Raw genomic sequence first — 55805 nt, forward strand, 5'->3', positions numbered from 1 at the left:
ACTGGCCGTGCGGGTGAAGGACCTCTGAAAAAGCGTCATCGTCGACCTCTCAGCTGGGCAAACCGGTTGCCGTTGGCGACGGCGAATGCCGTCTTTGGGCCATCAATCATCCTCTTCTCGCCTTTGTCCAGCCATGGCAGGTCGAACAAGCGATCGGCCTCCAGCACCTCTGGTCCCCCGCGACGGTGAGGAAAACAGCCGGATGATCAAAGGGTTAGTGCAGTCTGGAATGCTTCTGATGACGTTGCCCAGCTGTCATGTTCTCCGACGGAACGGGTCTATTTTCCAAGGCTGACTTAGCAAACCCGGGCAAGCCTCGATCGCGCCCACAAGGTCTGCCGGTCGTGCCCCGACCCCGTCTGACACCTGCGTGAGCGGTGAAACCCCGGCCGGTCCACCGCATTTCCACCGGGGTGTATGCGCCGAGCGCAGCGCCCTCGACAGGTTGCAACGGGTAGCCTGAACCAGGGAGAACACCATGCCGATCGACCGCAGGACCCTCTTGACGCTGACCGGCGCCGCCGCGGCCGCAAGCCTCGTCACACCGCTTCGCCCGGCCGCCGCGGCGACTGCCGCGAACGCTGCCCTGCAGCAGCCGAAACTCCCCTATGCCGAGGATGCCCTCGCGCCGACGATTTCCGCCCGCACCGTCGCCCTTCATTACGGCAAGCACCACAAGTCCTACTTCGACAAGCTGGCGGAACTCGCGCCCGGCACGCCCTATGCCGACATGACGCTCGAGAAGATGATCACCGAGTCGAAGGCCAAGGGCGACCAGGCGATCTTCGACAATGCCGGCCAGGCCTGGAACCACATCTTCTACTGGCGCCAGTTCGAAGGCGGCGCGGCCGCCCCCGAAGGCGCCTTCCTCGAGGCGGTGAACCGCGATTTCGAGAGCGTCGACGGGCTGAAGAAGGCGATGGTCGCGCAGGCCGGCAAGGTGTTCGGCACCGGCTGGGTCTGGCTGGTCGCCGATGGCGGCAAGCTCGAGATCCTCGGCCTGCAGGATGCCGGCAACCCGATCGCCGAGGGCAAGACGCCGCTGGCCGGCATCGACGTTTGGGAACACGCCTACTATCTCGACTACGAGAACCGCCGCCCGGCCCACGTCCAGGCGGTCCTCGACAAGCTCGTCAACTGGAAGTTCGTTGGCGACCAGATGAAGGCCTGAGTCTCTCCGCTCGCACCGGCCAGGTCTCTGGCCGGTGCCGATGCTCACGCGGCGCGCGCTTGGAAAGAATCCGCCGATGCTAGCGCGGCGCGCGCTTGGCAAGAATCCGCTGAAGCGTGCGCCGGTGCATCGACAGGCGCCGCGCCGTCTCGGAAACGTTGCGCTCGCAAAGTTCATACACCCGCTGGATGTGCTCCCAGCGCACGCGATCGGCCGACATCGGGTTTGCCGGCGGTTCGGCTCGGTCGCCTGGCAGGCGCATCAGCGCGGCGATGACCTCGTCGGCATCGGCGGGCTTGGCGAGATAGTCGATCGCGCCGAGCTTTACCGCCGTCACGGCGGTCGCGATGTTGCCGTAGCCGGTCAGGACCACGACGCGGGCGTCGGCGCGCAGGCGCTGCAGGGCCTCGATGACGTCGAGCCCATTCCCGTCTCCCAGCCGCATGTCGACGACGGCAAAGGCTGGTGCGGCGGCGTTGATCTCGGCGATCCCCTGGGCCACGCTGTCGGCGGTGCGCACGCTGAAGCCGTGCTGCTCGAGCGCGCGGCTCATCCGCTGCAGGAACGGCCGGTCGTCGTCGACGACCAGCAGCGAGTGGTCGCCGCCGGGAAAATGAACCTGGGCGAGCCCGCCGATTTCTTCGTCCATGGGCATTCCCGTTCTCCCTCTACCGGACCATCGGCGCCCGGCCTGCAATGAATTTTCAGCGATATCGAACTGTGGCAGGATCAAGGACAAGTGGCGCGGCAAGGCTATGGCGGCAAGCCTTGTGACGTCACCGTGACCCTCAGTCCCGCGGCTTGCGCTGTCTTTCGGTAAAGGTCGCGATCGGCCAGACGATTTCGACCGAGGCGCCGCGGGCATCCCGGCGGTTGCCGAAGGCGATCGTCGCGCCCGAGCGCTCCAGCAGCGTCTTGGCGATGAACAGGCCGAGTCCCAGCCCGCCGCCGGCCTTCCGGTCGCTGCGCTCGCGGTGCGACATGTAGGGATCGCCGATCCGTGCCAGCGTCTCCGACGAGAAGCCCGGCCCGTCGTCGAGCACCAGCAGCCGGACGTTGCGCTCCGACCAGGCGACGTGGATGGTCACCTCGCTCTCGGCGAAGTCGACGGCGTTCTCGACGATGTTGCCGAGCCCGTAGACGACGCCGGCATTGCGGTGCATCACCGGCTCGCTGGCGCTTTGATCGCCCGCCGCGACGTGGATGGCGACGCCGAAGTCGCGGTGCGGTTCCGATACTTCCTCGACCAGCGAGAGCAGCGGCAGGCGGGCCATATGCTCCTCCGACGACAGCGTCGTCAGCTGCCGCAGGATGGCGCGGCAGCGGTCGGATTGCGCGATCAGGAGGTCGACATCCTCGCGCTGCGGATCGCCGGCCCGCGTCAGCCGGCCCATCTCCTTGGCGACGAGGCTGATCGTCGCGAGCGGCGAGCCGAGCTCGTGCGCGGCGGCGGCGGCAAGGCCGTCGAGCGCCGACAGATGCTGCTCGCGCTGCAGCACCAGCTCGGTCGCCGCCAGCGCTTCGGACAGCGAGCGCGCCTCGGCCGCGACCCGGTAGACGTAGAGGCCGGAGAAGATCAGCGTCGAGACGATCGCGAACCACAGCCCGCCGACATAGGAGGGCGGCAGCGTCAGCTCGGCGCCGTGCGGCCAGGGCACCGGCAGGTGCGAGAAGGCGAGCACCGTCGCCGCCAGGATCGACAGGATGGCGAGACCCACCGTCGTCAGCGGCGGCTGCGTCGCCGAGGCCATCACCACCGGCACGATGAGGAAGACCGAGAACGGGTTCTGGATGCCGCCGGTGATGTAGAGGAGCCCGGTCGGCTGCAGCACGTCGAAGGTGAGGATCGCCACCGCCGCCCAGGGCGACAGCCGCCGGCTGAGCGGATAGCGCAGCGTTAACACGATGTTCAGCGCGGCCGACAGCCCGATCAGGATGAAGCACAGCTCGACCGGGAAGGGATACCACAGCCCCCAGGCGACGAAGGCGCAAGCGGCGGTCTGCCCGGCCACCGACAGCCAGCGCAGCTTGGTCAGCGTCGCCAGCCGCAGCCGCTGGCTTTCGTGCATGCCCGTCACGTAGCGCGGCAGGCCGATGGTGAAGCTCGATCGGGCGGTATCTTCCAGCATTCCCCAGCCATACTCCCGCCGCTGCCCGGCGACCAGACCCGGCGCACCGCAAGCGGCCTTGCGCGGACCGGTTGGCGGCTTCAGGTGCCGCGCGGCTTCGCCCTGGCGGTCGGCGGCGCCTCGGCGGGGTTCTCCGGCCAGGAATGGCGGGGATAGCGGCCGCGCAGATCCGCCCGGACGTCCCGCCAGGAACCGGCCCAGAAGCCCGGCAGGTCGCGGGTGATCTGGATCGGCCGGTGCGCCGGCGACAGCAGCTCGAGCGTCAGCGGCAGCCGCCCGTCGGCGATCGCGGGATGGGTGGTCAGGCCGAAGAGTTCCTGCACCCGCACCGCCAGCACCGGGCCTTCCTCCTCGTAGCGGATCGGCAGATGCGAGCCGGTCGGCGCGTCGAAATGCAAGGGCGCCAGCGCCTCGATCCGCCGCTGCAGCTCGGCCGGCACGCGCGCCTTCAGCGCCTCGGCGAGCACGCCCGGCGGGATCGCCGACAGCTTCGTCACCCCCGGCAGGAAGGGCATCAGCCAGTCCTCCAGCGTCGCCAGCAGTCCCGCCTCCGCCATGTCCGGCCAGGGCGGGCCGATGGCTGCGGCGAGAAAGCGCAGGCGCCGCAGCAGCCGTTCGCCCTCGGTCCCGAAAGGCAGGCAGGCGAGCCCGCGCTCGCGAATGCCGCCGGCAAGCGCCGCCGTCGCCGCCGCCCCGGCGGGCACCGGTACCTGCGCCTCCGACAGCGTCGCCCGGCCGAGCCGCCGCAGCCGCTTCGCCCGGACCTGACCGCTCGGGGCATCGAAGACGACGCTGATCTCGTCGGTGATCCGCCCGGCGAACAGCGTCTCCAGTGTTTCACGTGAAACGCCGGCGGCCGAGAAGATCCGCCCGGCCTTCGCTTGCCCCTGCAGTTCGGCCACCACCAGCAGCGGCGCCGCCGCCAGGCCGGACGCGCCGTCGACCATGCCGCCGCGGCCATTGGCGAGGACGAAGCTGCCCCGTGCCCCGCGCGCCACCGCGACCCTGTCGGGAAAGGCCAGCGCCAGGAGGCCGCCCGCGTCGAGAGGATCGGCGCCGTCGTCATCCGCTGCCGGTCCGGCCTGGTCGAGGATGCGGCGCACCAGCTGCATCGCCGTGCGGCCGCGCGGGCCGCGGTCGGCGCGAAACCGCCGCAGCCGCTCGGTGATGTCCACCTCGGTGCCGCCGAGGCCGCGCTCGGTGAGGAGCACGGCGATCTCGGCCGCCAGCCGCCGCGCCGCGCCGGCGCCGACCACCATGCGGGCGAGCCGCGGCGGCAGCGGCAGGAGGCGCATCGCCGCGCCGTCCGACGTCAGCCTTCCGTCCGCGCCGAGCGCCCCGAGGTCCTGCAGCAGCAGCTTCGCCTCGATCAGCGCCGGGATCGGCGGCGGGTCGAGGAAGGCGAGCGTTCGGAGGTCGCTGACCCCCCAGGCGGCGCCGTCGAGGACGAGGCCGGAAAGGTCCGAGGAGAGGATTTCCGGCCGGTCGAACGGCTCCAGCGCCTGCTCCTCGCGCCAGAGGCGGATCGCCGTACCCGGCCCGGTGCGCCCGGCGCGGCCGGCCCGCTGGTCGGCCGAGGCTTTCGACACCCGCACCGTCTCCAGCAGCGACAGCCCGGTCGCCGGCTCGAAGCGTGGCTGGCGGCGCAAGCCTGAATCGATGACGACGCCGATCCCGTCGATGGTGAGCGATGTCTCGGCGATCGAGGTGGCCAGCACGATCTTGCGCGACCCCGAAGGCGCCGGCCGCACCGCGAGGTCCTGCGCCGCGCCCTCCATCGCCCCGAACAGCGGCGCGACGGCGAGAGTCGGCGAGGCCAGCGGCGCCAGGCGCTCGGCGACGCGCTCGATCTCGCGCTGGCCCGGCAGGAAGACGAGGAGGCTGCCGGTCTCCTCCAGAAGCGCCGCCCGCACCGCCTCGGCTACAACGTCCTCGATAGGCTGCGCCGCCGGGCGGTCGCGATGGCGGACGGTGACGGGAAAGGCCCGGCCGAGGCTCTCGATCACCGGCGCCTCGCCGAGGAGGCTCGCGACGCGCGCGCCGTCGAGTGTCGCCGACATCACGAGGAGCCGCAGGTCGTCACGCAGCGCGCCTTGCACGTCGAGCGCCAGCGCCAGCGCGAAGTCGCCGTCGAGCGAGCGCTCGTGGAACTCGTCGAAGACGACGAGGCCGACCCCGTCCAGATCGGGCGAGCCGAGGATCATGCGGGTGAAGACGCCTTCGGTCACCACCTCGATGCGGGTGCGGGCGGACACTTTGGTGTCCATCCGCATCCGCCAGCCGACGGTGCCGCCGACCTCCTCGCCGAGGAGTTCGGCCATGCGCCGCGCCGCCGCCCGCGCCGCCAGCCGCCGCGGTTCGATCAACACGATCTTGGCGCCCGCGAGAAACCCGGCGCCGAGGAGTTCGAGCGGTACCAGCGTCGTCTTGCCGGCGCCGGGCGGGGCGACCAGCACCGCGTTGCGCCCGCCTTGAAGCGCCTCGCCGAGCTGCGGCAGGACGTCGGCGACCGGCAGGTGGGGCATGTTGGGCTTCATCGTCCCGCCCCCGTGACCGGGGTTGCAGAGCGCGAGGCGGAAAATTCGCCGGTGATCTCGCCGGTACCGAGGTCATAGACGGCGCCGCCGGCAGCTTCGGCGTCGGCACGGTCGTGGGTGACGAGGATGGCGGGAATGCCGGTCTCGCGGATCATCGCGAAGACGAGGCCGCGCACGCTCTCTCGGAGCGCCGTGTCGAGCCGCGCGAACGCCTCGTCGAGGAGCAGCGCCTTCGGGGCGGCGAGCAGCGTGCGGCCGAGCGCCACCCGGGCCGCCTCGCCGCCGGAGAGCGTCGCGGGATCGCGGTCGAAGGCGCCGGAGAGGCCGATCCTCGCCAGCATGGCCTCAGCCTCCGCCCGCCGGCGGGCGCGTCCCTTGACCGCGGGGGTGAGGCCGAAGACGAGGTTCTCGCCGACGGAGAAATGCGGAAACAGCAGCGCGTCCTGGAAGAGGAGGCCGATGCCGCGCGCTTCCGGCGGCAGCGCGGTCACGTCGCGCCCGCCGAGCAGCACCCGGCCCGACCCGGTGAAGGCGGGGTCGAGGAAGCCGCCGACGAAGGCGAGGAGGCTCGACTTGCCGGCGCCCGATGGCCCCATGACGCTGAAGATCTCGCCGGGCGCGATGCTGACATCGAGCGTCAGCAGGCGGCGGCCCTCTAGGGCGATCGTGAGGGCGTCGAGGACGAGCATCACGCCCTCATGCCGCGCCTCTGGCGGTGAAGCAAGGCCGGCAGCAGTGTCGCCGCGGCCAGCACCAGGCAAGGCAGCGCCGTCTGCAGCAGCGCGTAGACACCGATCAGCCGCCGGTTGCCGCCGCTCGCCAGCGCCACGGCCTCGGTGGTGATGGTCGGCAGCCGGCCCGCGCCGATCAGGAGCGTCGGCAGGTACTGCCCGACCGAGACGGCAAAGCCGATGGCGAAGGCGGTGGCGAGCGGCGCCAGCAGCAGCGGCAGCCGGATCCGGACGAGGACATGCCAGCGCGGGCGGCCGAGCGAGGCCGCCATCCGCTCGTAGCGCGGGTCGAGCGCCTGGAAAGGCGCCGCCAGCGCCAGCGCCACATAGGGCATGACGAAGACGAGATGGACGCCGACGAGAAGCGGCAGGCCCGGCGAGAGGCCGGCCACGAGCACCAGCCATTGCAGGCCGAAGACGAAGGCGACCTGCGGCACGATCAGCGGCAGGTAGAGCAGCCCGGCGACCGTCGGCGTCAGCAGCGGCGTCGGCTTTGCCGGGAGCGCGCTCGGCATCTCGCTTGGTGTTTGGCGGCGGGCGGGGCTGCGGCGGCGCGCCTCAAGCAGACCGACGACGAGGACGAGCGCGAGTCCTGCCGACGCAGCCGCGACGAGCGCCGTGGTGCCGAGTGGACCGGCCGCGCCGGCGAGAGCCGACGTCCAGGCCCGCGACGAGAGTGCCGCTGGGAGGAGGGCGGGAAAGCCCCAGGGGCCGGCGACGGACCAGAGCGCCAGCGCCGCGAGGCCGAACAGGGTGAGCCCGCCCGCCAGCAGCACGGGCGCGACCGACAGGCGTCTCAGCCCGCCATCGGCCTGTCCCCGCCACCCCCGTGCCGCGGCGCTTCGGCAGAGGCCGGCGCCGGCCCGCTCAAGGCCGAGCCAGAGGCCGAGGACGGTGAGCGTCACCGCGCATTGCAGCAGCGTGCCGGCCGAGGCCATGAAGCGCAGCGACAGGTCGGGATCGCCGATCCAGGCGACCAGCCGCACCGCCAGCGGCGCCGGCGTCGACGGCCCGAGGATCACCGCCACATCCACCACCGAGGAGGCATAGGCGGCCACCGCCAGCACCGGCAGCCTAATCTGGCGGTAGACCGCCGGCCAGACCGCCAGCGTGAAGCCGGCCATACGGCCGTAGCCGAGCGCACGGGCCAGCCGCAGCCGGCGTTCCGGATCGGCTTGCGGCAAGGCGGCGAAGATGACGAGGAGCAGGAAGGGCAGTTCCTTGACGACGAGCCCCGCCATCATGGCGAGACCCAGCGGATCGCCGGGCACCGGCAGGTCCGGCGGTGCATCGAGGCCGAGCGGGATGGCGGCGAGGCGGACGAGCAGGCCGGACGGCGCGATCAGCAGCGCGAGGCCGAGGGCCGCCGCCGCATGCGGCACCGCCATCAGCGGCCCCATCGCCTGCCGCGCAAGGCGGAAGGCCGGCGTGCCGGCAAACCCCGCCACGAAGAGCAGCGCCGCGCCGACCGAGACCAAGGTGGTGAAGAGGCCGCTGGCGAGGCTGAGGCCAGCGGAGGTCCAGAGACCGGGCACGGCAAGGAGGTCGCGAAACGGCTGCAGCGACAGCCTGGTGCCGCCGAGCGCCGGCAGGTAGCCGAAGGCCGGCAGCACGGCCCCGGCAAGGCCCACCAGCACGGGCAGCGCGAGAACGGCTGCCAAGAGAGAGGGGGCCGAAGCAATGAGCCGCAAGCGGTCGGGCCTTGCGGGCTGGCCGACGCTCACCAGGGTGACCTCGGGGGGAAGGGATGCCCAGGATGCGGACGTCAGCGGGTGTAGTGAAAGCGGCATGCGGCGATCTCCAGGCTCTGGCTGTCGCCCGTGTCACTGACCCGGTAGACCAGCCGGTGCTCCCGGGTGATCCGGCGTGACCACCAGCCCTTGAGGTCCCCCATCAGCGGCTCCGGCTTGCCGATGCCTTTGAACGGCATGCACAGGCTCTGCTCGATCAGTTCGTTGACCCGGGCAAGCTCGGCACCGCCTTTGGCCACCCACACCTGATAGTCGGCCCAGGCGTCGATGGAAAAGACGAGCCTCATTCCTGGATCAGGTCGCCGGCTTCGCCCTCGCCGGCATCAAGGACGGCGATGGAGCGGCGCAGGCGCTCGGCATTGGCGGGCGAGCCCAGGAGATGCAAGGTCTCGCGCATGCCCTCCCACTCCGACAGGGCCATGATCACCATGGGCTCCCGGTTCTGCCGGGTGACCACCAGTTCGGTCCGGTCGGCTTCGATCTGGTCGAAATGCGCGGCGAGGTTGGCGCGAAGTTCCGTAAGATTGATCGGCCGCATACTGTTCTCCATAGATGTACGCGATAGCGTACATAGATAGCCGAGTTTGCTCAAGCGACCACGCTGGCACGACGCCTCTCGGGTCGCTGCCCTAAACCCCGTACCGCTTCAGCCATTCCGCGGCGATCCGCACCGTCCAGCTCGGGTGCGGCTCGGGCAGCACCGGGCCGAGCGCTTCGGGGGGGAGCGTCGCAACGCCGCGGTCGATGGCGGCGAAGGCGGCGCGGTCGTCCGGCGGGAGCTTGTCCATCGCCAGCACCGTCGGGTCGCCCCAGATCGCCGGGTCCTCCTTGCGGGCCTGCGCCTCCGGCGAGATCAGGAAGTTCGCCACCACCTTGGCGCCGGCTTTGGCGTCGGAATTGAAGGGGATGGCAACGAAATGCGTGTTGCCGAGCGTGCCCTTGGTAAAGGTGAAGGAGCGGACGGTATCCGGCAGCTCGCCGGTGGCGACGGCCCCCGAGGCCTCTGCCGGGTTGAAGGCGAAGATCACGCCGAGCTCGCCATCGGCCAGCATCTGCTTCATCGCCGGATAGTTCTCCGGAAACGCCTTGCCTTGCCGCCAGAGGAACGGCGTCAGCGTGTCGAGATAGGCCCAGAGCGGGGCCGTCACCGCGTTGAAGCTTGCCTCGTCGACCGGCTTCTGCAGCACGGCGGGATCGGCGACGGTTTCCGAGAGCACCTGCTTCAGGAAGGTCGCGCCGATAAAGTCCGGCGGGGCGGGGTAGGCGAAGCGTCCGGGATTGGCCTTCGCCCAGGCCAGCAGTTCGGCGGCCGACGTCGGCATGGCCTCGACCGGGCCGGTGCGGGCGGTGTCGGCGAAGAAGACGAGCTTGGCCATGCCCCAGGGCGATTCCTGCCCGTTCGTCGGCAAGGTGAAGTCGACGGTGACGGTCGGCTTGTTCACGGTGTCGACATAGCGCCAGTTCGGCAGGCTTGTCGCAAAGCCTTCCGACAGGAGGCCCTGGCCTTGCAGGGCGGCAAAATTCTCGCCGTTGATCCAGATCAGGTCGACCGATCCGCCCGTGGTCTTGCCGGCCGCTTTTTCGGCGACGATCTTGGCGACGCCGTTGGCGGTGTCGTCGAGCTTCACCTGCGTCAGCGTCACGCCGAACTCGGCCTTCAGCCGCTCGCCGGCCCAGGCGAGATAGGTGTTGATCGGCTCCGACCCGCCCCAGGCGTTGAAGTAGACCGTCTCGCCCCGGGCCTCGGCCAGTACCCTGTCCCAGCCCGGCGCCTCCTCGGAGCGGGCGGGCGCTGCGATCGACAACGCCGCGGCGAGCCCCAACGCCAGCCCGGCGCGTGCAGTGCAAAAAGGCCATAGCCGGAATCGGATTTGCATGATCTGTCTTCCTGCGCGGGGTTCGCTGAATTCCGGCCGCGACAATGCGGGCGCGACGTCTTAGATGATCGGCTGGGTTAAGATGATGGGAGCGGCGGGGCGAAAGCAATCGTCGCCGGTCTCACGCCAGACGATGTGAACGACCAGGCCCGACGTGAACGACCGTTGTGAACGACCTCGGTCGTTGTGAACGCCCGAGCCGTTGTAAACGACCGGGTCGTTGTGAACGCCCGACAAGACAGCGGCAGGGGCCGCGGACGAGGATCTGATGAGCGAAGCCACCGATACCCGCAAGACCCTCGTCCTCACCGGCGCCTCGCGGGGCATCGGCCACGCCACCGTCAAGCGCTTCTCGCGCGAGGGCTGGCGGGTGATCACCTGCTCGCGCCAGCCGTTCGCCGAGGATTGCCCCTGGCCGGCCGGCGCCGAGGATCACATCCAGGTCGACCTGTCAGATCCCGAGGACATCGGCTTCGCCATTTCCGAGATCCGTCGCCGGCTCGAGGCCAACGGCTCCAGCCTCTCGGCGCTGGTCAACAATGCCGCGATCTCGCCGAAAGGCGACAGCGGCTCCAGGCTCGATTCCATCCAGACGCCGATGCACATGTGGCGCGACGTGTTCCAGGTGAACTTCTTCGCGCCGATCATGCTGGCGCGCGGCCTGTTCAAGGAGCTGTCGAAGGCGCAAGGCTCGATCGTCTCGGTCACCTCGATCGCCGGCGGCCGCGTCCACCCCTTCGCCGGCACCGCTTATGCGACCTCGAAGGCGGCGCTGGCCTCGCTAACCCGCGAGATGGCCGCCGACTTCGGCCCGGCCGGCATCCGCGTCAACGCCATCGCCCCCGGCGAGATCGACACGGCCATCCTGTCGCCGGGCACCGAGAAGATGATCGAGAACATCCCGCTCCGCCGCCTCGGCCAGACCTCGGAAGTCGCCGACATCATCTACTTCCTCTGCTCCAACCAGGCGAGCTACGTCACTGGCTCGGAAATCCATATCAACGGCGGCCAGCACGTCTGAGGCGGGCGCCGGCTGGCTTCTGACCCGGTATCCGTTCCGGCTTGCTGTCCCCAAGGACTGCCGTCTTGACCCGTAGGGTCGCCGGGACGATGAATAATGTGATTGGAATGCTGCAGCCTCGGATTGCTGCACACGCAAGGGCGGGGACGATGGGAAAGTCTGCGATCCTGATCGACGATGCCGTCAAGGACGCCCTGGAAAAACAGGCGGCCTTCGAGGACGATTCCTCCTCGGCCATCGCGGAGAAGGCGATCGGTGCTTACGTTCGCGCCGGTGACGCCAAGCGTCTGGCGGTTGCCCAGGCGCTCGAGGAGGCAGATGCCGGTGTCTTTGTCTCGGGCGAGGCGGTCGATCGCTGGATCGCTTCCTGGGGGACCGACGCCGAATTGACGATGCCGGCAGCAGACGTTTTCATCGCGCCCAAGTGAAGCTGGTCTTTCTGCCCCGTGCAGCGGCAGACCTCGACTGGTTTCGACGCTATTACGATGATGTTTTTCCAGACGGCAGGCGTCGCTCGTACGAGCGTTTCGCCAAGACCGTGAGCGCGCTTGCCGAGATGCCCCGCCTTGGACGTCCAATCGCAAGTGCAGGAGCCTTCGCCGGGGTTCGAGAGTACGCCATCGCCGGTCTGCCCTCTTCGTTCATCTACCGCATCGTCGATGACCGGATCGAAATTCTGCGGCTGTGGGATCAGCGTGCAGAACGCGCGGACAACTGGATCGACCCTTAAAGGGGTAAGGCCATGCGGTTTTCGGACGTCTACCCCGACCGCAGAACACGCCAGGCTTTGACGCAGGCCCTGCGAAAATGCCAAGAGACGTTGCTGCCGATCCCGACCGAAAGCCCGTCATGACCCAACGCATCGCCGACCGGTTCAAAACCCTTGCCGCCGAAGGCCGTCCGGCGCTGGTGACCTTCCTGATGGCGGGCGATCCGGATGGCGAGACGGCGTTCGAGATCATGCAGGGGCTGCCGGCGGCCGGCGCCGACCTGATCGAGCTCGGCATGCCGTTCTCCGATCCGATGGCCGACGGGCCGGCGATCCAGAAGGCCGGGCTCCGCGCGCTGCAGGGCGGCGAGACGCTCCGGAAGACGCTGGCGACCGTCGCCCGCTTCCGGCAAGGCGACACCGCGACGCCGGTGATCCTGATGGGCTATTTCAACCCGATCTACATCTACGGCGTCGAGGCCTTCGTCGAGGCGGCGCTGGAAGCCGGCGTCGACGGGCTGATCGTCGTCGACCTGCCGCCGGAGATGGACGACGAGCTCTGCCTGCCGGCCTTGGCCAAGGGCCTCGCCTTCATCCGGCTCGCCACGCCGACCACAGACGACAAGCGTCTGCCGGCGGTGCTGAAGAACACCTCGGGCTTCGTCTACTACGTCTCGATCAACGGCATCACCGGCGCGGCCGCGCCCGACGCCGGCAAGGTCGGCGCGGCGGTGGCGCGGATCAAGCGCCACACCGACCTGCCGGTCTGCGTCGGCTTCGGCATCCGCACGCCCGAGCAGGCGCACGCCATCGGCCACAGCGCCGACGGCGCCGTCGTCGGCTCGGCGCTGGTCGCGGCGCTCGAGAATTCGCTGGAGAATGGCGTTGCCACGCCCGCAACGAAGGAGGCGGTGCTGCAGCTGGTGCGGGCGCTCGCCGGGGGCGTTCGAAGCCCAAGCCTTGCCGAGGCCTGAATTTAAGGCCATGTGAGGCCGAGGAAATGCCGGAAAATCGCCGCAGGAGCCCCGAAGGGGGCCGCGCGACCTTGCCCAGCCGAACGGGATAAGACCTTGAACTGGATCACAAACTACGTCCGCCCGAAGATCACCAGCCTTCTGACCCGCTCGGAAGTGCCGGAAAACCTCTGGATCAAGTGCCCAGAGACCGGCGAGATGGTGTTCCACAAGGACCTCGAGGCCAACCAGTGGGTGATCCCCGCCTCCGGCCATCACATGCGCATCTCGGCCAAGGAGCGGCTGAAATCTTTCTTCGACGACGGCGCCTTCGAGGCGATCGAGCTGAAGAAGGTCGCGGTCGATCCGCTGAAGTTTCGTGACGAGCGGCGCTACACCGACCGGCTGAAGGACAGCCGTACCAAGACCGGCCTGGAGGATTCCATCCTCGTCGCCACCGGCGCCATCGAGACGCTGCCGATCGTCGCCGCCGTGCAGGACTTTGCCTTCATGGGCGGCTCGCTCGGCCTTGCCGCCGGCGAGGCGATCGTCACCGCCGCCGAGACCGCGGTCGCCCAGCAACGGCCGCTGGTGCTGTTCGCGGCTTCGGGCGGCGCGCGCATGCAGGAAGGCATCCTGTCGCTGATGCAGCTGCCGCGCACCACGGTCGCGGTCGAGATGGTCAAGGAGGCGGGGCTTCCCTACATCGTCGTCCTCACCAACCCGACCACCGGCGGCGTCACCGCCTCCTATGCCATGCTCGGCGACGTCCACATCGCCGAGCCCGGCGCGCTGATCGGCTTTGCGGGCCAGCGGGTGATCGAGCAGACCATCCGCGAGAAGCTGCCGGAAGGTTTTCAGCGCGCGGAGTATCTGATGGACCATGGCATGGTCGACATGGTCATCCACCGGCACGAGCTGAAGAAGACCATCGCGACGCTCCTGAAGGTGCTGACCAAGGCGCCGGCAGCCCTGGTTGCGGCCGTCGACACGGCGCCGAGCGAAATGAACGTCGAGGCCGCCTGACCGGACCAGGCGGAGAGGCCGCCTGACCGGACCGGGCGGAGACGCAACAGCCGACGGCCCAATTGCCAGACGGCGGCCGTCGCCGCCGCTCACCCTCCGCGCCGGAACAAGCAGGCGACCATGACCTTCGAAAACCTCGCCAATGCCGAGATCGAACGCCTGATGCTGAAGCATCCGAAGGGCTTCGACCTCGCCCTGGAGCGCATTCGCCGCCTCCTGTCGGCGCTGGGCGATCCGCAGCAGCGGATGCCGAAGACGATTCACGTCGCCGGCACCAACGGCAAGGGTTCGGTCGTCGCCTTCTCGCGCGCCATCCTCGAAGCATCAGGGCTCGCCGTCCACGCCCACACCTCGCCGCATCTGGTGAACTGGCACGAGCGCTACCGTCTCGGCGTCGCCGGCGGCCGCGGCCGGCTGGTCGAGGACGCGGTGCTCGCCGACGCCATCGCGAGGGTGGCGACGGCGAACGACGACCAGCCGATCACCGTCTTCGAGATCCTTACCGCCGTCACCTTCCTGCTCTTTGCCGAGCATCCCGCGGATGCCGTGCTGCTCGAGGTCGGCCTCGGCGGACGGTTCGACGCGACGAACGTCATCGACAGCCCCGTCGCCACCGTCATCAGCTCGATCTCGCTCGACCACCAGGCGTTTCTCGGCGACCGCGTCGAGCTGATCGCCGCCGAGAAGGCCGGCATCATCAAGCGCGGCGTTCCGGTGATCATCGGCCAGCAGAGCGAGGCGGTGGCGGTCGACGTGATCAAGTCGGTCGCCGCCCGCGCCGGTGCGCCGGTCTGGCTCTACGGCGAGGATTTCTTCGCCTTCGAGGAGCACGGAAGGCTGGTCTACCAGGACGAGCGCGGGCTGCTCGACCTGCCGATGCCGCGCCTCTCCGGCCGGCACCAGCTGTCGAACGCGGCGACCGCCATCGCCGCCGTGCGCCGTGCCGGCTTCGACCCGAGCGAGCAGGCGATCGAGAAGGGGCTGCTCTCGGCCGAATGGCCCGGCCGGCTGCAGCGCATCACCACCGGGCCGCTGGCCGAGGCGGCGTTTCCGGGCACCGAGATCTGGCTCGACGGCGGGCATAATCCGGGCGCCGGCCTCGTCATCGCCGAGGCCATCGCCGACATGGAGGACAAGACGCAGCGGCCGCTCTTCCTCATCGTCGGCATGATCAACACCAAGGACCCGCTCGGCTTCTTCGCGGCTTTTTCCGGCATGGCGCGGCACGTCTTCACCGTGCCCGTCGCCCATTCCGATGCGGCGATCGACCCCGACACGCTGGCCGACGCCGCCATCGAGGCCGGCCTCGACGCCGAGCCCTGCAACAGCGTCGAAGAGGCCATCCGCCTCGTCTGCACCGGCTGGTCCAACGCTCCCGCGCCGCGGTTCTTGATCTGCGGCTCGCTGTATCTGGTCGGGGAAGTGCTGGCGCTGAGCGGGTTGGCGCCGGCGTAGGCGGGCGGGTTGCGGCATTAGGTGCGGTCGCGCCGCCCGACCCCGCTAGGCGGAGGCGTATCAGGACTGAGCTACTTCATACTCTCGACGCTCGTCATCCCGGACTTGATCTGGGATGACGAAACGGAAAGGAAGCGATCCGCCTCGTCTTCCGCGGGCTCCGAGGCTCGCAGGCTCGTCATCCTCGGGGCGCTAGCCCCGGGGACCCATGCCAAGCCGTTGTCAGATCGCACTCCGTTTGACCTTCCCGGCTAAACCGAACTGCCACGACACCGCAAGAGGCATGGGTCCCCGGCCTGCGGCCGAGGATGACGACTTCTGGCGTCAGCATCTGCACACCATGCTGCCTTGCCCTTGGCGAAAGGCACGCAACTTTCACCCAACAAAAAACCCGGGCGCGAGACCCGGGTTTGATTCACGTGAAACATGCAGGCTGAACCGCGCCTCTATCAGGCCGCGGAGGCGGTCTTGATCCAGTCGAGGAGCTTCGACTTGGCGGCGGCGCCGACCTGGACGGAGGCGGGTTCGCCGTTCTTGAAGAGCATCAGCGTCGGGATCGAGCGGACGCCGAACTGCGCGGCGATGTCCGGGTTCTCGTCGATGTTAAGCTTCACGATGTCGACGCTGTCGAGCTCGTCCGAGATTTCCTCGAGGCTCGGGCCGATCATCTTGCAGGGGCCGCACCACTCGGCCCAGAAGTCGACGACCACCGGGCGCGAGGCCTCCAGGACGTCGGACTTGAAGTTGCTGCTGTCGATCTTCTTGGTGGCCATGAAAGGCTCCTCACGGTGGTGTCAGAACTGATAGCTATGGGGCCGGATCGGGTAAATCAAGCGACGTCCGGCAATGCTTGACGGTCTGTTCCCGTTCCTGCCGCCGTTCCCGCGACGGCGGTGCGGCGCTGCATCGCCGCATCCATTGCTGCGGCGGGAACGTCGATGAGGACCGGGGACTCGGTGAACAGGAGGCCGGCGCGGATCTCGGCGCCGGGATAGAGCGGCGCGAGCAGGCTGCGGTAGAGCGCGAGCTGCAGGATATAAGCCGGCGGCACCGCATCGAGCGAGGCCGGCGGCGGCCGGTTGGTCTTGTAGTCGATGATGTGGACGACGCCGTCCGCCACCGCCAGCCGGTCGATCGTGCCGGTGACGGCATAGCGGCGTTGACGGGGCGAGCCGGGCTGTCCGGGTAAGGCGGACTCGCCGGGCGCGCCGGGCGAGCTAAGCTCACCGGGTGAGCTGAGCTCACCGGGCGAGCTGGGCTCACCGGGCTCGCCGAACACCAGCGTGCCGGAGACCGCGACCTCGGCGCGGCTGCCGGCCGCGAAGAGCGGCGCGAAGGCGGGGTCCGAGAGGACGGCGAGCACCGACAGGACGATCGCATCGCGCTCGCGCGGCGAAAAGTCCGGGGCGGCCTGGACGAGGTAGCGGTGCGCGGCGGCGGCGTGGTCGTCGCTCGCGAGATCCGGCAGGACCTGCAGCAGCCGGTGGATGACGAGGCCGCGCCGGATCGCGAAGGACGGCGCCGCGCCGCCCGTCAGGACCGGCGAGACGTAGCCGGTGGCAGGTGCGAGGGCTGGGGTGTCGTCGGTCTCCAGCCGGTGCGCCTCGCCGGCGGAGGAGGGCGAGAGCGGGCGCGGCGCGAGCGCTTCGGGCGGCAGTGGCGAGAGGTCGATCGGCCGCGGCGCCAAGGCCTCGGCGATCTCCGCTGTGCGCTTGCCGCCCGGCGCGATGCCGCCATGGCGCCAGGCGGTGACCGTGCCGCCGGCATCGCGGATCTCTTCCGACCCCGGCCGCAATGCCGCCTCGACGCGCTGCAGCCAGCTCTCCTCATGCGGGCCTCGGGTGCCGGCGGTGCCGCAGACGACCAGGCGGTCGGCGGCGCGGGTCAGGCCGACATAGAGGAGGCGCCGGTATTCCTCGCCGGCCAGCCGCTTCTCCTCTTCCTTCAGCGCCAGCACATCGCCGTTCTCCAGCGACTTGTCGGCGCGCCAGAGGAAGCCCGGCGCCTGTCCGGGGAAAAGGCCGGGCATGTCCGGCCAGGCGATCAGCCGGGCGCCGTGCGCGTGGCTGAAGGGCGCCGAGCCCGGGTCGACCAGGAACACCACCGGCGCCTCGAGCCCCTTGGAGGCGTGCGTGGTCATGATCCGCACCTCGCTCTTGCCATGCTCCATCTCGCGCTTGATCTCCGGCGGCGAGGCCGCGAGATCGGCGAGGAAGGCGTCGAGGCCGGGCTGGCCGGCCTCTTCCTCGGCGAGTGCGAGGTCGAGGAAGGCGTCGATCACCTCGCCGGCATCGCGCCCGAGCCGGGCGGTCAGCGCCGCGCGGCCGCCCTCGGGGCCGAGCAGGCGGGCGTAGAAGGCGAAGACGCTCTCGAAGCCGGCGCGGTCGCGCAGCGTCTCCAGCCGGGCGAAGGCGGCGCGCGCCTTGGCGAGGAAGGCCTCGGCCCCGGCGTCGGCGATGACGTCGGGCACCCTGGCGAGGCCGTCCGGCCCGGCGAGGCGGCGAAGGCCGAGATACAGCGGCTCGGCCGAGTCGCGCGAAAGGGCCAGCCCCATCAGCTCGTCGTCGGAAAAGCCGAAAAGCGGGCTCTTCAGGACGGCGGCGAGCGACAGTTCGTCCTCGGCATTGGCGACGGTGCGCCCGAGCGCCATCAGGTCCTGGATGGCGATGTGGTCGGTGATCACCAGCCGGTCGGCGCCGGCGACGGGAATGCCGGCATCGCGCAGCGCCTTGCCCATCGCCTCGACGAAGCCCGAACGCTTGCGCAGGAGCACCAGCACGTCGCCGGCGCCGATCGGCCGGGTGACGCCCTTCACCGTCACCGGGTCGCCCAGCCAGTCGGCAATCGTTGCGGCGATGCGGCGGGCGAGGCGGTTCGACGGCGAGGATTGCGGCTGCACGTCGACCGCCCGCAGCCAGTCGTCGGGTTCAAGGCTCGGCTCGGCCTGCACCACCGGCCAGACCTCGACGAGGCCCGGCTCCTCGCCGCGCGCCGAGGCATGCACCGGCGCCTCGTCGCCGGACGAGAGGCCGACGCGGTTGGCGGGGTCGGCGAAGACCCGGTCGACGGCGGCCAGCACCGCGGCGGCCGAGCGGAAGGACTGGTGCAGCTGCACCTCGGCGAAGGCCTGCTGCGCCGCCAGTGCCCGCGCGCCGAGCCGCCGCCGCTCCTCGGCGAACATCGCCGGCGACGCCCCCTGGAACGAGTAGATCGACTGCTTCTCGTCGCCGACCGCAAAGACCGTGCGCAGCACGTTGCGGGCGGAAGGTCCGGTGAAGAACTCCTCGACCAGCAAGCGCATCACCTGCCATTGCCGCGGGCTGGTATCCTGCGCCTCGTCGATCAGCACGTGGTCGATGCCCTGGTCGAGCTTGAAATGCACCCAGTCCGAGGCTTCCGAGCGCGACAGGAGGTCGGCGGTGCGCACGATGAGGTCCTCGAAGTCGAGCCGGCCGCGGCGCCGCTTGAGGCTCGCATAATCCGCCTCCAGCCGGTCGGCGATGACCAGCGCTGCAGCGCTCGCTTCGGCCAGCCGCAGCGTGGTCAGCCGGTCGTCGAGGTCGACGATGTGCTCGACGAGGAGGGCCAGGCGCTCGGCGAAGTCCGGGACCTTGTCCGTCACCGCCTTGGTGGCGACGCTCGCGGGCTTCAGCGGGTCGCCGTCCTTCTTCAGACAGATCGCCTTCAGCGCGGCGAGATGCGCCACCGGTGTCTCGGCGGCCTCGAGATCGGCGAGCTTTTGGACGAGCTTCTGGTCGGTCGCCTTGCTGCTCGCCATCGCCAGCACCGACAGTTCCTCGCGAAAGGACTGCTCGAAGCCCGGCGCATCGCCGGCGGCGGCGAGGAGGCTGTCGGCACTCTCGTCGCGCCGGGTGCCGAGGGCGGCATAGAGCCGGTCGATCGCCGGATCGACGCCGCCGGCCTCGGTGATGTGCCGGCGGATGCCATCGCGCTTCGAGACGATCTCAGAGATCAGCTGGTCCAGCCCGAACTCGCCGCCGACCGAGAGCGCCGTCGCGAAAGCCTCGCCAAGGCGCCGGCGCTCCTCCGCGGTGTGATCCCCTGCGCCGGTGATCAGGAGCCGCCGCGCCTCGGCGAGCAGCAGCGCACTGGTCGGCCCGTCCATCACCTCGAAATGGCCGGGGACGTTCGCCTCCAGCGGGAACTGGTGCAGGATCGCCTCGCAGAAGGCGTGGATGGTCTGGATCTTCAGCCCGCCCGGCGTCTCCAAGGCTTCCGCGAAGAGTTTGCGCGCGTCGGCGATTTCGGCGTCCGAGGGCGGGCGGCCGACGAGGCGCGTCAGCTCGCGGGCAAGCGCATCGCGCGGCGCCGTCGCCCAGCCGGACAGGCGCTGGAAGACGCGGTTCGACATCTCGGCGGCCGCCGCCTTGGTGTAGGTCAGGCAGAGGATCTTCGACGGCGGCGCCTTGGCCAGCAGCAGCCGGACGACCCGCTCGGTCAGCACATGCGTCTTGCCCGAGCCGGCATTGGCGGCGACGAAGACCGAGCTGACGGGATCGGAGGCGTGGCGCTGCGCCTCCTCGGTGCGCGGCGAGACCTGGAAGGCGGTCATTCGGCATCCTCTGCAAGCTCGGTACCGCCGTCGGCGCCGACCGACCATTCGCGGGCGCGGGCGAGATGGTCGTAGGGGCCGGAGAAGTCGCCGGCGAGGAAGGGCCGCGGCCGCGAGACGAAGCCGCGACCGGGATCCTGATAGGCGGCGACCAGCCCGCGGAAGCGCAGCAGCGCCTCGTCCGACAGGCTGTCGCCGGTGGTCTCGGTGCCCGTGGCGCGGTCGGTGTGGCGGAGGCTCTCCTGGTAGAACTCGCGCTCGCGCAAGCGGACATAGAGGAGATCGGAGACCGAGAGCACCGGGCCTTGCGTCGCCTCGAAGGCGCCCAGCCGCGCCATCGCGCCCTCCAGCGGCAATTGCGGCGCGAGGAGGGTGCGGGCCTGCTTCACCGAGGGGCTGGTGCCGGTCTTGAAGTCGATGATCTCGATCGAGCCGTCCTCCATCACGTCGATGCGGTCGGCAAAGCCCGAGAGCGTGGTGTCGATGTCCTCGAAGGTCACCCGCCCGCGCGCTTCCTCGAACCGCCGGACGACGCGCGGCGCGCGGCCCCGTTCCCAGACGATGTAGTTCGCAGCCAGCGCCAGCATGCGCGGCCACCAGATCGCCTCGGTCTCGGGCGGCAGCGATTCCGCCAGGAATTTTTCCTCGGCGATCTCGATCAACCGGGCCTCGGCCTCCGGGTCGGCGGGGTCGATCTGCCGGAAGACGAACTCGGCGAGGATCGCGTGGTAGAGATTGCCGCGGTCGGCAGCGCCGGGATCGCGCATCAGCTCGGGCATTGGCTCCAGTCGCAGGATCTTGCGGGCGTGGATGGCATAGGGGTCGCGGATCAGCGTCTCGACCTCGGTGATCGAGTAGCGGCGCGGCCGGGCGGCGAGCGGCGGCTTCGGCTCGGGGCGCTGCACCCGCTCCACCTCGGTGACGCCATCGAGGCGGCGGGCGTGCTGGAGATAGGCTGTGCCCTCCGCGCGCAGCCGCGCCGCGCCGTCCGGGCCCGCCAGCGTCAAGAGGCGCTGCACCCAGCGCGAGGCGATGGCGGGCGCGCCGCCGGCCCGCTGGGCGCGGGTCAGCACCACGCGCCGCGCGCCCATCGCCATGGTGAAATCGTGCGCGGCAAGGCCGATCCGCCGCTCCGGCGGGTCGAGCGCGATCTCCGCCCGCATCAGGCGCGAGAGGAAGGCGTCGGACGTCGCGCGCGACGGCCAGGTGCCCTCGTTGAGGCCGCCGAGCACCATGGTGTCGACATGCTGAAGCCGCGCTTCCAGCGTGCCCCAGACGAAGGCGCGCGCCGAAAGGCCGCCGCGGGGCCGCACCGATTCGCCGGCCATCAGCGCCGCCATCACGTCCGGCAGTTCCGAGGGCGCGAAGTCGAAGCCGGTGGCGGGGCACGCGACGAGGCCCGACAGGAAGGCGACGAGGCTGGAGCCCGCCTCCTCGCGGTAGAGCTCGGAGGCATCGCCCTCGGGATCGGCAGCGAGTGCCTCCAGCGCCTCGGTCAACGCCCGCGCGAAGACGCCGATCTCGGCCGGCGCCTTGCCGCGCAAAGCGGTCAGCGGCTTCAGCGCTGCCTCGAGCCGGAGGGCGAGGGTCTCGGCGAGGTCCCGGTCCTCGTCCGGCACCAGCCGCACGGGCCGCGCAACGCGGGCGTTTTCGGTCTCGATCGCCGTGCGGGCATCGGTGAACAGTTTTGCCATGCTGGCGGCATCGGCGAAGCCGACGGTGCCGCGCAGCGCGATCAGCTCGATCGCGCGGGCGGCGCGCCGGGCGGCACCAGGCTTCTGCCCGAGCCGCAGCAGCGGGTGCTTCAGGAGGCCGACGAGGGCAATCGGGTCGCCCGGCTGCAGCGCCACCGCGACGGCGAGCGAGAGCAGCGTGCCGGGCGGCGTCGCGCCGAGCGGGCGGCCGGCGGAATCATTGGCCTCGATGCCGAAGCGCCGGAGCTCCGCGACGACGCGGCGGGCGAGGCTCCGGTCGGGCGTCGTCAGCGCGACGGTGGTGTTCTCCGCCGACAGGGCGTCGCGCATGGCGCAGGCGATCGCCAACGCCTCCTCGCGCTCGTCGACCGCCTCGACCAGCGCGATGCCGTCGAGAGCTTCGGGCGGATGGCGGGTGGTGTCCTCGCCGAGGTGGTCTGTGGTGTCGGTTACCGACCAGAGGTCCGTGGTCTCGATCACTGACCCCTGGTCTGTGGTATCGATCACTGGCCTCTGGTCGGTAGCTTTGATCACCGACCAGAGGTCCGTGGTCTCGGCGGGGCGCAGCGCGTCGGACACGAAAGCCTCGCGCAGCGCCAGCTTGTCGCCGTCGGCGGGGGCGATGTGGTCGACCGCGTCGCGCGGCACCAGGAGTCCGGCCAGGATGCGCTTCAGGCCGTATTGCGGATGGCCGGGCGCGGTGCCGGACGTCCCCGGGGCGGCGCCGAGCCGGATCGCGTCGAAGCCACGGTCCTCCAGGTGCCGGTCGAGGCCGGGCAGGACGACGGCGCCGTTCGAAAGGTTGGCGATAGCGCGCATCAAGGCGATGGTCGCCGGCGCGGCGGCGGTCGAGCCGGCGAGGATCACCGGTCCGGCGGAGCCCTCAAGGGTGAGGCGCTCGGCCTCGCGCCGCAGCCAGTCGTTGCGCGCGCCGGCCTCGTCGACGACGCCGCGCTGGCGCAGGATCTCCGGCCAATGCTCGGTGAGGATGTTGAGAAAGGTCAGCGTCAGCTGCCACCAGTGCGCCAGCCGGTCCGGGGCGAGCGCCGAAAGCCCGGCAAGGCTGGTGCTCTCGTTCTCGGCCTCGTCGAGCAGGCTGCAGAGATCGGCGGCGAGCCAGAGCGCATCCGAGGCCGAAGCCGGCAGCACCACGTCCTCGCCGTCAAGCACCCGCAGCGCGTCGGCATTGAGGCTCGCCTTCCACTGCCGGACGAAGCGCGCAACCAGCATGCGCCGCTCCAGGGCGCCGATGGTGGGCAGAAGGCCCGCCGCCTCCGGCGTCTCGAACAGCGCGCCCGGACCTTCCTCGCCGATCAGCCGGATCGCCGGCAGAATCGCCGCGCGGCCGCCGAGCGCGCGCACGAATTCGGTGGCGAGCGTGCGCGCGGCGCGCCGCGTCGGCACGTAGATGGTGATGCCGGCCAGCGCCAGCGGATCGTCCGTCGGCGCCGCGCCGCCGAGCACGCGCCCGTCGAGCACCGCCTCCGCCAGCGTCTTCAGGAAGGGCAGGCCCGGGGCGATCGACAGGAGATTGGCTGACATGGGCTGAGCCTACAGCCTTGCCGTGCGATTCGCAGCAGGGGCGGCGGCGGGGCGCTGCATGTCGAGCGGCCAGAAGCCCGGTCTAACCCTCGAACCGATCCGGCCACCGGCGCGCGGCATGAAAGATCGCCAGGACCTCGATCCGCTGTCGCACGCGGTATGCCACGATATACGCGATTGCGGGCACGACAAGCTCGCGGGTGCTCGGATCGCGTCCGACCCGCCCCAGTTGGGGATGTGCGGCCAAGGAAGCGACGCTTCTGGCGATGCGCGTCACCAGGTTTGCGGCGGCACGGGGATTGTCGTGAGCGATGAAGGCGCCGATGTCGTCAAGATCCTGGAGGGCATCCTCCGTCCAGATCAGCTCATGCATTCCGGCTGTATTTTTGCACCACGGCCGCAACCGCCTCGGGCGTCGCGAAGCGACCCTCGTCCGCAGCCTTCAGCCCGGCGCGGATCTTGTCCGCCTGCCACGCCAAGACCTCTTCCGAGGCGGCGAGCGTTTCGAGGGCCGCGTCGCGGGAGATGTCTGCGGCGTCGGCCGTCGATGGCGTCCTGATCATGCTGGAGAATGTCACGAGGGACCTCGGCCGATCAAGCCCGTCACCGAGCCTCTTTCGTACAGTTAGCTATGCCGCGCCGCTCAAGGCGTTGATGCCGCCTAAGCCGCACTCGCACTCGCGCTGGCCATGAACGTCGCCTCGGCCTCGGCGATGGCGCCGGGGGTGCCGACGGTCAGCCAGAGACCGTCGAGGCGGGTGCCGAACAGGCGGTCGGCCTCGATCGCCTGGTCGAAGATGCGGTTGAGCGAGAACTTCTCCTCCATCATCCCGGCAAAGGAGGAGGGCTTCAGGATCGCCGCACCGGCATAGATGAAGGGCGACATGTCGCGCTCGCCGACGCGGGCGAGGCGCCCCTCGACGTCCATGGTGAAGTCGCCCTTGCCGTCATAGCCGGTGGCCTGGCGCATGTCGGCGATCAGCAGCGACACGTCCATGCGGGCGGGGTCCCAGAGGTCGGTCATCAGGTCGAGGTTGTCGCGGTAGCCGTCGATCCAGAACGTGTCGGAATTGACGACGAAGAACGGGTCCTCGCCGATCAGCGGCAGCGCGCGCACGATGCCGCCGCCGGATTCCAGCAGCGTATCGGTCTCGTCGGAGATGACGATCTCCATGTCCTTGCGGCGGCGAAGGTGCGCCCGCATGAGGTCGGCGAGGTAGTGGACGTTGACGACGACCTTCTCGACGCCGTTGCGGGCGAGCGCATCGAGGCCGTAGTCGATGAGGGCGCGGCCGCGGATCTCGACCAGCGGCTTCGGGATGGTCGAGGTGATCGGCCGCATGCGTTTGCCGAGGCCGGCGGCGAGCACCATGGCGGTCTTCGGGCGGAACTTGTCGCGTGGCGTCATGGTCTGGCCTTTGTCGGTCAGCGGGACCGCGGCGAACGGCCGACGATGCCCCATTCCTGGTAGAGATGGCGGAGCGCCGCGAGCGAGGGATGCCCGAGCGTCCTGTCTAGATAGGTCTTAAGCCGCGGTATGTGACGCAGATATTGCGGTTTTCCGTCGCGTTCGTCGAGACGCACGAAAATGCCGAGAATTTTCGATGCCCGCTGGGCCGCCATGATGGCATAGGCCCGCTCGAAGCCTTCCTGGTCGAACGGTCCTTGCGCCTGGCGCGCCGCGACATAGGACGCGGTCAGCCGCATCTCCAGTTCCGGCGCGATGTCGACGCGCGCATCCTGCGCCAGCGAGGCGAGGTCGTAGGCGGAAGGGCCGATCATCGCATCCTGGAAGTCGATGAGGCCGATCCGGTCGGTGCCGGTCCTGTCGCCGCGCCAGATGATGTTGGGCGAGTGCACGTCGCGCAGGAGAAGGCTCGGCTCGGCGTCGCGCAGGAGGTCGAAGAGATCGCGCCACACCGCGACATAGTCGGCCCGCTCGGCCTCGGTCGGCGGCGTGCCGCGGCTGCGCTTCACGTACCAGTCGAGCAGCAGCTCGGTCTCGATGGCCATCGCGCCGCGGTCGAAGTCGGGGACGTGGTGGACGATGCCGTCCGCCGCCGGCATGGCGGGATCCCAGGTCCGGGCGTGGAGGGCGGCGAGCGTCAGCGCGGTCGCCTCGTAGCGTTCGGCGATCGGCCGGCCCTCGCCGTCGAGCGGGGTGTCGTCGCCGAGATGCTCCAGGAGGACGAAGCCGGCGTCGAGGTCGCAGGCGTAGACCTCGGGCGCGGTGAAGCCGTTGGCCCTCAGGGCGCGGGCGATGGCGACGAAGGGCGTGACGTCCTCGGAGATGTGGGCGATGCGGGCATAGGTCAGGCCGTTCCGAACCGGCAGCCCCTGGCTGACGCGTGGCGCGTCCATCAGGATGGCGGTCGTGCCGGCGCGCTGCACGGTCTCGTAGCGGCGTGCCGAGGCGTCGCCGAAGAAGCGGCGGCGGCTGTCGGCGGGCGGCATCTGCGCATCGAGGAAGGCCGTGAGGGCGAGGCTGCGCCGGACCCGCGCCATGGTCGCCGCGGTGCCCGAGAGCGAAGCAATCCGGCCCTCGCCCGCAGTCTCCAGCCGCACGTGCAGTGTTGCCCGCGCCAGCACCTCGCCGGCGCGCTCCGGCCATTCGCAGAGGACGATGCCGGTCTCGGCGGCCTCGCCGAAGCCGAGCTCGTCGAGCTCTGAACCATCGGCGAGCCGGTAGAGGTCGAAATGCGCGATCGGCGGGTCCGTCTCGTAGACCTGCACCAGCGTGTAGGTCGGCGAGGGCACTTCGATGTCCGCATCGTCGGCAGCCGTGCGGATCATCGCGCGTGCCAACGTCGACTTGCCGGCGCCGAGGTCGCCGAACAGCGCCACGACATCGCCGGCACGGAGCGCCAGGATCAGCGCCTCGCCGAGCTTTTTCGTCGTGGCCTCGTCGGGCAGCGACAGCGTCACGAGGGTGTCGGTCGCAGCATCCATCATTCGGCCGCCAGATCGATGGCCCGGTCGGCGACGGGGAAGCGGCAGATCACCGTGGTGCCGCCGTTCTCGGAGGATTCGATGTCGATCGAGCCCTTGTGCAGCTCGAGGAAGCTCTTGACGATCGACAGGCCGAGGCCGGCGCCGGAGCTGCGGCCGCCGACGGGATCGGACTCGAAGCGCTCGAAGATCCGGGCGATCTGGTCGGGCGCGATGCCCGGGCCCTCGTCGCGCACCAGGAAGGCGACGGCGCCGGGCTCGCGCACCGCCTTGAGGCCGATGGTCGAGCCGGCCGGCGCGAAGTTGGCAGCGTTCGACAGGAGGTTGAAGAGGATCTGGGTAACCCGGTGCTCGTCGGCGCGCAGCGTCGTCCCGGCGCCGGCGACGTCCACCAGGATCTTGATGTCGTTCTCCTTCAGCCGGTCGCGGATCGCCTCGGCGGCCTTCTCCGCGGTCTCGGCAATGTCGACGTCGGTCATCTCGAGATCCATCGTCCCCGCGTCGATCGAGGCAAGGTCGAGAATGTCGTTGACGATGGTCATCAGCGAGGCCGTCGAGACCGAGATGTAGTCGAGATACTCGCTCTGGCGCGCGGTCAGCGGGCCGGTCTCGGTCGAGCGCAGCAGCGCGGAGAAGCCGATGATGTTGGTCAGCGGCGAGCGCAGCTCGTAGTTCACGTGCTTGACGAAGTCGGTCTTGATGCGGTCGGCGACCTCCAGCGCGTCGTTGCGCTCGCGCAGCATCAGCTCGGCCCGGCGGGCGTCGGAGATGTCGGCGAAGGTCAGCATGGTCTGGCCGTTCGGCAGCGGCACGATGCCGTAGCTGGCGACGCGGCCGTCGGCGAAGACGAACTCGCCGGCGGTGGCCGTGCGCGCGCCCTCGTCGAAGGCGGTGACCGCCTGGCAGAATTCCGGCCAGCCGACGCCGTCCTCGCCTTCCTCGGCGCGGCGGATCGGCGTCGAGGTAGTCTTCGACAGCGTCTTGATGTGCGGCTTGGCGGAAAGAAACTCGTCGGAGAGGCCCCAGAGCTCGCCGAAAGCCGGGTTCGACAGGCGCAGCTTGCCGTCCTGGCCGAACACCGCCACCGCCTCGTTGAGGAAGTCGAGCGTCTCGCCCTGCAGGCGGACCAGCGCGTTGAGCCGGCTTTCCAGCTCGAGCTTCTCGGTAAGGTCCTCGAACACCCAGGTCGCGCCGCCTTGCGGCTGGGGGCTGGCGAAGATGCGCAGCGTGCGGCCATCGGCGAGGTGCCAGAGCAGCTCGGTCGGCTCGGTCGCGCGGTAGGCGGCCATGATCTCGGCCTTGACGTCGCGCAGCGGCCGGTCTTCCGGCAAGGTCCCACGCGAGCGCAGCTGGTCCATCATTGCGACATGATCGGGCGCGGTGTCGAGATAGGTGCCGGCGAGGTCGAACAGTCGCTGGAAGGCCGAGTTGTAGTAGATCAGCTGGGTCTTGTCGTCGAAGCGGGCGACCGCCGTGGTCAGGTGGTCCAGCGTCTCGGAATGGCTCTTGATCGTCTGCTTCAGCTCCATCCGGACCGCCTCGGTCTCGGAGATGTCGGTGGCGACACCGGCCGAGCCGAGCGGCCCCGCAGCATCCACCACGCTGAAATTGCGCCGGTCGGCGTCGACGACGGTCGAGATGCGGTCGGCGAAGACGCCCTTCGATTCCACCGCCGCGGCGATGGCGCCCCGGTCGGTCTCGGTCAGGAACTCGATTTGGCGGTCGACCGCGTCGGCGACGCCGGTGGCATCGACCGCGCCGGCATAGGCGCGGTTCACCCAGACCAGCCGCCGCTCGCGGTCGCGCAGCCAGACCGGCATGTCCAGCGCATCGCAGAGCCGTTGCATGGTCTCGATGGTGGCGATCACCCGGGCATGCTCGACCTGCAGCCGGGTCAGCTCCTCGCGCACCCCGAACAGCGGCGTGAAGCGGACGACCGCGAGGGCACCGTGGGTACGGCCGACCGCCTCGACCGGCTGGCCCTCGCTGTCGGCGAGCGTCATCTTGAAGGCTTCCGCCTTGCCCTTCAGCCGTTCGATCGCCGCGTCGAGCCGCACCGCGGTCTCGCGCGGCAGCCAGTCGGTGAAGGCGAGGAAGCGGCGGGTGTCGGCGGGGGCGCCGGTGGCGGCGGGCAAAGTGCCGAGGACTTCGGGCTGGCCGTTGCCGGCATAGATGACGACGCGCTGGTCGTCGCCGGCGAGCAGCGCCGCCCGCTTGTCGGCCTCAAAACTCCGTTCGGCCAGCGCGGCGCGAAGCGTGCCGTTCTCGGCGATGACCAGCGAGCGCTGCCGGATCAGCCAGACGGCGATCAGCATGGCCGCCCCGACCGAGAGCGCGAACAGCGCGAGGTAGAGGATGTCGTTCGGCGCCACCGCGATGCCGAGGCTCTCCTCCATGCTCTGCGCCCGGGCGGCAGTCGCGCTCAGCGCCAGGCCCACGGCCGCGCCGAGGCCGCAGCCGCCGCGCGAAAGCGGCAGCCGCGCCCGACAGGGCGCAGCCATGCCCGTGCGGGACGTCTGTCGCCCGGCGTCCGCGGCAGGTCCTGAGCGGGTCAATCGCATGATCGAAGGCATACCCTCGTCCTTCGCAGTCGCATTGGAATGGGAGGGGCCGTGGCCCCGTCGCTGCGGGCGGCGTCCCTTCCGGTCCCCAGCGATTCGAGCAACCTAACCCCAACGCGAATCCGGGCAAAGCTTACGAAGGCGTTGACACGTAAAAAGAAAGGCCGCCGGGAGGGTTGCTCGCCGGCGGCCTTTCTGAATCGCGGGGTGTCGGCGTGTTCTAGTAGCGGTAGTGCTCGGCCTTGAACGGGCCTTGCGGCGTGACGCCGATATAGGCGGCCTGTTCGGCGCTGAGCTCGGTGAGGTTGGCGCCGAGCTTGGCGAGGTGCAGGCGGGCGACCTTCTCGTCGAGGTGCTTCGGCAGCACGTAGACCTCGTTGCCGTACTTCTCGGCCTTGGTGAACAGCTCGATCTGCGCCAGCGTCTGGTTGGTGAACGAGGCCGACATCACGAAGGACGGGTGGCCGGTGGCGTTGCCGAGGTTCAAGAGGCGACCCTCGGACAGCAGCAGGATGCGCTTGCCGTCGGGGAAGTGGATCATGTCCACCTGCGGCTTGATGTTCGTCCACTTCATGTTGCGCAGCGAGAGCACTTCGATCTCGTTGTCGAAATGGCCGATATTGCCGAGGATCACCATGTCCTTCATCAGGCGCATGGTGGCGAGCGTCACCACGTCCTTGTTGCCGGTGGTGGTGATGATGATGTCGGCGGTCGGCGCGGCGTCCTCGAGGCGGACGACCTCGAAGCCGTCCATGGCCGCCTGCAGCGCGCAGATCGGGTCGACTTCCGTCACCTTGACGCGGGCGCCGGCGCCCTGGAGCGAGGCGGCCGAGCCCTTGCCGACGTCGCCATAGCCGCAGACGATCGCGACCTTGCCGGCCATCATCACGTCGGTGGCGCGGCGGATACCGTCGACCAGAGACTCCTTGCAGCCGTACTTGTTGTCGAACTTCGACTTGGTGACACTGTCGTTGACGTTGATCGCCGGGAACGGCAGCAGGCCCTTCTTCTGCAGCTGGTACAGCCGGTTGACGCCGGTCGTGGTCTCCTCGGTGACGCCCTTGATGGCGTCGCGCTGCTTGGTGAAGAAGCCGGGGCTCGCCGCCATGCGCTTCTTGATCTGGGCGACGAAGATCTCTTCTTCCTCGTTGCCGGGGCTGGACAAGACGTCCTCGCCGGCCTCGGCGCGGGCGCCGGTGAGGATGTACATCGTGGCGTCGCCGCCATCGTCGAGGATCATGTTGGTGAGACCGCCATCGGTCCACTGGAAGATCCGATCGGTGTAGTCCCAGTATTCGGTGAGGCTCTCGCCCTTGACGGCGAAGACCGGGGTGCCGGTCGCGGCGATCGCGGCGGCGGCGTGGTCCTGCGTCGAGAAGATGTTGCAGGAGGCCCAGCGGACCTCGGCGCCGAGCGCCTGCAGCGTCTCGATCAGCACGGCGGTCTGGATCGTCATGTGCAGCGAGCCGGTGATGCGCGCGCCGGTCAGCGGCTTGTCCGAACCGAACTCCTCGCGGCAGGACATCAGGCCCGGCATCTCGGTCTCGGCGATCTCGATTTCCTTGCGGCCCCACGAGGCGAGCTCGGGATCCCTGATGACGTAGTCCTGGGCGAATGCCATGGGATAGTCCTTTCGAAAGTGAAGTGAGGGAGGGCGTCTGCCCTCTGCGTGTCTAAGAGAAGTGAGAGAGGGCGTTGACCCTCTGGGTGCCGTGAATGGGGGGAGGGGCGCGGGCCTCCAATGCGCGGCCGTCGGGGGCCGTGGCGTCCGCCATGGTGTACCAGCCGCCCCAGATCGACACAAGCGGATATAAGCATTTCTTTATATGGTATCCTGAACCAATCCCTTTCACGCCATCGGAAAAGTCGGCTATCGTCGCCGCCACCGCTGCCCGGAGATCCACGAATGTCCCGTCCGACCCATCGCGCCCTTCGCCACCTGGCGCTCTCCGGCTGCTGCGCCGCAGCGCTCGTCCTCGGGCAGGCGCCGGCGCGCGCCCAAGGTGCGGGTGTCGATGCGCTCGGCGCGATGGCGCCGCTGGCCGGCCTTGCGGGCGCGCCGGACCTCAGCTTCTCGCAATGGCTGCTGCCCTATGCCCCGATGATCTTCGACGTCGTCGTCACTTTCGGCCGCAGCGCCGCGGTGATCACCTACCAGTCGCGCGGCTACGATCCGGTCACCCGCGACTTCGTCGTCTCCGGCCTGAAGATCGGGCGAGCGGGCGTCGACGTCGCCGTCGACCGGATTCGGATCAACGCCGAGAACCAGCTCTACGAGGGCATCTCGATCGACACGCGCGCGATCCCGATGGACGCCGAGGCGCGCGATACGCTGAAGAAGCTGGATTCCGAGATCATCCGCGGCGACATCGTCGCGTCCGTCGATGCCGATGTCGGCTCGGCCACCTACGATGTCGACGTCGAGGCGAAGTTCCGCAACATCGGCGCCTTGAGCCTTGCCGCCAAGGTCGAGGGGTTTCACGTGCTGGTGCCGCTGGATGAGGTCGCCGCGGACCTCGAGGGCGCGCCGATGACCGATGGCGAGATGCCCGCCGTGCCGGTGCCGGTGCCGGCGAGCGACGCGCCGGTGGTCGTCGGCAAGCTCCACCGCGCGACGCTGCGCTACGACGATGCGGGCCTCACCGCCGTCGGCTTCGGGATCGCCGCCGAGGCGCAGAACCTCACGGCCGGCCAGCTGCAGGGGGCGATCGCCACCATGCTGACGCCGATGATCTCCAGCCTGTTCCAGGACATGCCGGGCGGTGCCAGTCCGGCACTGATGCAGCGGGCGGTCGGCTGGTCCGGCGCGCTGCAGACCTATCTCGCCAAGCCCGAGCACATCGAGATCCGCTTCCAGCCGGAGGTGCCTTTCGACCTCGGCCGGATCAAGCCGGGCGTGCAGCTCGACGAGGCGATGATCCTCGCCCTCAACCCGTCGGTTTCGGCCGAGGCGAGCGAGAGAACGGCGCTGGTCGATCCGGCATCGGGCCAGGCCGCCGGCACCGCATCGGGCCTTGCCGACATGCCGCTGGCCCGGCGGCTGGTCGAGGGCGTCGGCCTTCCGCAGGACGTCCGCCGCGGCGTCGCGCTGGCGCTGTCCGACATCGCCGCCGGCAAGCCGGAAGCCTCGGCCATCGTGGTGCGGGGCATCGTGCTCGATCCGGATTCTGCGGTGACGCCGGACAGCGCCGCCTCGTCCTACGTGCTGCTGCTGCTGGCCAAGGCGCAAGGCGAGGCCGTGCCCGACGCGATTCTGGGTGCCGTCCGCGCCAGGCTGACGCCGGAGCAGGTCGCCGCCGGCGAGCAGGCGGCGCTGTCGCAGTGGCAGGCCGGCGCCGGCGCCGAGCAAGTGACGCAGGAGACCTCGGTGATCGCGGCCCGCGACTGGAGCGGCCTCCGCAACCTCGCCTTCGACTACTACGAGGGCGCCGGCGTGCCGCGCAACCTGACGCGCGCCTACGCCTTCGCCAGCGTGGCAGCGGCCGGCGGCGACCGGCTCGCCACGACGCTCCGCAACGACCTCCTCACCGGCCTGCGCGAAAAGCGCCTGGCCTTCTCCCCCACCGCCGCCCGCAGCGATGCCGACACGATGTGGCAGGCGATCCTTGCCGCCGGCGGGGCGGCGAAGCCGGCGCAGTAAGGAGCGCTTGTTCCGGGGCTGAAAGGGCTCGGGCGCCGCCAGCGGTCGCCAAGCCGAAGGTCATAAGCGCCTAACGTTTCGTCATCCTCGCGCGTCAGCGCGGGGACCCATGCCGAGGCGGGGGAGACGAGTTCGTAAAGGGAGATGGCCGCAGGTTTTCAGAACAGGCGGTTATGGAAGCGGAGAGGCATGGGTCCCCGCGCTATGCGCGAGGATGACGAGCGTCGGAGGTTTGCGCGTTTGAACAGCGGGTGATCGCTGAGCCTTCGCTCGGCCAAGTCGCTTAGTTGTAGAATGCGCTTGTTCCGGGGCCCAGAAGGCTAAGCTCCCACGAGCCGTCTCCAAGCTGAAGGTCGTAAGCGCCTAACGCTCGTCATCCTCGCGCGTCAGCGCGGGGACCCATGCCGAGGCGGGGAAGCCAGGTTCGTAAAGGGAGGTGGCCGGCGGTTTGTAGCCGTAGCGGTTATGGAAGCGGAGAGGCATGGGTCCCCGCGCGAGGCGCGAGGATGACGAGCGTCGGAGGTTTGCGCGTTTGAACAGCGGGTGATCGCTGAGCCTTCGCGCGGCCAAGTCGCTTAGTTGTAGAATGCGCTTGTTCCGGGGCCCAGAAGGCTCAGCTCCCACGAGCCGTCTCCAAGCTAAGGCCGTAAGCGCCTAACGCTCGTCATCCTCGCGCGTCAGCGCGGGGACCCATGCCGAGGCGTGGGAGCCAGGTTCGTAGAAGGAGGTGGCCGGCGGTTTGTAGCCGTAGCGGTATGGAAGCGGAGAGGCATGGGTCCCCGCGCGATGCGCGAGGATGACGAGTGTCGGAGGTTTGTGCGTTTGAACAGCGGGTGATCGCCGCGCCTTCGCGCGGCCAAGTCGCTTAGTTGTAGAATGCGCTCGTTCCGGGGCCCAGAAGGCTCAGCTCCCACAAGCCGTCTCCAAGCCGGAGGTCGTAAGCGCCTAACGTTTCGTCATCCTCGCGCGTCAGCGCGGGGATCCATGCCGAGGCGGGGGAGACAGGTTCGTAAAGGGAGGTGACCTCAGGTTTTCAGAACAGGCGGCTATGGAAGCGGAGAGGCATGGGTCCCCGCGCGATGCGCGAGGATGACGACCGTCTTAGGTTTGCGCCTCTTCGCAGCGGGTGATCGCTGAGCCTTCGTGGGCCGACTCCCGTGGGTTCGGCATCCGGCGCTTCTAGAGTGGATGGCGATCTTTGAGCGATACGTCTCGCCGCTACGCCTCTTCGCCGAACTTGTCGGCGACGAGGCGGGCGATGGCGTCGAGGGCGGCTTCAGCCTCGCGGCCGCTGGCCTCGACCTCGATGGTCGAGCCGAGGCCGGCGGCGAGCATCATCAGGCCCATGATCGACTGGCCACCGACGCTGAGGCCATCGCGGCTGACCTTGAGCTCGGCGTCGAAGGTTTCGGCCAGCTGCACGAAGCGCGCCGAGGCCCTCGCATGCAGCCCGCGCTTGTTGACGATCGCGAGCTGGCGTTGGAGCGGCTCGCCCAGGAGGGCGTTTCCGTTTTCGCCGTCGACCGCGCCCTTGTCCTCATCCGTCATGGCTGGCCTCATTTGCCGCTGAGAATGCGGCTGGCGACGTTGATGTATTTTCGGCCGGCCTCCTGCGCGATGCGCAGGGCGTCGGTGATCGACTGGTCCTGCCGGACGCTCGCGAGCTTGATCAGCATCGGCAGGTTCATGCCGGCGAGAACGTCGACATTCGTGCCGTCCATCACCGAGATGGCAAGGTTCGAGGGTGTGCCGCCGAACATGTCGGTGACGATGATCACGCCGGCGCCCCGGTCGGCGCGGGCGACGGCCTCGACGATGTCGTTGCGCCGCTGCTCCATGTCGTCCTCGGGGCCAATCGAGATGGTCTCGAAAGCCTCCTGCGGGCCGACGACGTGTTCGACCGCCAGCCGGAACTCCCGGGCGAGCTGGCCATGGGTGACGAGCACCAGTCCGATCATGCCGGTACGACTCCGCCCGTCCGGCCGGTCGCTTCCGTGGTACAGCGGCGGCGATCGCCGGAGCCTGTGGCCATGCCGGCCCGCAAGATCAAACTCGGCAGCATCGCGCCATCGCGGTTGGGAAGGGGAACAAGGGACGCACTCCGCACTGCTGCTTGCGACGGTATCCACGGATGGTGCCACCCGGCATCGGTTCCGTGACGGGCCACATGGCGTGGACCCGGCCAAAATGTCGCGTGACCATGCACCAGGAACGGGGTGGCTCGCAATGCTGCACGGCACACATCTCCATGAACCAGTCTGGACTGTGTCTCAAAAACGGCGGTTCCGGTCCTGCGGCTCAAGATTCACCGAAAGCTCGGCCAAGCATTCCAAAGAATAGCGCCCTATCCTTAACCCAAAATGCTGTTCTGGCGCTGTCCAGCCGCGCACCAGAGCAGGCTGTGCAGGATGTCGGCCCCGAGGGCAGCCTGCCGGGCCGGCAGTACGATGCGGCCGAGGACGACGCCGGCAATCTCGGTGGTCCGCGTCTCCGGCATCCGCTCGATCGCCTCGGGTGCCGCAAGTTCGACGACGAGGTCGAGCCGGACCCGCTCGATCGATGCGGTCTCGACGATGCCGACGCCGGAAATCTCGATCAGCCCGCGGATCGATGGCGGCGCGACCGCTTCCACCCCGCCGTCGGCGGCCTCGAGGAAAACCTGGTCGTCCGAGACCAGCGCCGCCTCGCGCCCCAAGAGCTCCGCCCGCCGCAGCAACGAGAGCGCCAGCGACGACTTGCCGCTCCGCGCTGCGCCACGGATCAGAATGCCCTGGCCCGATATGGCGACGACGGTGGCGTGGAGGTTGATCGGTGGGCTCACGCGGCCGGCAGCCGGACGGTGAAGCGGGCGCCGAGGAGCTGGCCCTCGGCGCGGGGGTCGGGAATGTTCTCCGCCTGCAGCGAGCCGCCATGCGCCTCGACGATCTGCAGCGAGATCGACAGGCCGAGGCCGGAATTCTGGCCGAAAGCCTCGCCGGAGGGTCGGTCGGTGTAGAAGCGCTCGAAGATCCGCTCGATCTTCTCGGCCTGGATGCCCGGCCCGTTGTCTTCGATGGTGACGACGACCTGCAGGCCCCGCCGCTCGATCGAGACGAGGATGCGGCCCCCCTCTGGCGGCACGAAGGAGCGGGCATTGTCGATGAGGTTGGTGAAGACCTGGCCGAGACGAAGGTCGTGGCCGGCGACGGCGTAGCCGCGTCCCTGCACCGGCGGCGCCACCTTGAGGGTGATCACGGTATCCCAGCCCTCCTTGGTGTGGGCGCGGGCGCCGTGGACCACCGAGCCGATGAGGCTCGACAGCTCGACCCGACCGACCATCTCGCGCGCCAGCTCGGCATCGAGACGGGACGCGTCGGAAATGTCGGTGATCAGCCGGTCGAGGCGGCGAACGTCGTGCTCGATGACCGCGAGCAGGCGCTGCTTCGACACCTCGTTGCGGGCGAGCGGCAAGGTCTCGACGGCCGATCGGAGCGAGGTCAGCGGGTTCTTCAGCTCGTGGCTGACGTCGGCGGCGAAGCTCTCGATCGCATCCATCCGCTTGTAGAGCGCATTGGTCATGTCTCGCAGGGCGCTGGCGAGATTGCCGACCTCGTCCGCGCGGTCGCCGAAGTCCGGGATCTCCTCGCGCGACTGGACGCCGCGCTTTACCCGCAGCGCCGCCGCCGCGAGACGCCGGAGCGGCGTCGCAATGGTCGAGGCGAGGAGGATCGACAGCACCACGGTGACGAGGGCGGCGACGGCGAAGACGCGGATGATCGCCATGCGCTCGGCCTGGACGATCTTGTCGATGTCGCCGCCTTGCGTCGACAGGAGGAGCACGCCGAGCACCGCCCGGAAACGCTGGATCGGCACGGCGACGGAGACGATCAGCTCGCCCTTGTCGGTGACCCGGACGACGGTGGCGGGGCCGCCGGTCAAGGCGTTCATCACCTCGGGATAGGTCGTGCCGGAACCGCCGGGCGTCTCGGAATAGAGCGGCAGGTCGCTGCGCTGGAAGAGGTCCTGCAGCCAGCTGACCACGCGCTCGGGCACGCTCGGCTCCTCGTCGGCGACCGGCGGCAGGTCGTAGCGCAGGATCTGGCCGCGGGAATAGAGATGGCGCGAGTCGAGGATCAGGTTGGCGTCGCGGTCGTAGAGGCGCGCGCGCGTGCGGGTCGGCGAGATCAGCCGGCGCAGGAGCGGCGCGACACGCTCCGGATTGATCGGAAAGTCCAGGCTGTCGGCCGAATCCATTCCCGGCTGCAAGGTGGAGCCGGCCTGCAGCTCCAGGAGCTTTTCGGGATCGAGCGTGATCGAATTGGTCTCGACCGTCGCCGAGGAGGCGATGGCGCTGGCGATGATCTCGCCTTGCGTCAGGAGGCTCTCGACGCGGGCGTCGATCAGCCCCGCGCGGAACTGGTTGAGGTAGAGGATGCCCGAGACCTGGACGATCAGCGCGACGAGGTTGAGGAAGACGATGCGCCGCGTCAGCGAGGAGAAGATGGAGTGGCCGAGCAGCCAGCGGGCCCGCGTCAGGCCCCGTCGCACCATCGGCAACCGACGCAGCCGTGTGCGGCCGAGCGCTCCGAACCGCCGCCGCCGCGTCGCCCCGTTGTCCCGCCCGGCATTGTTGCTTCCGCCATCGCCCTCAGCGTCTGCGACCATTCGAGTTCAGCTCATCCGTTCGGGGCCGTCGGGGCCATGCCGGCCGGTTTGCGCCGACCGTGCCGCCGTGCCCCGGTCCTGCGTCGGGGATCCACCGTCGCGGCCGATCCCGACGCACGCTCTATCAGACCTCGCGGAACCTGTAGCCCACACCGTAGAGAGTTTCGATCATGTCGAAGTCGTCGTCGATCGCCTTGAACTTCTTGCGCAGCCGCTTGATGTGGCTGTCGATGGTGCGGTCATCGACATAGACCTGCTCGTCATAGGCCGCATCCATCAGCGCGTCGCGGCTCTTGACCACGCCAGGGCGCTGGGCCAGCGAATGCAGGATCAGGAACTCGGTGACGGTCAGCGTCACCGGCTGGCCCATCCACGTCGAGGTGTGCCGCTCCTGGTCCATGACCAGTTGCCCGCGCTCCAGCGAGGCCTCCGGCACCGGGCCGGTCTTGGCGGTCTCGCGCGCCACGCCGCGGCGCAGGATCGCCCGCACCCGCTCGACCAGAAGGCGTTGGGAGAAAGGTTTTCGGATGTAGTCGTCGGCGCCCATCTTCAGCCCGAACAGCTCGTCGATCTCCTCGTCCTTCGAGGTCAGGAAGATCACCGGGAGGTCGGACTTCATCCGAAGCCGTCGCAGCAGCTCCATGCCATCCATGCGCGGCATCTTGATATCGAAGATCGCAAGGTTCGGCGGACGCGAGGTCAGCCCCTCGAGGGCCGAGGCGCCGTCGGTATAGGTCTCGACGCGGTATCCCTCGTTCTCCAGGGCGATCGACACGGACGTCAGGATATTCCTGTCGTCGTCCACCAGAGCGATTGTCGGCATCGAAAAACTCTCCTCGTCGTCGTGCGCCGGCGGGCCGATGGTCCGCGACGGCAACTGCGCGCGGCCAAACCGCAGCGGATTAGATCCTCGGTCACCGCCAACGCGCGCTATCCCGGGGATCCGACGCAGCGGCGGCCGACTTGCCTTCACGCGACATCATTCGCTCTTAAATGTGGCGGCCGGCTGAAATTGCCAGTTTCTCGGGCTTTGAGCTGCCAAAAGCAGCTTTTCCGCGGGAAGCGTCGCCGCGAGAAACGACAAACGGCGGCTCCGGGGAGCCGCCGCAAGAGACATGCGCAACCGCGCAGGTGCAGATTTAGAGGTCGACCTTCTTATACTCGGTGGTGTCCGGCCGGTCCTTCGAACCGAGATAGGCCTTCGCGAACTCCCAGGCCTGCTCGACCTTGCTCGCCTTCACGTCCCAGAGCTCGGCCTGGTCGGGGTCGATCACCAGCACGACGACGCTCGGGTCTTCCTTGCCCTGCGGCATCCAGGCCTCGGCCTCGGAGTCCCAGATCTTCTCGACCAGGGCGCGGTCGGAGGAAACGCGCGCGGTGCCGGAGACCGACACATACTTGCCATGCTTGGAGAAGGTCAGCGCCACGCCGTTATCGGCCTCGATCTCCTCGACCTTGTGCGATTCCCGGTCGGTCAGGAAGAGGATCTCACGGCGCTCCTGCGAGACCCGCGGCGCCATCGGGCGGGCCCGGAGCTGGCCGCCATTGCGGGTGACGACCATGCAGGTATCGAAGTCGTCGACCATGTCCCAGAAAGCGTCGGTGGTGTTCGTGGTCATATCGGATCCTTTTCCACTCGGTGAAAATGCCGGCGTCGTCCTGACCGGCTGCCGGCCCTTGCGGGCTGCCTGCCTGCGAGGCCGCTTCCCCACTCAAATGCCGGAAAGAGCAAAAGGTGCCGCCGGCCGCTCAACTCCGTGGCTTTGAATGTCGGGCAAGAGAACATCGCCAGCGCGGCAGTCAATGAACCGATTAGATTTTGTCCGCCCAACATTAAATCGATTAATACTCTGACTTCATTGGTTAATCTGAGAAAGGCGGCTTGCTCAACATGATGCAGCGCAGTATTGACTGGAGCACTTGATCGTGACCTGCCGGGGCGGGGAGCGCAGACGAAGGAGTGACGGCATGGACGAGATCGGGCTGCGCAACCGCGCCAAAGGGCTGGACACCACGGGACTGACCGACCTCGCCTCGGTGCGGTGGAACCTGACGGAGGTCGAGCTGACGGAGACCGCGATCCGCCGCGGCGAAGGCGAGTTCACCGCGCACGGCGCGCTGGTGGTCACCACCGGCCAGCACACCGGCCGGTCCGCCAAGGACAAGTTCGTCGTCCGCGACGAGCACACCGATCCGGTGATCTGGTGGGACAACAACAAGCCGATGGAGCCCGAGGCCTTCGAGCGCCTCTACGACGACTTCAAGGCACATGCCAAGGGCCGCGACCTCTTCGTCCAGGACCTCGTCGGCGGCGCCGATCCCGACTATGCCATCTCGACCCGCGTCGTGACGGAATACGCCTGGCACGCGCTCTTCATCCGCAACCTCTTGATCCGCCCGACGCGCGCGGCACTCGAGAGCTTCGATCCGGAGCTGACGATCATCGACCTGCCGTCCTTCCGCGCCGACCCCGAGCGGCACGGCGCGCGGACCGAGACGATCATCGCCTGCGACCTCACCCGCAAGATCATCCTGATCGGCGGCACGTCCTATGGCGGCGAGATGAAGAAGTCGGTGTTCACCGTCCTCAACTATCTCCTGCCGGAGAAGGGCGTGATGCCGATGCACTGCTCGGCCAATTCCGGCGAGGGCGACGACGTCGCGGTGTTCTTCGGCCTGTCCGGCACCGGCAAGACGACCTTGTCTGCAGATCCCAAGCGCACGCTGATCGGCGACGACGAGCATGGCTGGGGCGAGCACGGCGTCTTCAACTTCGAGGGCGGTTGCTACGCCAAGACGATCAAGCTCTCGGCCGAGGCGGAGCCGGAAATTTTCGCCACCACGCGCAAGTTCGGCACCGTCCTTGAAAACGTCGTGCTCGACGAGGCTCGCGTTCCGGACTTCGACGACAAGTCGCTGACCGAGAACACCCGCGCGGCCTATCCGCTGCACTTCATCCCGAACGCCAGCGAGAGCGGCCGGGCGGGCCATCCGAAGAACATCATCATGCTGACGGCGGACGCCTTCGGCGTGCTGCCGCCGATCGCCAAGTTGACCTCCGCCGAGGCGATGTACCACTTCCTGTCCGGCTACACCGCCAAGGTCGCGGGCACCGAGAAGGGCGTCACCGAGCCGGAGGCGACGTTCTCGACCTGCTTCGGCGCACCGTTCATGCCGCGCCACCCGTCGGAATACGGCAACCTCCTGCGCGACCTCATCGGCAAGCACGGCGTCGACTGCTGGCTGGTCAACACCGGCTGGACCGGCGGCGCCTACGGCACCGGCAACCGCATGCCGATCAAGGTGACGCGGGCGCTGCTCGCCGCCGCGCTCGACGGCTCGCTGAAGGATGCCGAGTTCCGCACCGATCCGTCCTTCGGCTTCCAGGTGCCGGTGGCCGTCGACGGCGTTGATACCGGCATTCTCGACCCGCGCTCGACCTGGGCCGACAAGGCCGCCTACGACCGGCAGGCCGCCAAGCTCGTCGAGATGTTCCGCGCCAACTTCGGGAAGTTCGAGGCACATGTCGGCAACGACGTGCTGGAAGCCTCGCCGATCTCCGCGCTCGCCGCCGAGTAGGCGCGCCACCCCCTGCTCTGGGAGGGCAGGCCCGCGATCGCCGTTCGGGAGAGCGGCGGTCGCGGGTCTTTTTGTTTTCCCGGCCCGCCGCTTGCCAGGCGCGGACGCCGCGGGCACATGGAGCCGGCGGGTGTAGCGGGGCCGCAGCGGGACCGCAGGGAGAAACGGCGATGAGCGAGGAAGAGGACGGCCTGCGCGTCAATGCCCGGCTGCTGATCCCCGGCGCCTTTCTCGAGGAGAGCTTCATCCGCTCGAGCGGTCCCGGCGGGCAGAACGTCAACAAGGTCGCGACCGCCGTACAGCTGCGCTTCGACGCGCGCGGCGCCCGGGTGCTGTCCGACGAGGTCGCGGTGCGGCTGATGAAGCTCGCCGGCAGCCGCACGACGAAGGCCGGCGAGATCCTGATCGAGGCCTCGCGCCACCGCACCCAGGAGCGCAACCGCCAGGATGCGCGCGACCGGCTGATCGCCCTGATCCAGGAGGCGCTCGTCCCGCCACCCCCGCCGCGCAAGAAGACGCGCCCGTCGAAGGGCTCGGTCGAGCGGCGGCTGACCGGCAAGCGCGTGCGGGCCGACGTCAAGAAGGGACGCGGCCGCGTCGACGACTGACGTTGGCTGCGGCCATCCCGATGCCAGCACCTGGCGGCCTTGCGGCCGTGGATCGTCCTGCACGCCGTCTACACGTCCGCGTGCTCGGCGGTGCCAGACGCCCGCTTCCTCTGGTGCGACGACCGAGAGCGGCTACATTATGCCGGAACGACCACCACCACTCGATCTCCGGAGGGCGCCATGCAGCGTCGGCAGTTTCTTCAGACCAGCGCAGCTCTTTCCGTCGGCCTTCTCGGCGGCGTCGCGCTTTTCGGTCTCGGCCGGCCCGCCGAAAGCGCCGAGGGTGATTTCCGCTTCAAGCTGACCGACGAGGAATGGCGCAAGAAGCTGACGCCCGACCAGTACACCGTGCTGCGCCAGGAGGGCACCGAGCGGCCGTTCTCCAGCCAACTGAACCACAACGATAAGCAAGGCACCTACAGCTGCGCCGGCTGCGATACGCCGGTCTACACCTCCGACACCAAGTTCGATTCCGGTACCGGCTGGCCGAGCTTCTACGCGGCGATCGCCGGCAATGTCGGCAACACCACGGACTACAAGCTGGTCTATCCCCGAACCGAAGAGCATTGCGCCACCTGCGGCGGCCATCTCGGCCATGTCTTCGACGACGGTCCGGCCCCGACCGGCAAGCGCCACTGCATCAACGGCGTCGTCCTGAACTTCCGGGAAAACGGCACAGCTTCCTGACGGCGCGGCGCCTTGGTCAAACTTGGTCGCGCCAACCGGAAAGAGAGACGGTTTCTTTACCGATGAGGCGGAACATAAGGCAGCCGGCTTTCGGGGCCGCAACCTGATTGAACTCGGAGAAAGCCGACGCCATATGAGGTGAACAGTGCCGGAGACGCCGCTTCCCTTGGGTCTCCATCAAAGTCGCTTTCACAAGGACTTGGCTTGATGAGCCGGATGACACCGTTTTCCAGTCCCTTTCTGCTGGGCTTCGATACCGTCGAGCGCACCTTGGAGCGCATCGGAAAAGGCGGGGAGGGCTATCCTCCCTACAATATCGAGCGCATCGGCGAGGAAGGCGAGGCCGGCCCGACAGGGTCGCATTTCCTCCGGATCACGCTGGCGGTGGCGGGCTTCCGCCCGGAGGATCTCGAAGTGACCACGGAAGAGAACCAGCTGACCATCCGCGGCCGGCAAGGCGACGAGAAGGACCGCGACTATCTCCACCGCGGCATTGCCGCCCGGCAGTTCCAGAAGAACTTCCTGTTCGCCGACGGGATGAAGATCATCGGGGCCACGCTGAAAAACGGCCTTCTGCTGATCGACCTCGCCAGGCCCGAGCCGGAGCGTGTCGTGAAGCGCATCGAGATCAATGTCACAGCGTGAAGTCCGATCCTTTGGATCGATTACGATTGCACTACGTTTGCCTTTGAGGAGACGATAAAATGACGAACACCATGCCGTCCAACATGCCGTCGACCATTTCCGAGACCGATCTCGCCGCCATCGGCGAAGGCCATGTGGCTTATCTTCGCCGCATGTCGTCCGACGATATCCGCGCGAAATTTCCGTCCGCCCAGTCGATCGCGCCGGGCATCAGCCTCTGGGCCCTCTTCGGCGCGGACGGTACGCCGCTCGCTGTTTCCGATGACCGCGGCAGCATTCTCGCCAGCGCTTCGGACAACTCGCTGGTCACCGTCAGCATTCACTGAGCAGCGGATGAGGGCAGTTCAGCCCTCAAGCAGCGACGCTGTCGCAGTGGACGGAATTGAAGAAACGGGAGGGTGGCGAAAGCCGCCCTTTTTTATTGCCGCGCCGAGAGCTTGCGGGACGTGGTCGAGAGGGATGTCAGGCGGCGTGCGGGGACCTGGCCTCGGTCATCAGGGAATAGATGGTCTCGGAGTCGCGCGACGAACGAAGCCGCGCCACGGTCTCCGGGTTGCGCAGGAGACGGGCGATCTTCGACAGGGCCTTCAGATGATCGGCGCCGGCGCCCTCGGGTGCCAGCAACAGGAAGACGAGATCGACCGGCTGGTCGTCCAGCGCGTCGAACTCGATCGGGCGGCTGAGGCGACCGAAGACGCCGACGAGCCGGGTCAGGTTGGAGAGCTTGCCGTGCGGGATGGCGATGCCGTTGCCGACCCCGGTAGAGCCGAGACGCTCGCGCTGCAGCACGGTCTCGAAGATCTCGCGCTCGGAAAGGCCCGTCTGCTCGGCGGCGCGCTCGGACAACTCCTGCAGCACCTGCTTCTTGGACGTGGCCTTCAGCGCCGGCAGGATCGCTTCCGGCACGATGAGGTCGCCGAGGTCCATCGCGATGATCTTGGCAGGGGAATGCGACGTCATGAGGCTGGAAATCCGTATCTGAGGCGGGCTGCCGGTGAGACCGCATCAACGGTTCCGCAGCACATCGTCGGACGGGCATGGCTCGCGCCAACCTGAGCGCGGAGCCATGCCCGAGGCTTTACGCCTCGGTCTTGTAGGTCGAGGGGTCGACCCAGCCGAAATTGCCGTCGGCGCGGCGGTAGACGATGTTCACCTCGCCGCTGCCGGCGTTGCGGAACACCACCACCGGGCTGTCGCGCCGGTCGAGCTCCATCACCGCGCTGGCCACCGACATGTAGCGGACCTGCAGCGAGGTCTCGGCGACGATCGCCGGTGCGTAGTCCTCCGGCACCTCGTCGATGTCGTCTTCCTCGGGCAAGGGCGCCTGCATGACGGTGTAGGCGACGTCGCGCTGCTGGCCGTTGCCGCCGGCATAGTGGTCCTTCAGGCGGCGCTTGTAGCGGCGCAGGCGCTTCTCGATGCGTTCGGCGGAATCGGCGAAGGCGACCTCCGGATCATGCGCCTCGCCGGCGGCCTGGAAGATCACGCCGGTATCGAGGTGCAGGCTGCAGTCGCTGGAAAACCGCGGTCCATCCTTCGACACCACGACCGTGGCGCTGAAATTGCCGTCGTAATACTTCCCGACCAGCTGGCCGAGCTTGTCCTCGATCCGCGTGCGAAATGCCTCGCCCACGTCCATATGTTTGCCGGATACCCGAACACTCATATTGCTAGCTCCTCCGGACATTCGATCCCGCTTCGACACGAAGTGGATCCGTCCCCTTGATACACCGGCCAGCTGGTTCTGGCCGGATCTTTTCGCGAAGAACCTGCGCCAATCCGGCCGGCGCGGCCTTCTCGATCGCCTTGGGTCCGACCGACGGTTTTAGGGTCGGCCTTCTAAGAACGATCGAACCTCCTGTCAACGCGAAGCACGGCTCTGCGATCCCCTGACACATCGCGTGATCGGGCCAGCGCGTGGCATTCTCCTCCCGCGCGCAGGGAAGAGCGAACGCGATCAGGAGCTTGGCGGGCGTTCAGGACGCGAGCCGCCGGGCGTTAAATTCTCGGCGTCGTTGAATCGAGGACGGAATACCCAGCCCTTCCCGATATTTCGCCACCGTGCGCCGTGCGAGGTCGACGCCCTCGCGCTTCAGCTTTTCGGCGATGTCGTCGTCGGAGAGGACCGAGCCCGGCCCTTCGGCGCCGACCATGGTCTTGATGCGGTGCTTGACGCTCTCGGCCGAATGCGCGTCGCCGCCGGAGGAGGAGGCGATCGCCACGGTGAAAAAGAATTTCAGCTCGAACGTGCCCCGGGGCGTCGCCATGTACTTGTTGGCGGTGACCCGGCTGATCGTCGATTCATGCATGCCGACGGCCTCCGCGACGCTCATCAGCGTCAACGGCTTCAGCCCGGTGATGCCTTCCATCAGGAAGCCATCCTGGCGGCGGACGATTTCGCTCGCGACCTTCAGGATGGTGCGGGCCCGCTGGTCGAGCGAGCGGACCAGCCAGTTGGCGGAGGCGTGGCAGTCCGAGATGAAGGTCTGCTCCTCCTTGTCGAGCCGCCCGGTGGCGATGCGCCCGACATAGTCGGACTGGACGAGGACTTTCGGCAGCGCGTCCGGGTTCAGCTCGATCCGCCAGCTGCCGTCGGACGCCGCCTCGACCACGACGTCGGGCACCACCACGTCCACCGCCGAGGCATCGAAGCCCTGGCCGGGCTTCGGGTCCAGCCGGCGGATTTCCGCGAGGATGTCCATCAGGCCGCTCTCGTCCTCGCCGGTAATCCGCCGGAGCGCCGCAAAATCGCGGCGGCCGAGGAGGTCGAGATGCGCGAGCACGCTTTCCATCACCGGGTCCAGCCGGTCCTGCCGGCGCAGCTGGATGGCGAGGCAGTCGGAAAGGTCCAGCGCGAACAGCCCGGCCGGCTCGGCCTCGCGCTGCAGCCGGGCGATGATGTCCGCCAGCCGGGCCGGCGCGATGCCGAGCGTTGCAGCGGTCTGCCCGACATCGAGGCGGAGATAGCCGACCTCGTCGAGCTGCTCGACCAGGCTCTCGGCGATCTTGCGCTCAAGCGGATCGCGGATCGCCTCCTGGATCTCCTGCAAGGCATGGGCGTAGAGCGAGGGTCTCGCCTCGGCCAGCGCCTCGATGAACGAGGCGCCCGAGCCACCACCGCCCGCGCCGCCGTCATGGCTGCTCGGCTGCAGCGGGCTGCGCTCGTCCGCCGGCGTGCCGGCGGCAGGCTCGACCGCCTCGAAGCCGTCATCATAGGCGTCGCCATCCTCGCGCGCGCCGGACAGAGCGGTCTCGCCGCTGCCGGCCTCGGCGGGAACGCTTGCCTCCGCTGCGCCCTCGGCACCCTCCGCGCTGCCGGGATCGGCGCCGGCGTCGGTCGCGAGCAGCGGGTTCTTTTCCATTTCCTGGTCGATGAAGGTTTGCAGCTCGCGGTGCGAGAACTGCAACAGCCGGATCGACTGCAGCAGCTGGGGGGTCATCACCAGGCTCTGGCTTTGACGCATCTGGAGCTTAGCGGAGAGCATTGAACACGCCTTGCGACATCCCGGACAGGATGGCCGGACAAAAACCCCGTCCGGGCCGACCGGCATCAAAGCTGGTCCGCATCTTGCTTGTCAATGCGCCCCCGGCTTTGGCCCGGCGAAACTGCCGCTCGGTCAGGCCTACCGGGTCAGAAGGTAAACTGGTCGCCGAGATAGAAGCGCCGGACGTCGACATTGTCGACGATTTCCTGCGGGTCGCCATGCGTCAGAACGGCGCCAGCATGCATGATGTAGGCGCGGTCGATGAGGCCGAGAGTCTCGCGGACGTTGTGGTCGGTGATCAGCACGCCGATGCCGCGCTGGGTGAGGTGGCGCACGAGGTCCTGGATGTCGGAGACGGCGATCGGATCGACGCCGGCGAAGGGCTCGTCGAGCAGCATGAAGGTCGGGCGCGAGGCGAGCGCCCGGGCGATCTCGCAGCGCCGACGCTCGCCGCCGGAGAGCGCCGTCGCCGGGGACTTGCGCAGGTGCTCGATGTGAAACTCCTCGAGCAAGGCGGTCAACTGGTCCTCGCGGGCCGACTTGTCCTTCTCGACCACTTCCAGCACGGCGCGGATGTTGTCCTCGACCGAAAGGCCGCGGAAAATCGAGGCCTCCTGCGGGAGATAGCCAATGCCGAGGCGCGCCCGGCGGTACATCGGGATCTGCGTGATGTCGTGCCCGTCGAGCTCGATCCGGCCGCCATCGACCGGTACCAGGCCGGTGATCATGTAGAAGCACGTGGTCTTGCCGGCGCCGTTCGGGCCGAGCAGGCCAACGGCCTCGCCGCGGCGCACGAAGACGTCGACATTGTCGACGACGCGGCGCCCGCGATAGGACTTGGTGATGCCGCTCGCCACCAGCGTGCCCGCGGTGTCGGTGCGCGCGGCGTCGCCCATCAGCGCATCGCGCGAGCCTGGCGCGGCGCCGATGATCCGCTGCGGGCCGGAGGCCGGGGCGCGGGTGTCGCGGTGCATCGGGGTATCGGTCATATGGCTAGGCCCACTGGATTGGGTTCGGCCCACGCGGTGCGGGCAATGCGCAACCGGCGGGCGTCCTGTTGCGGTAAGCGGTCCCGGACGAGACGCCGGGACGGCGGCCCTTGCGGGCCGCCAGCAGCGCGGCCTACTGGCCGGCGGGCTTCTGGTCCGGCGCCATCAGCATCTTGATGCGGCCACCGCCGTTGCCGCCGCCGCTGAACTGGGCGATGCCGGTGTCCATGTGGATGGTGAGCTTGGGTCCCCGGGCGACGTTCTCGCCTTGCGACAGCACCACGTTGCCCGTCAGCACGGCGAGCTGCGTCTTCATGTCGAAATTGGCGGTCTCGGCCGTCGCCACCTGGTCGGTCGACTTGATGTAGACCTTGCCGCTCGCCTCGATCCGGTCGATCTGGTTGTTGCCGCCGGGCAGTGCACCCTTGGAAGCCGCGAGCTTCGGTTTCGGTGCGTTCGCAGGGGCCTTCGCATCGGCCGCCGGGGCCTTGATGTAGTAGACCAAAAGCTTCGCCGTCTTGATCAACGTCTCGCCCTGCGACACCGAGACGTTGCCGCTGAAGGTCGCGAGCGCCTTGGCATCGTCGACGTCGAGCTGGTCGGATTCGATCGCGATCGGCTGGTCGCCTTGCACATTCAGGCCGTTGAAGGTGCCGGGCGCCTGGGCGAAAGCCGGCGCGGTTGCGCAGAGCAGGCCGGCCAGGACGAGATGGCGGGCGAAGGGGAGAAGCGGGCGTGTCATGGCGCTGAGCTTTCGGAAGGGGCGGGGCGGGCGGTGTCGGACGCAGCGTTCGCGTCGGTCGGAGCGTCTGAAGCGGAGGGCAGCATGGTCATCTTGACGCCGTCGCCGAAGCTCAAGAGCTTGCCGCCGTTTTTGACGGTGAGCGAGCCGGCATTGATCGTCTGGTTGGGCATGTCGATCGCCACGGGACCCTTGCCGACCATGTTGCCCGCGGCGAGGTCGATCTCGGCGTCCTTCAGCCGGATCGACATGCCATCGGTGGTGTCGACGGTGATGTCGTCGAAGAGATTAAGCTTCTGCGCCTTCTGGTCGTAGTGGCCGCGCGTGGCGACGATGTCGGCGGTGGTATCGGCGCGCACCCCGACGTTCGCCTTGATCGTCTCGAGATCGACGCCGCCGCCGTCGAGCGACTGGATGGCGCGCTGGGCGACCATCGAATAAGGCCGGCCGGCCTTGTCGAAGCCCGTCATCCGCGGGTCCTCCATGACGATGCGGCCGTTGTCGAGGCTGGCGGAGGAGATCGAGACGTCGTCCGGAAGGCTGCGCGCGAAGAAGGTGACGAGGCCACCGCCGACGACGATGACCACGGCGAGCAGCGGCAAGCCGACCTTCAGCACCCGGACGAGGCGCGAGTGCCGGCGGGCGCGGGCGAATTCGCGCTCCGAGCGGACATGATCGTGCTGGCCGCCGAAGACAGCCGTCGGCACCGCCCTGTCCATGTGTCCTGTGCTCGCCGTCAAACCGCTTGTCCTGCGCTTTCTGCCTGATGCTGCATCACGATGGCGCCCGAGCGCCAGGCCAGGCGCCGGGGCGGGCGGCGAACGAAGGTTGACCGTGACCGCTCCCGAGAGAGCGAGCCGGTATGCCAGCAATATGGGATTTTTGCGTCCCGTTAAAGAGAGGGGCCCCGCCCGCGTTTTTGTCGCGCTTGGCAAGCCCCTGGCGAAAGTCTATCGAACAAGGGTTAGCAAATCATGATGGTGGATGTGACTTGGCCTCTGCACAGGACCTGATCGACCGGCGACGCCTTCGGCGCAAGCTCGGCTTCTGGCGCGTGCTGGCGGTGCTTTTCCTCGCCGCGGCGGTCGTCGGCATCCCGCTGGCGCTGCGGTCCGCTGATGGCCCGCTCGGCGTCGGCAACCAGATCGCCCGGGTGGAGATCGCGGGCCTGATCACCGAGGACGACAAGCTGCTCGACCTCCTGAAGGACCTCAAAGACGACGCCTCGGTCAAAGCGGTGATCCTGCGGATCGACAGCCCCGGCGGCACCACGGTCGGTGGCGAGACGCTCTACCGTGCCGCCCGCGAGATCGCCAAGGTCAAGCCTGTGGCCGCCGAGGTCGGCACTCTCGCCGCCTCCGCCGGCTATATGGTCGCCGCCGCCTCGGATCACATCGTCGCCCGCGAGACCTCGATCGTCGGCTCGATCGGCGTGCTGTTCCAGTATGTCGACGCATCGGTGCTGCTCGGCAATGTCGGCGTCGACGTGAAGGCCATCAAGTCGTCGCCGATGAAGGCCGAGCCCTCGCCCTTCGCGCCGGCGAGCCAGGAATCGCAGGACATGATCCGCCGCCTGGTGATGGACACCTACCAGTGGTTCGTCGCGCTGGTCGGCGAGCGCCGGCCGATCGATCCGGCCGAAGTGCTGCGGCTCGCCGACGGCTCGGTCTTCACCGGGAGGCAGGGTCTTGCCAACCATCTCGTCGACGCGCTGGGCGGCGAGGACGAAGTGCGTTCCTGGCTGGAGAACGACCGGAAAGTCGCCAAGGGCCTCGAGATCGTCGACCGCAAGCCGGCGAAGGAGGATGGCTTCGGCTGGTCGCCCTTCGCCGAGGCGCGCGCCTTCGCCTTCGCCACCCTCGGCCTCGATCCGGCGGCCGAGACCTTGCCGCAGGCGCTGGCGCGGGGCACCGGCCAGATCAGCGGCCTCGTCTCGCTCTGGTCGCCCGGCGCCGGCTTCGGCGGGCGTTGACGCGGCCGTTGCGAAGCCGAAGAGCGATCTGGCATATTGATCTCGCCATCCCGCTGCCGTTAAAGTCGGTTTAGAGGTCACGCACCGCAGGCCGGCGTTCGCCGGAGCCGCCGACATCTGGCCCGTTCTCGGGCAGCATGGGCATTTCCGGAAATCGCCGTCGGCGGACGATCCGCCCCTTTCGACCCAAAGACACTGGAGCAGTCCGTGATCAAGTCCGAACTCGTGCAGATCATCGCGAGCCGAAATCCGCACCTCTACCAGCGTGACGTCGAGACCATCGTCAACGCCATCTTCGACGAGATCACCGACGCGCTCTGCGAGAGCAACCGCGTCGAGTTGCGCGGCTTCGGCGCCTTCTCGGTGAAGAACCGCCCGCCGCGCTCCGGCCGCAACCCGCGCACCGGCGAGTCGGTCGATGTCGAGGAGAAGTGGGTGCCGTTCTTCAAGGCCGGCAAGGAGCTGCGCGAGCGCCTGAACGACGGCGGCTGACCCGCCCCGCCGGCTCTCGGACCGGTCCGCCGGCCGGGCGTCGCAAGCCGTCATCGACACGGCGCGATTGACCATCCGCGCCGGACTGCCATATCGATGCTCTGGCAAGACCGCGTCCGGTGAAACCAGGACGACAAGCGCAGGGATGCATGATGATCTCCAGAATTCTGTCCTTCGTGATCCTGGTGCCGCTGGCGATCCTCCTGGTCGTGTTCTGCGTATCGAACCGCGAGGTGGTCACCATCTCGCTCGATCCGCTTGGCACCATGCCGCACTTCACTTTCGGCCTGCCGCTGTTCATCATCCTGATGGGCGCGGTGATCGTCGGGGTCGTCCTCGGCGGCATGGGCACCTGGCTGACCCAGGCGCACTACCGTCGCAAGGCCGCGCTCCGCAAGGCCGAGGTCGCACGGCTTCGCCGCGAGGCGGATGACGCCAACGAGCGCCTGCGCCTGCTGCGCGAAGAACCGGTCCCGACATCGACCGCCCTCGTCGCACCCCGCGCCGCCTGACCTGACGTGCGCCGACTTTCGGGGCAGCGCGTAGAGGAACGCTGCCCCGAGCGAAGTCTGCTGGCATTTAGCTTGGCCGGATGCTGAGGAAGTGCTGGGCTTCCGGCAATCAGGTCAGCGACGTGTCGCTCTTCGCCATTCCCTGACCTAAGCACCGGCTGGCTTCGAGACCCCCGGTGCCGGCTGCGTGCCTGCCGCAAGGTGGGCGGCGAAGGCGTCGAAGAAGCGCGTGGCGAGCTTGTTGATCGTCGATTCGATCAGCCGTCCGCCGAACTGGGCGATCCGTCCGGAAATTTCGGTGTCGAGAACGGCATAGTGCACCACGGTCTCATGCCCGTCTTCCTCGAGCCGGACGTCGGCACTGCCTTTGGCGAACCCGGCCATGCCGCCCTTGCCCTCGCCGATGATCGTATAGCGCGAGGGCGCCTCGACGTTTTCAAGCCGGATGATGCCGTTCAGCCGCAGCCGGATCGGCCCGATCCGAAACGAGACCGTCGTCTCCATGCGGCCGGGCGAGGTCATTTCCAGCCGCTCGCAGCCGGGAATGCATGCGCCGAGTACCGCCGGGTCGTTCAGCGCCGTCCAGACGGCATCCCGCGGGGCGGGCAGGCGAAATTCGCCGGTGAGATCCATATCCTCGTCCCTTCTGCCGCCTTCCTCGCTGCGGAAAAAGGACTGCTGCCGGCCAAACCGTCTGGCATCCGAAAAGGATGCGCCAGGGCCGTTCCATCTTTGCCGTTCCATCGGTCGAGGCGAGGGCATCCGTCCGTCATGAGGTCGGTCGACCCCCGTTCGGCTTGCCCTGCCGCGCGCCGGCGTTTTGCCAAGCGGCAGCCAAAGAGATAGAGGAGCCCATGCCGATTGTCAGCCGCAAGGAAATGCCCCGTTGAGCGGACCGCGCCGTCCCCGCAAAGAACCGCCGCCGTTCAGGCCGCGTGAAACCCGCCGGCGCGAAACGCCCGCAGCCGTCTCGGCGCCTGCCGAGCCTGCGCCGGAGCCGGCGGTCGCGCGCGTCGCCAACGCCGACCGGCCGCCGCTGCGCAGCCATGCCGGCGCGCGGCCGCAGGAGCGCCTGCCGGTGATCCTCACCGTCGAGCCGGATGGCGACTACGCCCTCCTCGACTCCGGTGCCGGCGAAAAGCTCGAGCGCTACGGTCCCGTCGTCGTGCGCCGGCCGGAGAACCAGGCGATCTGGCAGCGCCGGCTCCCCGATGCCGACTGGGAGGATGCCGATGCCGTCTTCACCGGCGATACCGACGAGGAAGGCATCGGCCGCTGGCGCTTCCCGAAGACGCCGCTCGGCGAGACCTGGCCGCTGGAGCACAAGGGCCTGTCCTATCTCGGCCGCTTCACGTCGTTCCGCCACACCGGCGTGTTTCCCGAGCAGGCCGGCCACTGGGCCTATGTCACCGCGGCGATCGAGGCGGCCAGGCGCCCGGTGCGGGTGCTCAACATGTTCGGCTATACCGGCCTTGCCTCGCTGCTCGCCGCCCGGGCCGGCGCCGAGGTGACGCATGTCGACGCCTCGAAGAAGGCGATCCTCTGGGCGCGCGAGAACCAGGAGCTCGCCGGCCTCACCGACAAGCCGATCCGCTGGATCTGCGAGGATGCCGTGCGCTACGCCGAGCGCGAGGTGAAGCGCGGTAGCCGCTACGACATCGTCCTTCTCGACCCGCCGAAATTCGGCCGCGGCCCGAAGGGCGAGGTCTGGCAGATCTTTGACGACCTGCCCCATCTCCTCGACCTGTCGCGCGATCTCCTGTCGGAGCGCCCGCTCGGGCTGATCCTCACCGCCTACTCCATCCGCTCGTCGTTCTACTCGCTTTCGGCGCTGATGGCGCAGACCCTGCGCGGCAAGGGCGGCACGATCGAATCCGGCGAGCTGATCATCCGCGAGGCCGGCGACGAGCCGCGCAGCCTCTCCACCTCGCTCTTTTCGCGCTGGATCCCCTGATGCCCGACGATCGCAACGACGACCACGCCGACCAGCCCGAACGCGCGCCCCGCCGGCCTGACCTTGCCGCCCCCGGCCGGGTAAAAGACCTTTCCAGCGTCTCCAACCCGATCATCAAGGACATCCGTGCGCTCGGGCTGAAGAAGCACCGCGAGGAGACCGGCCTGTTCATCGCCGAGGGGCTGAAGCTCGTCATCGACGCGCTCGACGCCGGCTGGAAGATCGAGACGCTGGTGGTCGCGAAATCCCAGCTGCATAATCCGCTGCTGACCAAGACCGCCGCCCGCACCGTGGCGCTTGGCGCAGACGTGGTGGAGGCCTCGGAGAAGGTGCTGGGCGTCATCACCCGGCGCGACAACCCGCAGAGCGCCATCGGGGTGTTCAAGCAGAAGACCGTCGGCCTCGACGCGCTCGACATCGGCCGCGACGGCGTCGTGGTGGCGCTCGATCGGGTGCGCGATCCCGGCAATCTCGGCACCATCCTGCGCACTGCGGACGCCGTCGGTGCCAAGGGCGTGGTGCTGATCGGCGACTGCGTCGACCCGTTCTCGCTGGAGACCGTGCGCGCCACGATGGGCTCGATCTTCGCCGTGCCGATCGTCCGGGCGAGCGAGGGGCAGTTCCTCGGCTGGCGCACGAAATTCCGCGGCCTTGTCGCGGGCACCCACATGTCCGGCACCACCGACTACCGGACGCCCGACTATGCCGCCAAGGCGACGCTGCTCTTGATGGGCAACGAGCAGGCGGGCCTCTCCGAGCCGCTGGCGAAATCCTGCGAGATGCTGCTTCGCATTCCCCAGGCCGGCCGGGCCGACAGCCTGAACCTTGCCATCGCCACCGGCATCATGCTGTTCGAGGTCCGGCGCAAGGCGCTCGTGCTGTGAGGATCATGCTCGCCGTCAACGCCTTCATCGTGGCGCTTGCGGTCGTCGCCGACCAGGCGATCAAGGCCGTGGTGGTTGCCGAGATGCCGCTCGGCAGCGCGATCGAGCTGCTGCCGTTCCTCGCGCTCTACCACGCCCGCAACGAGGGCATCGCCTTCTCGATGTTCGCCGGCTTCGACGACATCGGCCTCGTGCTGCTGGCCACCGCCGTGCTCGGCTTCGTCGCCTGGCTCTGGTGGAAGACGCCGGCCGACCGGAAGTTGACGCATTTCGCCTTCGCGATCATCGTCGGCGGCGCGATCGGCAACCTGATCGACCGCGTGCGGCTCGGCTACGTCACCGACTACGTGCTGTTCCACACGCCGGTCTGGTCGTTCGCGGTGTTCAACCTCGCCGACGCCTTCATCTCCGTCGGCGCAGCGATCATCGTCCTCGACGAGTTCCTGCTGGCGGGCCGCAGGAAGCAGGCGGCCGCCGAACCGCGCGGCGACTGAGGCCAGAAGCGGGGTATGGGCACAGCGCAGAACAGACAAGGAGACGGCGGATGAGCGACAGTTTCAGGGCGATCCTCGTCTCGCGCGGCGAAGACCGGGTGCAATCCGTCGAGATCGTCGAGATGACGCCGGACCAGCTGATGGACGGCGACGTCGACATCGCGGTCGACGCCACGACGGTGAACTACAAGGACGGCCTTGCCATCACCGGCCGCTCGCCGGTGGTGCGCCGCTGGCCGATGATCCCCGGCATCGACCTCGCCGGCACGGTGATCTCGTCGGCCAATCCCGACTGGGCGGCGGGCGACCGCGTGGTGCTCAACGGCTGGGGCGTCGGCGAGACGCATTACGGCGCCTATGCCGGGCGCGCCCGGCTGAAGGGCGAGTGGCTGGTGCCGTTGCCGGCGGCCTTCACGCCGATGCAGGCGATGGGCATCGGCACTGCCGGTTATACCGCGATGCTGTGTGTGATGGCGCTCGAGGCCGCCGGCCGCAAGCCGGGCGACGGCCCGGTGCTGGTGACGGGCGCCGCCGGCGGCGTCGGCTCGATCGCCGTGGCGCTGCTCGCCGGCCTCGGCTGGGAGGTCGTCGCCTCGACCGGCCGGCCGGCGGAGGCGGCGTACCTGAAGGGCCTCGGCGCGACCGAGATCATCGACCGGGCCGAGCTCTCCGCGCCCGGCAAGCCGCTGGCCGCGCCGCGCTGGGCCGCCGCCATCGACTCCGTCGGCAGCCATACCCTTGCCAATGTCCTGGCGCAGACCCATTACAAGGGTGTCGTCGCGTGCTGCGGGCTGGCCCAGGGCATGGACCTTCCGGCATCGGTTGCACCGTTCATCCTGCGCGGGGTTTCGCTTCTCGGGATCGATTCCGTCATGGCGCCCAAACCGGAGCGGCTCGAGGCCTGGCGCCGGTTGGCGGCCGATCTCGATCCGGCACGGCTCGCCGACATCACTACCGAGATCGGCTTCGACGACCTCATCGGCGCGGCGCAGCGGATCGTCGATGGCGGCATCCGCGGTCGCCTTGCGGTCGCCGTATCGTGAAGCGTGAAGGGCCGATAAAGGACGCAGTCCTGCCGCGAATGGACGGCGGGCGCGTTTCGGTCACGAAAGCTTCGCGGAACGAATATAATTCGCTACAACAGGCGGCGGAACCGCAGGTGTCTGAGGTGGAGGGTCACATGAACCTATTGAGGACGGCCGACGCCACGCCGGGCTCCGGCGACCTGGGGCACTATCCGCTGGGCGCCGCGGTGCGCGCCTTCGTTCCAGCGCCGGTCCGCCGGATGAAGGGCCGCTTCGATCCGAATGGTCGCGTCCTCGGCCGCCTCGGCACGCTTGAGGTGCGCCTCGCCCGGTCGCGCGACGAGGTCAAGGCGGCGCAGCAGCTGCGCTACCATGTGTTCTACGAGGAGATGTCGGCCAAGCCCTCGGTGCTGCAGAAGCTCACCCGGCGCGACAAGGATACCTTCGACCGCTACTGCGATCACCTTCTGGTGGTCGACACCGCCCGCGGCGGCCGCCTCGCCGAGCAGATCGTCGGCACCTACCGGCTGATGCTGCCGGAAGCGGCGGCGATGGCCGGCGGTTACTATACCGAGCAGGAATTCCAGATCGCGCCGCTGATTGCCCGCCACCCCGGCAAGCGCTTCATGGAGCTCGGCCGCTCTTGCGTGCTGAAGCCCTATCGCGGCAAGCGCACGGTCGAGCTGCTCTGGCAGGGCATCATGGCCTATGTCCGCCAGCACCGCATCGACGTGCTGTTCGGCTGCGCCTCGCTGTCGGGTACCGACCCCGAAA

At 68.7% G+C, this 55805-nt stretch carries 52 protein-coding genes (2 of these 52 cut by a window edge); 21 read left to right on the plus strand and 31 right to left on the minus strand.

What is annotated here, in order from left to right; all coding sequences use genetic code 11:
• Positions 1 to 39 carry the 5' end (the start) of a peptide ABC transporter substrate-binding protein gene (locus ACZL02_RS16275; RefSeq protein WP_472939306.1) on the minus strand. It extends 1557 nt beyond the left edge of the window, so only the first 39 of its 1596 coding nucleotides appear in the window; the start codon lies at positions 37 to 39; its stop codon lies beyond the left edge, outside the window.
• 439 nt (positions 40 to 478) lie between these two features.
• Here ACZL02_RS16275 and ACZL02_RS16280 point away from each other — a divergent pair, with 439 nt between their 5' ends.
• Positions 479 to 1171, plus strand: a complete 693-nt coding sequence (locus ACZL02_RS16280) for a superoxide dismutase (RefSeq protein ID WP_472939307.1) — start codon at positions 479 to 481, stop codon at positions 1169 to 1171.
• Positions 1172 to 1250: 79 nt separating this feature from the next.
• On the opposite strand, the gene ACZL02_RS16285 is transcribed toward ACZL02_RS16280, so the two are convergent.
• From ACZL02_RS16285 to ACZL02_RS16320, 8 genes are all read right to left on the minus strand, one after another.
• Positions 1251 to 1826, minus strand: coding sequence for an ActR/PrrA/RegA family redox response regulator transcription factor (locus ACZL02_RS16285; protein ID WP_472939308.1), 576 nt, complete (start codon positions 1824 to 1826; stop codon positions 1251 to 1253).
• A gap of 133 nt (positions 1827 to 1959) precedes the next feature.
• The gene (locus ACZL02_RS16290; RefSeq protein ID WP_472939600.1) at positions 1960 to 3240 is read right to left on the minus strand and encodes an ActS/PrrB/RegB family redox-sensitive histidine kinase; all 1281 of its coding nucleotides are present in this window, start codon (positions 3238 to 3240) and stop codon (positions 1960 to 1962) included.
• 140 nt (positions 3241 to 3380) lie between these two features.
• Positions 3381 to 5825, minus strand: a complete 2445-nt coding sequence (gene hrpB / locus ACZL02_RS16295; protein WP_472939309.1) for an ATP-dependent helicase HrpB — start codon at positions 5823 to 5825, stop codon at positions 3381 to 3383.
• A gap of 8 nt (positions 5826 to 5833) precedes the next feature.
• Positions 5834 to 6526 carry an ATP-binding cassette domain-containing protein gene (locus ACZL02_RS16300; RefSeq protein WP_472939310.1) on the minus strand — a complete coding sequence of 231 codons (693 nt, stop codon included), beginning with the start codon at positions 6524 to 6526 and terminating at the stop codon, positions 5834 to 5836.
• Positions 6526 to 8358: an ABC transporter permease gene (locus ACZL02_RS16305; RefSeq protein ID WP_472939311.1), complete on the minus strand. Its 1833-nt coding sequence runs from the start codon at positions 8356 to 8358 to the stop codon at positions 6526 to 6528. Before ACZL02_RS16305 ends, ACZL02_RS16300 begins: the two co-directional genes overlap by 1 nt.
• Complete coding sequence (locus ACZL02_RS16310; protein ID WP_472939312.1) at positions 8334 to 8606, minus strand: Txe/YoeB family addiction module toxin; 273 nt, start codon at positions 8604 to 8606, stop codon at positions 8334 to 8336. Before ACZL02_RS16310 ends, ACZL02_RS16305 begins: the two co-directional genes overlap by 25 nt.
• On the minus strand, positions 8603 to 8857 hold the full coding sequence (locus tag ACZL02_RS16315; RefSeq protein WP_472939313.1) for a type II toxin-antitoxin system Phd/YefM family antitoxin: 255 nt from the start codon (positions 8855 to 8857) through the stop codon (positions 8603 to 8605). Before ACZL02_RS16315 ends, ACZL02_RS16310 begins: the two co-directional genes overlap by 4 nt.
• A 91-nt stretch (positions 8858 to 8948) precedes the next feature.
• Positions 8949 to 10196, minus strand: coding sequence for an ABC transporter substrate-binding protein (locus ACZL02_RS16320; protein ID WP_472939314.1), 1248 nt, complete (start codon positions 10194 to 10196; stop codon positions 8949 to 8951).
• Positions 10197 to 10464: 268 nt separating this feature from the next.
• On the opposite strand from ACZL02_RS16320, the gene ACZL02_RS16325 reads away from it, so the two are divergent.
• From ACZL02_RS16325 to ACZL02_RS16350, 6 genes are all read left to right on the plus strand, one after another.
• Complete coding sequence (locus tag ACZL02_RS16325) at positions 10465 to 11217, plus strand: SDR family NAD(P)-dependent oxidoreductase (RefSeq protein WP_472939315.1); 753 nt, start codon at positions 10465 to 10467, stop codon at positions 11215 to 11217.
• Positions 11218 to 11366: 149 nt separating this feature from the next.
• On the plus strand, positions 11367 to 11645 hold the full coding sequence (locus ACZL02_RS16330) for a CopG family ribbon-helix-helix protein (protein WP_472939316.1): 279 nt from the start codon (positions 11367 to 11369) through the stop codon (positions 11643 to 11645).
• A complete protein-coding gene (locus ACZL02_RS16335) occupies positions 11642 to 11947 on the plus strand; it encodes a type II toxin-antitoxin system RelE/ParE family toxin (protein WP_472939317.1) in 306 nt (101 codons plus the stop codon). Before ACZL02_RS16330 ends, ACZL02_RS16335 begins: the two co-directional genes overlap by 4 nt.
• Positions 11948 to 12066: 119 nt before the next feature.
• A complete protein-coding gene (gene trpA, locus ACZL02_RS16340) occupies positions 12067 to 12900 on the plus strand; it encodes a tryptophan synthase subunit alpha (RefSeq protein WP_472939318.1) in 834 nt (277 codons plus the stop codon).
• Between the two features lie 96 nt (positions 12901 to 12996).
• A complete protein-coding gene (accD, locus tag ACZL02_RS16345) occupies positions 12997 to 13905 on the plus strand; it encodes an acetyl-CoA carboxylase, carboxyltransferase subunit beta (RefSeq protein ID WP_472939319.1) in 909 nt (302 codons plus the stop codon).
• 120 nt (positions 13906 to 14025) lie between these two features.
• Positions 14026 to 15360 (plus strand): bifunctional folylpolyglutamate synthase/dihydrofolate synthase, encoded by a 1335-nt coding sequence (locus ACZL02_RS16350; protein ID WP_472939320.1) that lies wholly within the window; start codon positions 14026 to 14028, stop codon positions 15358 to 15360.
• Between the two features lie 449 nt (positions 15361 to 15809).
• Here the strand turns inward: ACZL02_RS16350 and trxA are convergent, their stop codons facing one another.
• From trxA to ahcY, 9 genes are all read right to left on the minus strand, one after another.
• Positions 15810 to 16133, minus strand: coding sequence for a thioredoxin (gene trxA, locus ACZL02_RS16355; protein WP_472934341.1), 324 nt, complete (start codon positions 16131 to 16133; stop codon positions 15810 to 15812).
• 56 nt (positions 16134 to 16189) lie between these two features.
• A complete protein-coding gene (gene addA / locus ACZL02_RS16360) occupies positions 16190 to 19933 on the minus strand; it encodes a double-strand break repair helicase AddA (RefSeq protein WP_472939321.1) in 3744 nt (1247 codons plus the stop codon).
• Positions 19930 to 23169 carry a double-strand break repair protein AddB gene (addB, locus tag ACZL02_RS16365; protein WP_472939322.1) on the minus strand — a complete coding sequence of 1080 codons (3240 nt, stop codon included), beginning with the start codon at positions 23167 to 23169 and terminating at the stop codon, positions 19930 to 19932. Before addB ends, addA begins: the two co-directional genes overlap by 4 nt.
• 82 nt (positions 23170 to 23251) lie before the next feature.
• On the minus strand, positions 23252 to 23542 hold the full coding sequence (locus ACZL02_RS16370) for a type II toxin-antitoxin system RelE/ParE family toxin (protein ID WP_472939323.1): 291 nt from the start codon (positions 23540 to 23542) through the stop codon (positions 23252 to 23254).
• Positions 23535 to 23747 (minus strand): hypothetical protein, encoded by a 213-nt coding sequence (locus ACZL02_RS16375; RefSeq protein ID WP_472939324.1) that lies wholly within the window; start codon positions 23745 to 23747, stop codon positions 23535 to 23537. The genes ACZL02_RS16370 and ACZL02_RS16375 overlap by 8 nt, the downstream gene beginning before the upstream one ends.
• An 83-nt stretch (positions 23748 to 23830) precedes the next feature.
• On the minus strand, positions 23831 to 24577 hold the full coding sequence (locus ACZL02_RS16380) for a nucleotidyltransferase family protein (protein WP_472939325.1): 747 nt from the start codon (positions 24575 to 24577) through the stop codon (positions 23831 to 23833).
• 17 nt (positions 24578 to 24594) lie between these two features.
• Positions 24595 to 26118: a tRNA (adenosine(37)-N6)-threonylcarbamoyltransferase complex ATPase subunit type 1 TsaE gene (tsaE, locus tag ACZL02_RS16385; protein ID WP_472939326.1), complete on the minus strand. Its 1524-nt coding sequence runs from the start codon at positions 26116 to 26118 to the stop codon at positions 24595 to 24597.
• Positions 26118 to 28619, minus strand: a complete 2502-nt coding sequence (locus tag ACZL02_RS16390; protein WP_472939327.1) for a PAS domain-containing sensor histidine kinase — start codon at positions 28617 to 28619, stop codon at positions 26118 to 26120. Before ACZL02_RS16390 ends, tsaE begins: the two co-directional genes overlap by 1 nt.
• Before the next feature lie 280 nt (positions 28620 to 28899).
• On the minus strand, positions 28900 to 30300 hold the full coding sequence (gene ahcY, locus ACZL02_RS16395; RefSeq protein WP_472939328.1) for an adenosylhomocysteinase: 1401 nt from the start codon (positions 30298 to 30300) through the stop codon (positions 28900 to 28902).
• Between the two features lie 285 nt (positions 30301 to 30585).
• Here ahcY and ACZL02_RS16400 point away from each other — a divergent pair, with 285 nt between their 5' ends.
• Positions 30586 to 32319: an aq_1923 C-terminal domain gene (locus ACZL02_RS16400; protein WP_472939329.1), complete on the plus strand. Its 1734-nt coding sequence runs from the start codon at positions 30586 to 30588 to the stop codon at positions 32317 to 32319.
• A gap of 1218 nt (positions 32320 to 33537) precedes the next feature.
• On the opposite strand, the gene ACZL02_RS16405 is transcribed toward ACZL02_RS16400, so the two are convergent.
• The 6 genes from ACZL02_RS16405 to ACZL02_RS16430 all read right to left on the minus strand — a co-directional run bounded on the left by ACZL02_RS16405 (position 33538) and on the right by ACZL02_RS16430 (position 38582).
• Positions 33538 to 33867, minus strand: a complete 330-nt coding sequence (locus ACZL02_RS16405) for an HPr family phosphocarrier protein (protein WP_472939330.1) — start codon at positions 33865 to 33867, stop codon at positions 33538 to 33540.
• Between the two features lie 8 nt (positions 33868 to 33875).
• Positions 33876 to 34277, minus strand: a complete 402-nt coding sequence (locus tag ACZL02_RS16410) for a PTS sugar transporter subunit IIA (protein WP_472939331.1) — start codon at positions 34275 to 34277, stop codon at positions 33876 to 33878.
• 392 nt (positions 34278 to 34669) lie between these two features.
• A complete protein-coding gene (locus ACZL02_RS16415; protein WP_472939332.1) occupies positions 34670 to 35140 on the minus strand; it encodes an HPr kinase/phosphorylase in 471 nt (156 codons plus the stop codon).
• Complete coding sequence (locus ACZL02_RS16420) at positions 35137 to 36849, minus strand: sensor histidine kinase (protein WP_472939601.1); 1713 nt, start codon at positions 36847 to 36849, stop codon at positions 35137 to 35139. The genes ACZL02_RS16415 and ACZL02_RS16420 overlap by 4 nt, the downstream gene beginning before the upstream one ends.
• A gap of 238 nt (positions 36850 to 37087) precedes the next feature.
• The gene (locus ACZL02_RS16425; protein ID WP_472934352.1) at positions 37088 to 37786 is read right to left on the minus strand and encodes a response regulator; all 699 of its coding nucleotides are present in this window, start codon (positions 37784 to 37786) and stop codon (positions 37088 to 37090) included.
• Between the two features lie 316 nt (positions 37787 to 38102).
• Positions 38103 to 38582, minus strand: a complete 480-nt coding sequence (locus tag ACZL02_RS16430; protein ID WP_472939333.1) for a pyridoxamine 5'-phosphate oxidase family protein — start codon at positions 38580 to 38582, stop codon at positions 38103 to 38105.
• 349 nt (positions 38583 to 38931) lie between these two features.
• Between ACZL02_RS16430 and ACZL02_RS16435 the strand changes: the two genes are divergently transcribed.
• The 5 genes from ACZL02_RS16435 (at position 38932) to ACZL02_RS16455 (ending at position 42808) form a co-directional block, all read left to right on the plus strand.
• Positions 38932 to 40542 (plus strand): phosphoenolpyruvate carboxykinase, encoded by a 1611-nt coding sequence (locus tag ACZL02_RS16435; protein ID WP_472939334.1) that lies wholly within the window; start codon positions 38932 to 38934, stop codon positions 40540 to 40542.
• A gap of 170 nt (positions 40543 to 40712) precedes the next feature.
• Entirely contained in the window at positions 40713 to 41150 is a 438-nt protein-coding gene (gene arfB, locus ACZL02_RS16440; protein WP_472934355.1) for an alternative ribosome rescue aminoacyl-tRNA hydrolase ArfB, read from the plus strand.
• 180 nt (positions 41151 to 41330) lie between these two features.
• Positions 41331 to 41837 (plus strand): peptide-methionine (R)-S-oxide reductase MsrB, encoded by a 507-nt coding sequence (gene msrB / locus ACZL02_RS16445; protein ID WP_472939335.1) that lies wholly within the window; start codon positions 41331 to 41333, stop codon positions 41835 to 41837.
• Between the two features lie 207 nt (positions 41838 to 42044).
• Positions 42045 to 42482 (plus strand): Hsp20 family protein, encoded by a 438-nt coding sequence (locus tag ACZL02_RS16450; RefSeq protein ID WP_472939336.1) that lies wholly within the window; start codon positions 42045 to 42047, stop codon positions 42480 to 42482.
• 59 nt (positions 42483 to 42541) lie between these two features.
• A complete protein-coding gene (locus tag ACZL02_RS16455) occupies positions 42542 to 42808 on the plus strand; it encodes a BQ00720 family protein (protein WP_472939337.1) in 267 nt (88 codons plus the stop codon).
• Between the two features lie 136 nt (positions 42809 to 42944).
• Here the strand turns inward: ACZL02_RS16455 and ptsN are convergent, their stop codons facing one another.
• The 6 genes from ptsN to lptC form a co-directional block, all read right to left on the minus strand.
• Positions 42945 to 43409 (minus strand): PTS IIA-like nitrogen regulatory protein PtsN, encoded by a 465-nt coding sequence (gene ptsN, locus ACZL02_RS16460; protein ID WP_472939602.1) that lies wholly within the window; start codon positions 43407 to 43409, stop codon positions 42945 to 42947.
• Positions 43410 to 43560: 151 nt separating this feature from the next.
• The gene (gene hpf, locus ACZL02_RS16465; RefSeq protein WP_472934359.1) at positions 43561 to 44148 is read right to left on the minus strand and encodes a ribosome hibernation-promoting factor, HPF/YfiA family; all 588 of its coding nucleotides are present in this window, start codon (positions 44146 to 44148) and stop codon (positions 43561 to 43563) included.
• A 310-nt stretch (positions 44149 to 44458) separates the two neighbouring features.
• Positions 44459 to 45967 carry an RNA polymerase factor sigma-54 gene (rpoN, locus tag ACZL02_RS16470; protein WP_472939338.1) on the minus strand — a complete coding sequence of 503 codons (1509 nt, stop codon included), beginning with the start codon at positions 45965 to 45967 and terminating at the stop codon, positions 44459 to 44461.
• A 146-nt stretch (positions 45968 to 46113) separates the two neighbouring features.
• The gene (gene lptB, locus ACZL02_RS16475) at positions 46114 to 46863 is read right to left on the minus strand and encodes an LPS export ABC transporter ATP-binding protein (protein WP_472934462.1); all 750 of its coding nucleotides are present in this window, start codon (positions 46861 to 46863) and stop codon (positions 46114 to 46116) included.
• A 226-nt stretch (positions 46864 to 47089) separates the two neighbouring features.
• Entirely contained in the window at positions 47090 to 47698 is a 609-nt protein-coding gene (locus ACZL02_RS16480) for an LptA/OstA family protein (RefSeq protein ID WP_472939339.1), read from the minus strand.
• Positions 47695 to 48405, minus strand: coding sequence for an LPS export ABC transporter periplasmic protein LptC (gene lptC / locus ACZL02_RS16485; protein ID WP_472939340.1), 711 nt, complete (start codon positions 48403 to 48405; stop codon positions 47695 to 47697). The genes ACZL02_RS16480 and lptC overlap by 4 nt, the downstream gene beginning before the upstream one ends.
• 284 nt (positions 48406 to 48689) lie before the next feature.
• On the opposite strand from lptC, the gene sppA reads away from it, so the two are divergent.
• From sppA to ACZL02_RS16500, 3 genes are all read left to right on the plus strand, one after another.
• The gene (sppA, locus tag ACZL02_RS16490) at positions 48690 to 49670 is read left to right on the plus strand and encodes a signal peptide peptidase SppA (protein WP_472939341.1); all 981 of its coding nucleotides are present in this window, start codon (positions 48690 to 48692) and stop codon (positions 49668 to 49670) included.
• A 207-nt stretch (positions 49671 to 49877) separates the two neighbouring features.
• Positions 49878 to 50162 (plus strand): integration host factor subunit beta, encoded by a 285-nt coding sequence (locus tag ACZL02_RS16495; protein ID WP_472934364.1) that lies wholly within the window; start codon positions 49878 to 49880, stop codon positions 50160 to 50162.
• 152 nt (positions 50163 to 50314) lie between these two features.
• A complete protein-coding gene (locus ACZL02_RS16500; RefSeq protein ID WP_472939342.1) occupies positions 50315 to 50674 on the plus strand; it encodes a lipopolysaccharide assembly protein LapA domain-containing protein in 360 nt (119 codons plus the stop codon).
• 147 nt (positions 50675 to 50821) lie between these two features.
• On the opposite strand, the gene ACZL02_RS16505 is transcribed toward ACZL02_RS16500, so the two are convergent.
• Positions 50822 to 51307 (minus strand): SRPBCC family protein, encoded by a 486-nt coding sequence (locus tag ACZL02_RS16505; RefSeq protein ID WP_472939343.1) that lies wholly within the window; start codon positions 51305 to 51307, stop codon positions 50822 to 50824.
• 253 nt (positions 51308 to 51560) lie between these two features.
• On the opposite strand from ACZL02_RS16505, the gene ACZL02_RS16510 reads away from it, so the two are divergent.
• From ACZL02_RS16510 to olsB, 5 genes are all read left to right on the plus strand, one after another.
• The gene (locus tag ACZL02_RS16510; RefSeq protein ID WP_472939344.1) at positions 51561 to 52628 is read left to right on the plus strand and encodes a class I SAM-dependent methyltransferase; all 1068 of its coding nucleotides are present in this window, start codon (positions 51561 to 51563) and stop codon (positions 52626 to 52628) included.
• Positions 52628 to 53512 carry a TrmH family RNA methyltransferase gene (locus ACZL02_RS16515; protein WP_472939345.1) on the plus strand — a complete coding sequence of 295 codons (885 nt, stop codon included), beginning with the start codon at positions 52628 to 52630 and terminating at the stop codon, positions 53510 to 53512. Before ACZL02_RS16510 ends, ACZL02_RS16515 begins: the two co-directional genes overlap by 1 nt.
• A gap of 5 nt (positions 53513 to 53517) precedes the next feature.
• Entirely contained in the window at positions 53518 to 54006 is a 489-nt protein-coding gene (gene lspA, locus ACZL02_RS16520; RefSeq protein WP_472939603.1) for a signal peptidase II, read from the plus strand.
• Positions 54007 to 54056: 50 nt separating this feature from the next.
• The gene (gene acuI / locus ACZL02_RS16525) at positions 54057 to 55049 is read left to right on the plus strand and encodes an acrylyl-CoA reductase (NADPH) (RefSeq protein WP_472939346.1); all 993 of its coding nucleotides are present in this window, start codon (positions 54057 to 54059) and stop codon (positions 55047 to 55049) included.
• 137 nt (positions 55050 to 55186) lie between these two features.
• Positions 55187 to 55805, plus strand: the 5' portion of a protein-coding gene (gene olsB / locus ACZL02_RS16530) for a l-ornithine N(alpha)-acyltransferase (protein ID WP_472939347.1). It continues 305 nt past the right edge of the window; the window shows 619 of its 924 coding nt (coding positions 1-619); it begins with the start codon at positions 55187 to 55189; its stop codon lies beyond the right edge, outside the window.

It is taken from the genome of Mesocryomonas fontinalis (assembly GCF_055730125.2).

Excerpts from the sequence above, each read along its gene's own strand:
- ACZL02_RS16370 (WP_472939323.1), bottom strand. The coding sequence starts at position 23,542 with ATGCATGAGCTGATCTGGACGGAGGATGCCCTCCAGGATCTTGACGAC.
- ACZL02_RS16330 (WP_472939316.1), top strand. The coding sequence starts at position 11,367 with ATGGGAAAGTCTGCGATCCTGATCGACGATGCCGTCAAGGACGCCCTG.
- trxA (WP_472934341.1), bottom strand. The coding sequence starts at position 16,133 with ATGGCCACCAAGAAGATCGACAGCAGCAACTTCAAGTCCGACGTCCTG.
- ACZL02_RS16315 (WP_472939313.1), bottom strand. The coding sequence starts at position 8,857 with ATGCGGCCGATCAATCTTACGGAACTTCGCGCCAACCTCGCCGCGCAT.
- hrpB (WP_472939309.1), bottom strand. The coding sequence starts at position 5,825 with ATGCCCCACCTGCCGGTCGCCGACGTCCTGCCGCAGCTCGGCGAGGCG.
- lptB (WP_472934462.1), bottom strand. The coding sequence starts at position 46,863 with ATGGGCGACGCCGCGCGCACCGACACCGCGGGCACGCTGGTGGCGAGC.
- ACZL02_RS16410 (WP_472939331.1), bottom strand. The coding sequence starts at position 34,277 with ATGATCGGACTGGTGCTCGTCACCCATGGCCAGCTCGCCCGGGAGTTC.
- rpoN (WP_472939338.1), bottom strand. The coding sequence starts at position 45,967 with ATGCTCTCCGCTAAGCTCCAGATGCGTCAAAGCCAGAGCCTGGTGATG.
- ACZL02_RS16320 (WP_472939314.1), bottom strand. The coding sequence starts at position 10,196 with ATGCAAATCCGATTCCGGCTATGGCCTTTTTGCACTGCACGCGCCGGG.
- addA (WP_472939321.1), bottom strand. The coding sequence starts at position 19,933 with ATGACCGCCTTCCAGGTCTCGCCGCGCACCGAGGAGGCGCAGCGCCAC.
- ACZL02_RS16450 (WP_472939336.1), top strand. The coding sequence starts at position 42,045 with ATGAGCCGGATGACACCGTTTTCCAGTCCCTTTCTGCTGGGCTTCGAT.
- ACZL02_RS16400 (WP_472939329.1), top strand. The coding sequence starts at position 30,586 with ATGTCCCGTCCGACCCATCGCGCCCTTCGCCACCTGGCGCTCTCCGGC.
- ACZL02_RS16405 (WP_472939330.1), bottom strand. The coding sequence starts at position 33,867 with ATGACGGATGAGGACAAGGGCGCGGTCGACGGCGAAAACGGAAACGCC.
- ACZL02_RS16500 (WP_472939342.1), top strand. The coding sequence starts at position 50,315 with ATGATCTCCAGAATTCTGTCCTTCGTGATCCTGGTGCCGCTGGCGATC.
- ACZL02_RS16455 (WP_472939337.1), top strand. The coding sequence starts at position 42,542 with ATGACGAACACCATGCCGTCCAACATGCCGTCGACCATTTCCGAGACC.
- ACZL02_RS16280 (WP_472939307.1), top strand. The coding sequence starts at position 479 with ATGCCGATCGACCGCAGGACCCTCTTGACGCTGACCGGCGCCGCCGCG.
- ACZL02_RS16505 (WP_472939343.1), bottom strand. The coding sequence starts at position 51,307 with ATGGATCTCACCGGCGAATTTCGCCTGCCCGCCCCGCGGGATGCCGTC.
- trpA (WP_472939318.1), top strand. The coding sequence starts at position 12,067 with ATGACCCAACGCATCGCCGACCGGTTCAAAACCCTTGCCGCCGAAGGC.
- ACZL02_RS16430 (WP_472939333.1), bottom strand. The coding sequence starts at position 38,582 with ATGACCACGAACACCACCGACGCTTTCTGGGACATGGTCGACGACTTC.
- ACZL02_RS16290 (WP_472939600.1), bottom strand. The coding sequence starts at position 3,240 with ATGCACGAAAGCCAGCGGCTGCGGCTGGCGACGCTGACCAAGCTGCGC.
- ACZL02_RS16380 (WP_472939325.1), bottom strand. The coding sequence starts at position 24,577 with ATGACGCCACGCGACAAGTTCCGCCCGAAGACCGCCATGGTGCTCGCC.
- lspA (WP_472939603.1), top strand. The coding sequence starts at position 53,518 with ATGCTCGCCGTCAACGCCTTCATCGTGGCGCTTGCGGTCGTCGCCGAC.
- addB (WP_472939322.1), bottom strand. The coding sequence starts at position 23,169 with ATGTCAGCCAATCTCCTGTCGATCGCCCCGGGCCTGCCCTTCCTGAAG.
- tsaE (WP_472939326.1), bottom strand. The coding sequence starts at position 26,118 with ATGGATGCTGCGACCGACACCCTCGTGACGCTGTCGCTGCCCGACGAG.
- ACZL02_RS16350 (WP_472939320.1), top strand. The coding sequence starts at position 14,026 with ATGACCTTCGAAAACCTCGCCAATGCCGAGATCGAACGCCTGATGCTG.
- ACZL02_RS16480 (WP_472939339.1), bottom strand. The coding sequence starts at position 47,698 with ATGACACGCCCGCTTCTCCCCTTCGCCCGCCATCTCGTCCTGGCCGGC.
- ACZL02_RS16300 (WP_472939310.1), bottom strand. The coding sequence starts at position 6,526 with ATGCTCGTCCTCGACGCCCTCACGATCGCCCTAGAGGGCCGCCGCCTG.
- msrB (WP_472939335.1), top strand. The coding sequence starts at position 41,331 with ATGCAGCGTCGGCAGTTTCTTCAGACCAGCGCAGCTCTTTCCGTCGGC.
- ACZL02_RS16425 (WP_472934352.1), bottom strand. The coding sequence starts at position 37,786 with ATGCCGACAATCGCTCTGGTGGACGACGACAGGAATATCCTGACGTCC.
- acuI (WP_472939346.1), top strand. The coding sequence starts at position 54,057 with ATGAGCGACAGTTTCAGGGCGATCCTCGTCTCGCGCGGCGAAGACCGG.
- hpf (WP_472934359.1), bottom strand. The coding sequence starts at position 44,148 with ATGAGTGTTCGGGTATCCGGCAAACATATGGACGTGGGCGAGGCATTT.
- ptsN (WP_472939602.1), bottom strand. The coding sequence starts at position 43,409 with ATGGACCTCGGCGACCTCATCGTGCCGGAAGCGATCCTGCCGGCGCTG.
- ACZL02_RS16310 (WP_472939312.1), bottom strand. The coding sequence starts at position 8,606 with ATGAGGCTCGTCTTTTCCATCGACGCCTGGGCCGACTATCAGGTGTGG.
- ACZL02_RS16435 (WP_472939334.1), top strand. The coding sequence starts at position 38,932 with ATGGACGAGATCGGGCTGCGCAACCGCGCCAAAGGGCTGGACACCACG.
- ACZL02_RS16285 (WP_472939308.1), bottom strand. The coding sequence starts at position 1,826 with ATGCCCATGGACGAAGAAATCGGCGGGCTCGCCCAGGTTCATTTTCCC.
- ACZL02_RS16325 (WP_472939315.1), top strand. The coding sequence starts at position 10,465 with ATGAGCGAAGCCACCGATACCCGCAAGACCCTCGTCCTCACCGGCGCC.
- ACZL02_RS16305 (WP_472939311.1), bottom strand. The coding sequence starts at position 8,358 with ATGCCGCTTTCACTACACCCGCTGACGTCCGCATCCTGGGCATCCCTT.
- ACZL02_RS16420 (WP_472939601.1), bottom strand. The coding sequence starts at position 36,849 with ATGGTGCGACGGGGCCTGACGCGGGCCCGCTGGCTGCTCGGCCACTCC.
- arfB (WP_472934355.1), top strand. The coding sequence starts at position 40,713 with ATGAGCGAGGAAGAGGACGGCCTGCGCGTCAATGCCCGGCTGCTGATC.
- ACZL02_RS16390 (WP_472939327.1), bottom strand. The coding sequence starts at position 28,619 with ATGGCTGCGCCCTGTCGGGCGCGGCTGCCGCTTTCGCGCGGCGGCTGC.
- ACZL02_RS16515 (WP_472939345.1), top strand. The coding sequence starts at position 52,628 with ATGCCCGACGATCGCAACGACGACCACGCCGACCAGCCCGAACGCGCG.
- ahcY (WP_472939328.1), bottom strand. The coding sequence starts at position 30,300 with ATGGCATTCGCCCAGGACTACGTCATCAGGGATCCCGAGCTCGCCTCG.